Genomic DNA, 43,626 nt, shown 5'->3' with positions numbered 1-43,626 from the left:
GTGAAAGCGACTGACACGCGACCGGGGTGTGGCTCGAAGCGGCGGATCTCAACATCGGTGCCGGAGAAGAATTCCTCGAGGGTTTCGGCATTGCGCACCTCGTTACCGGAATCCGCGGTTAGGTCGTTGACGCAGGCGTTTCGAATCAGCTTCTTCAGCAGCTCGACGGTTGTTTCTTCGAGGGTCGCTGTGGTGTTTTCGCTCATTGTGTTCACTCCTCTTCGGAATTGGACTCGGTCGCAGGCTAGGACTCAGGCTAAGACTCAGGCTAAGACTCAGACTCAGGCACAGACTCAGACTCGGGCACAGACTCAGACTCGGGCACAGTCTCGGGCACGGCCTTGGCGTGCAGGTGCTCGGAGGATTCGATCAGCAGCGCAGCGATTTGATCGAGGGCGTCTTGACAGTCTTTTTCGGAGCCGAGCACAGAGCGGGCGGCGATGGCGATGCCGTAATCGACGCCGTCGATACGCGTGAAGCCGAGCTGTCGGACGTGGAACGACGCGTCGGGAGCATCCGACCAGCCACCTTTGAACGGGACGTCAGCGATGGTGCCCAGGCCGTAGCTGTGTTCCTCGTCGATTTTGTGCATCTCTTGGATCACTGGATTCTCGGGGCGGATAGTTGCCAAGTGGTGGGCGTAGCGTGCCTGGGCGGGGACGGGCCACTCGGTGGTGCCAAAGGCGGCCTCGACGTGCACAGACGTACCTGCGTGGGCGATCTCATCGCTGACCAAAGCGCTGGCTTCCGCGTCGGAGCCGAGGCAGCGCCACAGAGCAAAAGCGGCGTCATTGTCGGACCATTCGATAGCGGCAGTGGTCTGCTCCAGGACGAAATCTTCGTCCTCGCAATGCTCATATGCAGTCAGAGCGATGGGGACTTTGATCGTGGACCAGGCGGGCAGGGTGCCGCCGGAGCCGGCGTTGGTGGGGTGGGTGCCGTCGAAAAGCGAAAGGCTTGCTTGGGTGTTGGTCTTTTCCTCGATGGCGGCGATTTTCTCCTCGAGACCGTCGATCTGCAGACCCGCATGCGCAGGCGGCGCAAGGGGAGAGGCCTGAGTAAACGGACGCCCAGCAGGATCAGAACCCTGGTCAGAGCATGCCACGAGCGCCAGTGGAAGCGCAGCGAGCACAGCTACGGTTCTTCCCCGGCGCCACATGTTCACGAGGTTGGTCACAGAACTGCACTCTAGCCCGTCGGGGCGGGCGTTTTCAGTAGGGTTGGGCGCATGGGAGCGTTAGAGGTAGTGGGAAGTGTTGACGGGGCCGTCGATAAGCTGATTGAGCTTTATGAGGCGTCGTGCGAGCGTGCCCGCGCCGGCGGCGACTACTCGCAGGTGCTGTACCCGAAGATCGCGGTAGAGATTAAGGAATGGAAGCCGATCGACCGCTCCGAGCCTTTCGGCTACGTCGACGAGGCAGGCGTGTACTCCGCGTCCGTCTCGCGCCCGGATTTGATGGCGAATTACTGGCGCCAGCAGCTGCGATGCCTGACGGAGAACTACGACGCGGAAATCTCCGTCGGCTACTCCGACATCGGCATCGCGCCCGAGTACATCCGCGGTGCGCGCCGGCCGGAAGGAGCGAAAGCGCCACGTCCCACGCTTGACGACGTCCACGATGCCATCATCGACGGCGACTGGGATGCCTTCCACGGTGCAGAAAAACCCCTCTTCCACTTCGGGCCACAACGCTTCGACATCGCGTGCGCCCGCATCGAGCACTACACCGGCATCGAGGTCGACTCGGTGCAGAAATTCATCTTGTTCACGAACTACGAGATGCACACGCGCGAGTTCGTGAAATTCGGGCTGAGCCAGCTTGCCGACGCTACAACGCGCTACCACGCCCTCGTCCTCCCCAACGGCACCCGTGTTGAACGTGGCGATGTTTCCAATATCGACGCCGTGGCCATGGACCTCGCCTCGAAGTACCAGATGCCACGCTTCGACCTAGTGGCCGACGGGAATAGTGGCGTGACCATGATCAATATCGGTGTCGGACCGTCGAATGCGAAAACGATCACGGATTGTTTGGCTGTGCTGCGCCCAGAGTGCTGGATCATGATCGGTCACTGCGCTGGCTTGGATGCCCGCATGCGCATCGGCGACCTGATTTTGGGCAACGCGTATGAGCGCCGCGACCATGTCCTGCACAGCCACATCCACCCCGAAACGCCGATCCCCGCCGTGCCGGAAATCCAGCGCACGCTGGAGAAATCCGTGAAGAAGATCTACGGCGAGGAAGAACAGTCGCTCATGCGCACTGGCACGGTACTGTCCACTGACGACCGCAACTGGGAATGGCAAGCCCCACGCGACCTGTGGGAATGGCTGCGCAATTCCACCGCGGCAGCCGTGGACATGGAATCGTGCACCATCGCCGCGAACGGTTACCGCTACCGGGTGCCTTACGGCACGCTGCTCGCGGTGTCTGACCTGCCGTTGCACGCCGTGCCGAAACTGCCCGCTGCTGCGCAGGCCTTCTACTCAAACTCGAAGGAAGCCCACGTCATGTGCGCGGTGCGTGCCGTGGAGCGGTTGGCTAAGAACCCAGAGCGGCTGCGCACCCGCAAGCTCCGTCACGCACTGGGAGAGGTTCCGTTCAGGTGACGCCACAGTCACAGCCGCAGCCGCAGCCACAGTCGCAGCCACGGCCACCGGAGCCCGAATTCACCGACCCGGCTGTCGAGCTCGCTCACCGCAGTGCGATCCGCTCGATTGAGCGGGTGGTGCACGAAACAACGGAGCCGACCCCACCCGCGCAGGCGCTCGCGGAAGTCGTGCGTCTGCTGCGAAACGGTCCGGCGCTGGTCATCACAGGTGCAGGGGTGTCTACTGCGTCGGGGATCCCGGATTACCGTTCGCCGGGTGGGCGGTTGTCGAAGGGGCGGCCGATGACGTATCAGGAGTTCGCGCACTCGCGGGCGTCGGTACGCCGTTATTGGGCGCGTGCATTCGTGGGGATCCGGCAGATGCGTGCGACTTCGCCAAACCGTGCGCATTTCGCACTGGTGGAGTTGGAGCGCGCCGGGCTGATTAGCGGCATCATCACGCAAAACGTCGACGGGTTGCACACGGAAGCCGGCTCCCGCAACGTGATTGCGCTTCACGGGGACATGGAGCACGTCGTGTGCCTCGATTGCGGTTTCAGAGAAGCACGCTCGCTTTTCGACGCCCGCCTTGAGACCGCCAACCCCACCTACCTGTCTTCCGTCCTGGTGGACGAAACCATGATCAACCCTGACGGCGATGTGGAACTGCCTGAAGAAGCGGTGCAGTCCTTCACCATGGTCGACTGCTCTCAGTGCGGGGGTTGGCGCATGAAACCGGATGTGGTGTATTTCGGGGAGAGTGTGCCGAGGGGGCGTCGGCAAGCGGCTGGCGAGTGGCTGAATGCGTCGACGTCCCTGATCGCAGTAGGCACCTCCCTTGCTGTGATGAGCGGGTACCGGCTGGTGCTCGACGCGCGTGCGGACAGCAAACCCGTCGCCGTCATCAACGGTGGCCCTGGCCGCGCCGACCCGAAAGCCGACACCCTCTGGCGCACCGACGTCGGCGACGCCATGGATGCTGTTCTTGACGCCCTGGAGATTTAGCGCACAAAAATCGTGTGCCGTCCCCCGAAAAACGCGCGTGCGCAGGTAGCGTTCAGGGCGTGAAACAGCTGGCAGGACGAATGACCGTGATCGCAGGCTTAAGCCTAACGGTCGCGTACATTGTGCTGCGATACCTGGCTAATTGGGCGCACCTCGACAACGTCTTCAAAACCGACGTGCCGCTCGACCTGTGGATTTACATGCGCGGCGGCGAACGCGTCGCGGAAGGCATCAACCTTTACCAAGACCCGATCTATTTCAGCCTGCCGTTCACGTACCCGCCGTTTTCCGGGCTGATCTTCGCGTGGGTGAGCCTGCTTGACGACGTCACCGTCACCGCCATCTGGCACACCCTCACCGTCGCTGGCGTGATCCTCGTCGTGTGGTTCTGCCTGCGTCGATTGCGTATCGACGTCAACCCCAACTCCTTCCTCCTCATCCTCCCCCTGCTTGCCGGTGTGTTCTTGCTCGGGGCTGAGCCACTTCACGCGACGTTGTTCTGGGGCCAGATCAACGTCCTGCTCATGGTCTTGGTATGCCTCGACTTCCTGCCGCTGAAGCACCGCCTGCCTGGTATCGGCGTTGGGTTGGCTGCCGGAATCAAGCTCACGCCAGCGTTCTTCGGCATTCTCTTCCTCATCCAGCGGCGGTGGTGGGCTGCGCTGGGCAGCTTCTTGACCTTTCTGGGCACTGTCGTGGTCGGCTTCCTCGTGGTCCCGGATGCGAAGAATTTCTGGACGGATGCCATCTTCAAATCCAACCGCGTCGGTGACCACACAAACCCCGGTGCACAGTCCCTGAAATCGGTGCTGGTGCGGCACCTGGGTGTTGAATCGTCAGCAGTCTGGCTCGTCCTTCTTCTGCTGACGATCGCGCTGGTCGCCGTGGCTGCAACCCTCGCCGTGAAGCGCGACAATATCCCTCTCGCTGTTGGTTTCACCGGCTTCGGTGCATGCCTGGTATCACCGTTTTCCTGGTACCACCACTGGGTGTGGATCGTGCCGGTAGCTATCGGAGTGTTCTTTGGCGTCAATCAGGCGGTGGCCACGTGGGCAAACGGGAACATGGCGCGCTGGCAGGTCGCCGGTCTGCTTTCAGTTGGGGCATTGGTGCTGACGTGCGTGCCGTTCCTCGCGACAAACGTCACCGCCAACCTCTTCTATGACGTCCACCCAGGCATGGAATCCGCGATCCTCATGGTGCCGGGTAGCTACGCACTGCTTGTCGGGTATGTTGCTTACGCGCTCGTGGAGCAGCGACGCGAAGACCGCACCGCGAAGGCAACCCGCACCGCGAAGGCAACCCGCAGCGCCAGCATGAATCAGCCCAGCTTGGTAGGGCTGCAGCCACACCTACGGCAAGTTCACAGCCAGCGGTTCCCGCAGCACGAGGTCTAGGGCCACCGCGCGGGCGATATCGCGCACCATTTCGCGGTGGGTGGGGATCATGCGAAGGCGAGCCTCGGCCCCCTCGGGGAGTGTTTGACGCACGGAGCGGGCGAACACTCCGGGAGCCTTCTGGTCGTCGATGAAGGCGGAGCCAGCCACAACCAACGTGGAGGCATTGCGCTCGGCCATGAGTTCCGCAGCCACTTCACCGAGGCCTTCAGCGCGGCGGTCCAGGGCGGCGCGGATGGAGGGGGTGGTGTGGGAGTGGGAGATGGCGTCGATAAGCGTTTGTGTTTTGGGCGCGCCGATGGAGTCGAGCAGGCCGTGGGTGGTTAGGTCTTCGCGTTCGACGGTGATGGGCACGACGAGTTTGTCTTCTGTGACGGCGGCGCCGATGGAGTCGTCGGCGAAGATCGCCATGATGGGTGCGTCGCCGATGATTTCGCCGGATTGGATTTCGGATCCGATGATCGCAGCGACGGCGGAGGAGACGGTGACGGGCACTGCGAATTGTTCGCCGAGTTGCGCGCCGATGTTCACGTCGTGCCACCCGAGGTTGGGCGCGTTGACCACGCCGTCGGGGCTGACCGCGCCGGAGGTGGTCACGCCGACGGTGGCGAGTGGCCGGTCGAGGTCCGCCATGAGTCGGTTGAGTCCGGCCATGACGTGTTGGATGAAGTCGTCTTGGCTTAGGTCGGCGACGTGCAGGTCCACGTCGACGTCGCGGATTGTGCGGCCTTTGATGTCGAAGAGCGCGATGTATGTCGCGGTTGTGCCGACGGAGATACCAGCGAAGACTGGGTCAAGTTCGGCCAGCTCAAGCGGGATGATGGGGCGGCCGCGGCCGTGAGATTTGGAGAGGTCCATTCGTTCGGTGACGAATCCTGCGGACATCAACGCCGCGATGGCGCGGGTCACGGTGGGTTGTGACAGACCTGTCGCAGAGACGAGCTCGCTTCTCGACGTCACCGGATTCAACCTCACCAAGTGCAGGCACTTCGCGGCGGGGTTCTGGGGGCGTGAGAACGCAGACCACGAGGATTTCATGAGACACATTGTAGAACGTGACTAGACCATGTTGTTCATCTGGTACCCAAATGACTGTACTAAGCGGACTATTTCGCTCGGGTGCAGAAATAACCTCGACATAGATAGACTCTGCTCTCATGAGTGAACGCACCCCATCGCTCCTGGACGCGACGTGTGAGGATTTCGTCTACGATCTCGCCGAGATTTCGCCGACCCTTGGTACCGAGATCGGTATCCACGATCACGACGACCAGTTGCAGGATTTCAGCCCCGAGCACTGGAATGAGATTGCGGACCGGATCCGTGACCTGGTCGCTGATGTCGATGCGCTTCACGACGGCACCGATGCCTCCGACGACGACGATGATTTCGACGAGGTCGACTACGTCACCGGCGAGCTCCTGCGCGACCGCATGCTCGTTGAGCTTGACTTGCACCACCGTGGCGAGAATTTGCGGATGCTCAACAACGTGACGTCGCCGGTGCAGATCATCCGTAATGCTCTGACGGTGATGCCGAAGGAGACGGACGAGGACCTGGAGAATCTGGCGCAGCGCATGTTATGTGTGCGTCGTTCGTTGGCCGGTTATCGCGAGTCGTTGGCGGAGGCTGCGGGGCAGGGGGACGTGGCGTCGCAACGCCAGATTGATGCTGTGATCAGCCAGTGTGAAGCGCTTGCTGAGGACGGTTCCTTGCTGGAGTCTTTGGGGCTCGAGTTCGATTCAGAGCCGGTCGCACAGGCGAAAGAGGCCTTTTCGGAGATGGCGGATTGGCTCTCGACGGAGCTCGCACCGCTCGCGCCACATACTGATTCGGTGGGCCGTGAGCGTTATGAGTTGTTCTCGCAGTTCTTCTTGGGCCGCGAGATCGATCTTGATGAGGCGTATGAGTGGTCGCTGGATGCGTTGGCGCAGATCGTCGATAAGCAGCAGCGTGTTGCGCACGACTTGTTTGAGGGGGAGTGCACCGCGCGCGGCGCTTATCGACGCCTCGATGAAGACCCCAACTACACCCTCACCGACAACGACCTGCTGGTCGAGTGGATGCAGAAGATGTCCGATCAGATGATCGAGCGTCTCGACGGTGAAATGTTCACCCTGCCCGAGGAGATCCGCAACCTGGATTGCCGCATCGATGCCGCCGGCACCGGCGGAATGATGTACACCCCGCCCTCAGAGGACCTGCTGCGCCCGGGCATCCTGTGGTGGTCCGTGCCGCAAGGTCAGGACGGCTTCCATGCTTGGCACGAGCTTGCTCGTATCTGCCACGAAGGTGTGCCGGGACATCACGTCCAGCAAGGCATCGCGATGACACAGCGCAACACTTTGAACCTGTGGCGCCGCACCTTGAATTGGAATGCCGCCCACGGCGAAGGCTGGGCTGTGTATGCCGAAACCCTCATGGAAGACCTGGGCTTTTTCGACGATCCGGGCTACCGCATGGGCCTGCTGGACTCCCTGCGCATGCGTCTCGCACGCGTCGCTGTTGATATCGGTGTCCACCTGCACAAGAAGACCCCGGACGGCACCGGCCAGTGGGATGCCTCCTACGCCAAGGCCTTCCTGCGCGATAACACCGCTATGAACGAGCAGAATTTGAGCTTTGAGCTCGACCGCTACATGGGCTGGCCAGGCCAAGCCACCTCGTATGCCCTCGGCTACCGCGACTGGATGGACCTGCGCGAAAAGGCCTGCGAGAAGGGCATGACCTTGCGTGAATTCCACGACAAGGCCCTGCGTCTTGGCTCAATGCCGATGGATATTCTCGCGCGCGAAGTACTCCAGGGCTAGCAGGTCGGCTCGGCTGCCGCCGCTAAAACTTGCGCCTGTCGATAGCGCGCAGAATCTTCGGCAGCGAACCCGCGAAGAGCAGGATGCAGACCAGGCGGATCAGCTGCAGTGCGACCACCGCTGGCCCACCGCCACCTTCTGAGGACAGCGCGAGAACCGTTTCGATCGCGCCGGGGCTGGTGGCCAGGTAACCCTCGAAGAATGTGATGTCGAGCCACTGCGCGACGACAAAGCCCATTGCGGCGCACGAGGCCATGACCACAATGATGAATGTGATCGTGGCGGGCAGCAGCTTGCCGAATCGTTTCAACGCCGGCACGCTCAACCCACCACCGCAGGCCCAACCGATGGACATGAATGCCACGATGGCGAGCGGTTCCGGCGGGATAATCGGCACGGGCAGAAGCATCGTGATGATCGCGGTGAGGATCAACGGCCCGAACACAGCGGGTGCGGGCAGGTGGATTTTCTTGCCGATTGGCTCGCCGATCAGCGCGATCGCGATGACGAGCAGCCACATCCACCAGGTGACGTCGAGTCCAACGGAGTGGCTCACTCCTGGCCTGGTCAACAGCGAGGCGACGAGGGGCAGCGTCATCGACACTGCCAGCAGTCGCAGGTATTGGGTCAGCGCGACGTAGCGCATGTCGGCACCCAGCTCAGTAGCGAGCGACATCATGATCGACGCGCCGCCGGACAGCATGGATAGGACGCCGGTTTCACGGGAGACGGTGAGTTCGTGGTTAAGCTTGCGTGTTTTGCGTTCGGCATAGCCGGCGAGTGAGAGGCCGCCGATGAACCCGATGCCGATGATCACCGCAGCTGATGCGAGGCCCGGCAGCAGATAATGCAGCAGTTCTGCGGGAGGTACGCCCGCGAGTGGCACAGCAGCGAGGACACCGATGATGCCGCGGCAGAAGTTGTAGAACTTAGCGTTGACTTTCAGTTCGCGGCCCGTGCCGAGCGCGGAGAAGCCCGAGACGATGATCGCGCCGAGAATCCACGCGGCGGGCACATGCAGGCGGGCAAGGAAGTACCCGAGCAGCACCGACAGCGGTGCGACGATCATCCAGCGGCTGCGTTGTTCCACGCTTCGTCATAGTAGCGTGGGGGTCCATGATCGCCATCTTGGTTGCCGCGGCAGCTCTCGCAGGCTGGGTCGATGCGGTTATCGGGGGAGGTGGGTTGATTCTCATCCCGGTGCTGATGGCTACGACGTCGATGCCGCCGGCCGGGGTTCTGGCGACGAATAAGGTGGCGTCAGTTTCGGGTACGGCGTCGGCGGCGGTGACGCTTGTGCGGCGTGTCGGGGTGCCACGCCAGACGTGGGTTTATGCACTCATCGCAGGGGCACTCTCGGCAGTGGGTGCGCTTGCAGCATCGCTTATCGACGCCTCCCTTCTCCGCCCCCTCATCCTCGTCCTCCTCATCGCCGTGGGAGTGTTCGTGGCGCTGAAACCGGAATTCGGAACCTCGCAATCCGCAGAGGATGCCCCAAGGCTGACTCCGCGGCGCATTCTGGTGGCGGCTGGTCTCGTGGCTGTGATCGGGTTTTATGACGGCTCGTTCGGCCCTGGTACCGGCATGTTCCTCATCATGGGGTTCACGGCATTATTTGCCCAGAATTTCTTGAAGTCCGCGGCGATGTCAAAGGTGATCAACACCGCCACGAATCTCGGTGCCCTGCTGGTCTTCATCGCTGGCGGGTTCGTTGATTGGCCGCTCGCATTGGCGCTTGCGGTGGCGAATATCATCGGCGCGCAGATCGGTGCCCGCACGGTCCTTGGCGGCGGTGCGAAGCTGGTGCGTTATGCACTGCTCACCTTGGTGGTTGTGCTGTCGGTGTACTTGGCTTTTCAGCTCTAGGTAGAACCGATACTCCGTCACAGAGATTCCTCAGGGGGCGGGATTAGGGTCTTCGCTCATGATCAAAACGAAAACGGCCATGGCGGTGACGGTGTCTGGATTGGTGGGGGACGCGGTCGTCGATACGCAAAAGGCCGAAGAAATCGTGGATGCTGTCCTGAAATTTGTCGACGGCACCACGATTGAGCAGCTTCATATCGTCGCGGATGCGGAGGCTTTGCCTGGTTTGGCAGTGGCTTTGGCGACGCGGGAAGAGTTGCCCGACAACCTGATGCTCGTGGAGGCGGGTCACGAGCTAGACAATGAGTTCGTGCTGGTCTCGGCAGATTTCATCATGGCGATGACCCGCTAAACCGGGCCCTATTCGAGGACCAGGGAGCCGTTGACCAGACCGATGATGGCGAAGATGGAGCCCACCACGACCAGGCCCACCACGACCCATTCGAAGGTGTTGAAGGGTTTTTCACGCTGCGCCAGACGCGTCCACACGTAGGCGATCAGACCCGGGATGACGGCGAGTGCGCCGAAGAGCACGTACACCGGGTCCGCGGCGTAGATGAGCCACAGCGAGTAGATGAAACCGATGATGCCGATGACCAGGTGGCGACGGTTGTCGGAGGAAGAGACGGTGGGGCCGGAGTCGTCGAAACGCGTGCCGGCGTGCGGGTGCGACAGGCCCTTGCCGCGCACTGAAAGGAGCACGAGGTACAGCGACGAGAAGATATACGGCAGCAGGTACATGATGGTGGCCAGCTGCACCATCGCGTTGTACGAGGTCTCGTTGGCGAAGAACAGGATGACGAACAGCTGGACCACGCTCGTGGACAGCAGCTGCGCCATGAACGGTGCTCCGTTGGCGTTGGTTTCTGCGAGCTTGCGCGGCAGGAGGTTGTCGGAGGCCATCATGACGATCGGCTCCGCGCACAGCATCTGCCAGGAAATGTAGGCGCCCAGCACCGACAGGCACAGGCCGATGGAGATTAGCGCGCCGCCCCACGGGCCGACTGCTGCTTCAAGGACCGCACCCATGGAGTTATCCGGCAGTGCTGCGAGTTCTTCGCGGGTGAGCACGCCGTACGACAGCGTGGAAACAGCGACGAGTAGGGCCAGGACGGACAGGAAACCGATAACGGTTGCGCGGCCGACGTCCTTACGGGAGCGTGCCTGCTTGGAATAGACAGATGCGCCCTCAATACCGATGAAGACCCAGACGGTGAAGAGCATGATGCCTTGGATCTGCTCGGAAAGCGGGATGCCCGAGGTATTGCCCCAGAAGTCCAGGGTGAACTTGTCCCAGCTGAATCCGACGAAGGCGATGAGCACGATGAACGCCAGGATCGGGACCAGCTTTGCAATGGTGGTGACCAGGTTCATCAGCGCCGCCTGCTTCACACCGCGCGTGAGCGCGAAGAAGATCGCCCACGTGAGCACCGAAACCGTCAGCGCCATCACCCACGGATTGTCCTGGTTGTAGAACGGCAAGTAGTGGCCGAGCGTGCCAAAGAACAAGGTGGCGTAGCCGACCTGCGCCATCACAGAGCCGAGCCAGTAGCCCCAACCGGCAGTGAAGCCGATGAAATCGCCCAGGCCAGCGCGGACATAGGAGTACACGCCGGAGTCCAAGTTCGGCTTGCGTCGCGCCAGGATCTGGAACACGAACGCGATGGACAGCATGCCCACGCCAGCGATCACCCAGCCAATCAGCATCGCGCCGGGGCTGGCCACGGAAGCGATGTTTTGGGGAAGGGCGAAAATGCCTGATCCGACAGTGGAACCGATGATCAAGGACACCAGTGTCCAGATGGTCACCGAGTGGGCGCGTTGGTTCTGGGCTGTGCTCATACCGGATTAACTTACTGGGTAAAAGCCAAAAGTTGCGAAAACTGGGTAGTTTTATCTGTTTAATTCCGTATACGATAAGGCCATGGCCAAGCGGACGATCAAGGGAAAAGAGATCACGGACGCACAGATTCAAGCCTGGGCGGACGAAGCGGAAGCGGGATATGACCCAGCGACACTTCCTCCTGCCCGCCCTGGTCGCCCTTCTATTGGGGATGGGCCTGGTTCCGTTGTCCCGGTTCGGCTTGATGCAGCGACGATCGCAGCTGTGATGGAAAAAGCAAAAGCAGAGGGTTTCGCTACTCGTTCTGATGCTATTAGGGAAGCGATCAGGAAGTGGATCAGTGCCGCTTGAGATACACGCATCTGCTCGAAAGCACTATGCGTCTCATAGGCTGAGCGATGAACTTGTTCTGTTGCAGTTCGATGATGGTCGAGAACTGCTTATCCATGCGATGAAGGCAAGGAAGAAGTACACCGACGAGCTTCGCTTTTGAACGGCTACATCCGGTTCTTGGTGCGTGCGGTGGCTTGGGCACTCCAGGGGTCTTCGGGCCAGGGGTGCTTAGGGTAGCGGCCGCGCATTTCTTTGCGTACGTCCTGGTAGGGGCCGTCCCAGAAGCTTTTGAGGTCGTCGGTAACAGCGAGTTCGCGTCCGGCCGGGGAGAGCAGGTGGAAGAGGACGCGCACGCCGCTGGCTTCGGGGGAGGTGGCCAGGCCGAAGCATTCTTGGAGTTTGACGCGGACGACGGGGCGCCCGGTGGAGTAGTCGATGCGCGGTGAGGAGCCACTGGGCACTTCGAGGCGCGCGGGCGCAAGGGTGTCCATGTCGGAAGCCTCAGGCCACGGCAGTTGGCGCATCAGCGCGGCGTACATGTCGAGTTTGCTTATGCGCGTCCCGCGTGCCAGCTCTCCCACCTCCGGCGAGTAGTCACCAGCATGGATGTCGGGCCACGGATCCCCATGGCGGTCGCGGAGGAAATCGATGCGGTCCGCCAGCCGTTGGGCTTTGTCACTGAGTGGGAAGTCAGCGAAGTCCAGTGAAATATCCGCGAGGGCTTCTTGAGCCTGTTCAGGGCTGAGCTTGATGGGTGTGGAGGTCAGTTCGATGGCGCCGAGGGAGGTGGTGCGGCGGGGGCGGAGGCGGCCGTCGATAAGCGATGCTGTGGTTTTCTTTGTGATGCGGTGCGTGGGCAGCTCGGTGGCGGCGGCTGCGCGGATGATGGCGCCGTGCGCAGTGAGTTGGATTTCGGCGGCGGCGATCCAGTCGGCGGGTGCGATGGTGGTGTCGAGCTTGGCGCGTGTGCCACTGGCCAGCAAGTATTCGCGGTCGCCGAGGTGTTTGCCCACCCACTCCGGGTAGGCGGTGGCGATGACCTCGCCGGCAGGGGCGTCCGGGGTGTGCGGCACCATGCGTGCGAAGCGTTCGACCTGGCGCTGTGGTGCGTTCGTACGGGCGAGGTCGCCGCTGGTCCCTTCGGCGAGTGCTGCGACCGTGCGTGCGGCTCCGGAACCGTGCTCAAGCAGCGCGGTGCCCAGCCGTGGATCGAGCGGCATCGCGGCGAGCTTTTCGCCCAGCGGGGTGATGGCGTGATCGTCGAGGGCGCGAAGCTCGCGGAGGGTGCGCTGCGCGTCGGCGAGCGCGTTGGCGGGCGGTTGGGTGAGAAGCGGCAGATCTGGCGAGCCCCACGCGGCGAGCGTCAGCGCGGCAGACGTGAGATCCGCGGTGGTGATCTCAGGCGCGATATCGGCGCTGAAGTGCTGGTAGTCCGACTGCGAATAGGCACGCACAACCTTGCCTGGGCCGAGACGACCCGCACGGCCGGCACGCTGATCGGCGCTCGTCTTCGCACTGGAGACCGTGACCAGGCCCGTCATCGCGCGGGCGGCGTCGCGGCGCGGCACTCGAGACAGTCCGGCATCGACGACGCGGCTCACTCCCGGCACCGTGATCGAGCTTTCCGCAATCGATGTAGCCACGACGACCTGCGCATTTCCGTTTAGTGCTTCGTCTTGCTCCTTGTTTGTCAGGCGCCCATGGAGCGGTGCCGCGCTGGGTAGCTGGGCGCACACGACGTCGACCTCGCGTGCGCCGGGCACGAAAACGAGGGTGCGCCCGTCGTGCGGAGTGCCTGCAAGTTGCGCGACGTGGGAGTAGAACTCCCGCGAACCCTCCGCGCGGCCGGGGTGCGGGTGGTAGCTGAAATCGAGCGGGTGGGTGACGGCCTCCGTGGACAGGATCTGCGCGCCCATGTGGGTGGCGAGGGCCTTCGCGTCGAGGGTGGCGGACATGGCGGCGAGGTACAGGTCATCGCGCAGAAAAGCCACTTCCATCGCCATGGCCAACACCAGGTCGGTGTCCAATTGGCGTTCGTGGACCTCGTCGATGAGTACCGCGCCAACACCGGTCAGCTCTGGGTCTTTGATCAGCCGATTCAGCAGGACGCCCGGGGTGACAAACTGCACCGCGGACCCTTGTTTGTGCTCGCCGCGGATGGAATAGCCGACGAGCTCGCCAAGAGGAGTGCCACTAAGCTGCGCTAATCGACGCGCCGCCGCCCGCACCGCCACCCTCCTCGGTGCGGTGACCAGCGTGACGCCGTTGTCAGCAGTGAGGTTGCTGATCGCAGGCGGCAGCAGGGTCGTCTTGCCTGTGCCTGGGGGAGCTTCGACCACCAGCGGGCCACGCGCAGGAAGGTCGCCGATGACATCTGCGACGGGAAGGCCAGCGCCGATGGTGGAAAGGTCGAACCTGTCGGTCATAGTGCCAGTGTGTCAGGCTAGTCCTGCGGTTTCAGCGAGCGGATCAGCTTGGCCGGCACACCGCCGACGAGGCTGTCATCCGGGACGTCCTTAGCCACGACAGCACCGGCGGCGATGACGCAGCGGTCACCGATGGTCACACCAGGTAGGACGATCGCGCCGGCGCCGAACCAGCAGTCGTCGCCGATGTTGATGGGACGGCCGCGCTCCCAGCCGTCGGCACGCTCTTTCGCATCATTAACCGGGTGCTCGACGGTGATGAGCTGGCAACCTGGACCAAACAGGGTGCGCTTGCCCACGTTCACCTCAGCTACGTCCAAGATCACGCAGTTGTAATTGAGGAAGCAGCCTTCGCCAAAGGTGGTGTGCGCACCGAATTCGACCTGTAGCGGTGCGAAAACTTCAGGGATGGCGGAACCAGGGGCGAGGATGCCTTTCAAGAGCTCTTCCGCACGCTCAGGATTCAAATTGCCTAAAGAATTCAGTTCGCGGATGCGCTCCCACGCGGCGTGGCGGACAGTTTCCAGCTCGTCGGAATCCGGCTTGTACCAGCGGGAGGCGCGGAGGTCGGCGAAGTTGGGGTGTTCTGTCGCATCATCAAGCGTGGTCATATGCGCAAGGGTACGCGTTAAAAAACCAGTGCCCGCCGAGGGGCACGCCTACACTGCACCACATGAGCGAGAAGAAGATTGCGGTAGTCACTGGCGGATCAGCAGGCATCGGGGAGGCCGCGGCCAGGGCCCTAGCTAAAGACGGTTACACCGTCTATGTCTGCGCGCGCCGTAAGGAGCTGTGCGATGACATCGCCGCCGAGATCGGCGGAGTGGGGGTGGAGTTGGATGTGACGGATGAGGGGAGCGTCGAGAAGCTTGCGAGCGTACTTGAGCGCGTTGATGTCCTGGTGAATAACGCGGGCGGCGCGCGCGGACTCGATCCGTTGCGCGAAGCCAAGCCGGAGGATTGGGACTGGATGTACCAGACGAATGTGCTGGGCACCGTGCGCGTGACCAAGGCGCTGTACCCCGCGCTTGTTGCGGCAGAAGGCCTGGTCATCAACATCGGATCCGTCGCCGGCTGGGATGCGTACGTCGGCGGGTCCGGCTACAACGCCGCCAAATTCGGCCTGCGCGCACTCACGCGTGCTTTCCGACGCGAAGAGGCAGACACCCCCATCCGCATCACCGAAATCGACCCCGGCCGCGTGAAGACGGACTTTGCCTACAACCGCTTCGGCGACGAAGCACGCGCCGCGGAAGTCTACGACGGCAAGCTCAACCTGACTGCCGAGGACATCGCTGAGGCGATCCGTTGGGTGGCGTCCCTGCCGCCGCACGTCAACATTGACACGATGAATATCATGCCGCGCGACCAGGCAGAACGTTAATGGCACTCGGTCAATTACTCGCGCTGATCGGCGTGTGGGTCGCCGCGATCGCTAGCCCTGGCCCCGACGTTGTGCAGATCGCGCGCCTCGGCGTGAAATCACGCGCGGCGGGTGTCGCGTGCGCCGTGGGCATCATGATCGGCAACACCGGCTGGATTGCCGCGTCGCTTCTCGGCTTGAGCGCACTGATCCAAGCCGCGCCGGAAATTCTCGCCGTGCTCCAACTCGTCGGCGGGGCGTACCTGCTGTGGATGGGCATTGGTGCGGTGCGCGCCGGGTTCGCCGCGCGGAAAACGACCACGAGCGACGACGTTGCACCCGCTGCAGCTCTGCCGACCAGCAAGGCTTTGCGCATCGGGATTGCCACGAACCTGTCTAATCCGAAGGCGGTGCTGTTCTTCGGGGCGGTTTTCGCGCAGTTTGTGAAGCCGGGCATGGGCTGGGAGTGGATGTTGGTCATCCTGCTCACGCTCGTGGTTATCGGATTCGCGTGGTTCGTTGGGTTTGCGCTGTTGGTGGACAAGGTCTCGGGCTTTTTGGACCGCTATGGGCACGTGGTCGATGTTGTCACGGGCCTGATCTTTGTGGCACTGGCGCTGTGGATGATTGTCGAGGGGGCTTCTGGTTTATTGCCCGGCTAAACTTGCGGGCATATGGATATCAGCATCAGCGGCGAAAGCATCAAGCTCGGCCAGTTTCTGAAACTCGCGAACCTCGTGGAAACGGGTGGGCACGCGAAAGAGCTCATTACCTCGGGCGATGTCATGGTCAATGGCGAAGTCGTCACAGCACGAGGGCACGAGCTTATCGACGGCGACGTGGTCTCCATTCCCTCCGCCTCCATCACCGCCACTGTGGTGAGCGGTGGCGGCGATGACGACTATTTTGATGAGCGCACCGCCAACGACGATTTCGATCCGGAGAAGTGGAGGAACCTCTAAAACCATGCCTGCTTTTGAGGCCCGTGAGGGCATGCCGTACTGGATCGATCTGCTGTCGTCGGAGACACGGAAATCGGCTTATTTCTACTCCCGGATTTTCGGCTGGGAGGTCGAAGAGGGCGATTACCGGATTGCTCGCCTGCAGGGCATGCCGGTTGCTGGCATGGTGCCGCAGGACACGATGCCGGATGCGTGGGTGACGTACTTCCTGTCGACTGATATTGAGCGTGACGCCCAGCGTGTGGCTGAACTCGGGGGACGCGTGTTGGCCGAGCCGCAGCAGGTGTCGCTGGGCACGATGGCTCTGTGCGCAGATAGCGCTGGTGGTTGGTTCGGCCTGTTCCAGCCGGCTGGCGAGGATGCATTCGTGGCAGCCGGCGAGCCGGGCACGCCGGTGTGGCATGAATATACGTGTACGGGTGACGTCGAAAAGCTTGCGTCCTTTTATGGCGAGCTGTTCAACTGGGACATCGTGGAAAATGACGGCTATTTGCTGGCCATGCAGGACGGCGCAGCATTCGCTGGTATTTGGGATGCGCGGGAGCAGATCCCGGCGGAGATCCCGAGCTTCTGGCGCTCGTATCTTGGTGTTGCGAATGTCGCTGAGGCCCGCAGCCGCATCGAGGAATTCGGTGGCGAGGTACTTCGCGGCCCAGAGAATTCTCCGTTCGGGCTGTTGCTCACCGCGGTGGATTCCACCGGTGCGGTAGTCACATTGTGCGAGGTCGATGAACCTGTCGACGAAGAGACCCTCGACGAAGGCGATTCCATCCTGCACCTTTAGCCGAGTGTGCAGGTGTAAGTGAATACACAGTGCGCGCATGGTGTGTGCATAATGAGCACTTGTGAAAAAGTTCCTCGCCACCGCGGCGTTTTCCGCGGGCCTCATTGCTGCTGCACAGGTGGTTCACTGTGCGCCGGAGGCCTACGCGATTGACGTCATTCCGGGTGATACGGGGGAACGCACTGACCTGGTTGTCTACCACTCGGATGGGCACTGGACGGGTTCGCCGAATGCGCGCGAAACCCGCCCGGCACTGTCCTTGGCCAAGCTCTATCTGGGCTACTACGTGCTAGCTAACGGCACGACTGAAGAGCGTGGCCAGGTGCTGGAAATGATCAGGGTTTCCGATGATGCTGTTGCGGTGGAGTTGGATAAGAAATACCCCGAAGCTATCAATGATGTGGCTGAGGAATTCGGCTTGAAAGGAACCTTCAGTACTGGTTATTGGGGTAAATCGGGAACGACACCATATGACTTGGCCAAATTTGTCACCTTGATTTTGAATGATCCGGTGGCTGAACCGCTGATCCGTGGCATGGCTAATCATGCGCCGTACGCATTAGACGGCTTCAAGCAGGATTTCGGTACAGACCAGCTCGATGGGGCGGTGGGCTCGAAATTCGGTTGGGCGGATGACCTGGAATCAGCTTTCGGGTCGGTGACCTTCGGCCCAAGCTGGGTGGCCGCTGCGCTCAGCTATGGGGACGTCGACGAGCACACCGACGATGTTCATGCCTGGATTGATCAGGCCGAAGAAGCACCGTTGTCCTTCGGTGTGGATCCGGCGACACTGGAGATGCGCCGCATCACCAACGGTGCAGAGGCCCTGACCATTTGGATGTCTGATCAGGGCCATTGGGGGCTGCACACGGTGGAAAAGCCGTTCACGCCCATTGCCGACTAGCTGTTGCGCAGAGTCTCTGCGACGGAGGCGGTGATGCGTCGGAATTCTTCCGGCGTGGCAATGATCCCGGCCTGGTTCTCACCGATCCCAGCAGACGAGTGGTTGGGGGTGGGGTGGGTGAGGGGTGTGGCGTCGATAAGCGTTGCTGAGTGTTGTTCAACAGCGCGTGCCGCCAGAATCGCTGTGGCGGTGGGGCTTTGCTGTGAGATGTAGCCCAACGCCGCGTCGATTGCCTCAGTGGTGGGTGCATCGAGGTCCACGATCGTGGTGCCAGTAAGCTGCGCGACAGCTGCGATGAGAGGGCGCCAGTAGTGCTCAACAGCGCGTGGGCCGAAGCCTTCGGGGTGGACGGCGATGGCCCACTGTCCGGTCGGAGTGGTGTCACCGGCAGGAGCGAAGAGTCGCGCACCGAGTTCGGGCAGCTCACTCGTCTCGGCGTCCATGCCGTAGGCGACGCCGGGCATGGTGTGGTCGAGGCCGGAGCCGAGCATCAACATCGCTGCGTGCGTGAGACGATCAGGCAGTGCCGCGAGGTAGCGGTCAATCGCTTCCGCATCGGTACTGGAAGGCACCGGGTAGCTGTTCTCCATGTAGGAAACCAGCTGCGCCAATCGCTCTGTGGGCGGGAGCGAACGCTCTACTCCGCCGACCTGGAAATCCTCCAGGTGCTGCTCGTTGAGCGGGTATTCGGCGCCAGCATCACCGGCGGGCAGGGGAGCGTCGGGCTCGATCTGCTCCGGGACGTGCCGCATGCGGTCTTGCGCGGCGGCGAAATCGTTGGTGGGTGCTCCAGAGTCCGTCACCAGATCACCACACGATCTTCCGGAGCAACCCACATCGCGGAGTGCTCGTCCACATCCGGGAATGCTTCGTAGAACTCGGAGATATTGCCCGCGATGACATTGCAGCGGAACTCGGCTGGCGAGTGCGGGTCGATGGCCAGGTACTGCTCCGCCATCTCTGGGCGAATGGCAGTGCGCCACACGCGCGACCAGGCCAGGAACAGACGCTGCAGGCCCGTGAATTCCTTCCCCTCGAGTTCCGCGGAGGCGCCGTCGGCTTCGAAGGGGAGCGCTGGACCGTCGTCAAGCTGGTGCTCTTTGAGGTAGTTCTTATACGCGACGACAGCGATGCCGAGTCCGCCCAGGTCACCGATGTTTTCGCCGAGGGTGAATTCGCCGTTGACGCCTTTGGTGTCCCGGCCGGCGAGCACGGAGGGGACGAGCCCGTTGTACTGCTTAACCAGCTTGCTGGTCAGTTCTTCGAAGCGGGCGCGATCGTCGTCGGTCCACCAGGAGTTGAGGTTGCCGGCGCCGTCATAGCGCGAGCCCTGGTCGTCGAAGCCGTGGCCGATTTCGTGGCCGATGACTGCACCGATCGCACCGAAATTCTCGGCCGGGTCGGCGTCGATGTCGAAGAACGGCGGGCGCAGGATCGCGGCGGGGAACGTGATGTCGTTGACCACCGGGTTGTAGAACGCGTTGACGGTCTGCGGGGTGGTCACCCATTCGTCGCGGTCGGCGGGCTTGCCGATCTTGGCTACCTGGTAGTCGTGCTCAAATTCGGCACCAGCGCGTACGTTAGCGACCAGGTCAGCGCCGCTGCGGGAGAATTCCAACCCGTCGAAGGAGCGCCACGTGTCGGGGTAGCCAATCTTTGGGCGGAATTGCGACAGCTTCTCCAGCGCACGCTCGCGGGTGGCGGGCGACATCCAGGAAAGCTGGCTGATGCGCTCGCGGTACGCGGCGACAAGGTAGTCGACGAGCTTCAGCATTTCGTCTTTTGCTTCAGGGGAGAAGTGCTTATCGACGAACTCCTTACCCATATCTTCCCCCACCAGCCCCTCTGCCAGGGCGATGCCGCGCTTCCACCGGTCGCGCTGCTGCGTCGCGCCGGATAGTGCGGTGCCGTAGAACTCGAAATTGGCGGCACCTACTTCTTCGGGCAAGACCCCTGCGCGGGAGATGAGGATGTGCCAGGTCGCCCAGAGCTGCCAGTCCGGCAGGGTTTCTGCGCGCAGCATCTTTGAGAGGTCCTCGGTGTAGGAGGGCATCATGTTGATCACGCGGCCGCGCTCAAGCCCGGAGCCCCGCAGAAGTTTTTGAATGATGGCCGGAAGCTCGCTGAGCTCCGTCGGGTTGTAGGTCTTCACCGCGTCGCGGCTGGCCACAACATCCCAGTGGCTGTGCGCGATCTGCTTCTCAGTTTCCACGATGCGCTCGGCAGCGGTCGCGGCGCTGAGTCCGAAGAGGCGGGAAGGATCCAAAAAGCCGAGCATGCGCTCGACGTGCGCGCGGTATTTCTGCAGTGTTTCTGCGTGTGCGGGATCGCGGTAGTACGCCTCATCCGGCAGGCCCAGACCGGACTGGACCAGGTAAGGAACTGCCGTATCGCCCTCGGAATCCTTCTCAACCCAGTAGCTCAACGGGCTGGACACACCGCGACGGTCCAGCACGCCCAAGTTGTGGGCAAGCTCGTCAATATTGGCCACGCTGATCAGCTCAAAATCGCTTTCCAGCGGAGCGAGACCTGCTGCGTTGATCGCCTCGGTATCCATGAAAGAGGCGTACAGATCGCCCGCGCGGCTGGTCGATTCCTTGACCAGTTCATGCACGTCTTCCTCGGCCTTATCGCGCAGGCCGTGGAATGTGCCATCCACACCACGGTCGTCGGGGATGACGTGGCTTTCCAACCAGGGTCCGTTCACAAGCTTGTAGAGGTCCTTCATGGCTCCCCACTGTAGTGAAACGCCGGGGCCGCTAAGGCGGCCCCGGCGAGTTTCCAGGTTTGAAAGGGTGGCTGAACCTTACATTCGTCCCTTTTCTTCGTGCGGGTTGCGGATCTTCATGTCAGAAGACTTCCACCAACCAGAGCGCATGATCTCTTCATAGTTGATCTCCGCCGGCGCCGGATCCTGGCCAAGCGAGTTGGTGCGCAGCACGTAGCGGTATGCGGAACCCCAGTCGCGGTGCCAATCCTTATCCAGGTAGCCCGGCATCTCGTAAGCCGAGTTCACTGCCTCAGCAGTGGACAACGCACCACCACCGAGGAAGTCTTGGAAGCCACTGAGCTGTTCCTTGCCCGGTGCGTCCGGGGAGATACGGAACTGTGGGATCTCCGTGACACCTGCGTAGTGGTTGAAGGTGCGGTGGCACGGGAACTGCAGCGCTACAGACCAATCCAGAAGGCCTGGGGTCTCAGAATCGAAGACCTCAGTGATGTGCTCCAGCGTTGGGTTACGCAGCGGTGTCAGTGCCATCCACTCGTACGGGTCAAGGTTGATGTCTTCGCCGGCAAGACGCACAACATTGGCTTCTTCCGGCAAGTCAGCAATGGGGTAGCGCAGGTTGCGCCACTTCACTGCTGGGCCCGGATCGAGCATTTCTACCTCGCCGATGCCGGTGACAGAACCGTCGTCGTTACGCGTGCCGTATTCCAGCTTGAGGGTCTGGCCTTCCTTTTCCTCACCGTTGATGTCGTGGTGCTCAATGCGGCCAGCAACCGACGCGACCAGCAGCGGTGCTTCCTCGGTAGCTTCGGGCAGCTCGAACCAGCTGGTGGTGATCTCCGAGGAAGACTGCGCATTCTCATTGAAGGTGCCTAGCACCGGAATGCGGTTGTAATCCAAGTTGAAAGGCAGACGGACCGTCGAACCGTTGATGCCCACCTGGTCCGGGGAACGGTTGCCCTGGGTGCCAGCGCGGCTGGTGGACTGGACGGTGTCGGAAGTGACATCGTCGCCGCCCGTGCCACTGCCGGTCGGGGTTTCCGCTGCGGCATTGTCCGCGCCAGCAGAGGAGTCGCCAGAGTTATTAGCAGTATTAGAACCGCTATCGTTTGCAGCATTCGTATCGCCGATCTTGCCGACGCTCGCCGAACCCTCATTCTCCGAGTCGATATATGCCGGCACGCCCTCCGGGTGGAAACCGCGGACGGTACCGGACTCGAGGGAGCGGCCCAGCGGGACGCCGTCGACAGGGGTGAGGAACGAGTCGTTCGTGTTGGTCTCCAGCAAGACATCGCCACTGAGCTGGCAGGTATCGCCCTTCAGCGAGCGGAGATTGCCCATGCCGACGGAGTAGGCCGGCGCTTGATCCACGAAGGACTTCACAAATGTCAGGCACGAGAACGTGACGACGAGGATCGACGCGACCGCGATCGGTGCCGTCATGATCGTGCGGAAGCGGGAGCCTTCTGCGGCCTCGGCAGCCTCGAATTCCCGAAGCTTGCCGGCAGCTTCCGCCTGCTCGCGGCGCTGGCTGAAACGCAGCGACTGGAAAACACCCACGACAACGGTGATCAGACACAGGCCCAGCATGACCGTGCTTGCCTCGATGCCCTTGAACTGGATTGTCTTATCCCACCACGGCACCGCGAAGGAGGAGACATACCACCAGGCATTCCAACCAGCCAAAGAAATGGCCAGCAGGAACATCACTGCGGCGAGCGAGAAAGTGCGGGCGCGAGCAGAACGAGAAGCGATCTGCGCGAGCACCACCGCGCCCAATGCGGCGGCAGCACCGGCGAGGCCGGCATAGATACCGAAGTGGTGGGTCCACTTGGTCGGGGTGAACATGAGGAAGAACATGGACAGGGCGAAGATGGCCAACAGGCGCCTCGTCGGGTCTTTCTCCGCACCTTCGACCTTGCCAAAGCGAGACATGCTCCACAGCACCAGGCCAAGGCAGAACAGCAAGGTGAACATGGCGAAACGGCGGGTCATGGAGCCGTCCACGGCTGCTTCAAAGAGCGTGGAGTAGCGGACGTACTCGTTGAACCACTCCAGAGCCGGGCCGACCTCGGAACGCACCGCGGTTGCCTCCAGCACGCTCGCCAAAGTCTGGTCGTGGAAGACCGGGATCATCACCGCGAAGCCCAAGCCAAGGAATGGCAGGACGTAGGCGGCAGGGGGTGCGATGGCGGTGCGCTCGCGCATAATGCGGAACACTCGCGGCAGGCATACCAAGAAGATACCGACGGCGGTGAGACCGGTCGGGCCGCACGCCAGTGTGAATGCGGCGAACACGGTGCCCAATGCGGCTGGGGTGAGACGACGCGAAGCGATCGCGCTTTCAAAGGAAGCCCACGTGACAATCGTGCCTAATGCGATGATCGGCTCCGGGCGCAGACCATTGTCGTACGGCATCCAGAAGGCCAGGAACATGAATGCAGCAGTCCAGTACGCCACGCGCCGGGTCGCGATGGCAGAGCCAAGGCGCGGCAAGATCTCTCGCGACAGCACAAACCAGATAGCGATGCCAGACAGAAGCGTCGGCAAGCGCATCCATGCCGATGCCGTGCTGACCTGCGACAGCATGGACAGCAGGTTGTAGAACGGTGCGCCGAAGGGAGACTCCGGTACGCCGTACCAGCGGTAATAATTGGCCATGTAGTCCGAATCATTGGCCACCCGCGCCATGGTCAGCAGGAAGCCATCATCAGACGTATTAGCACCAAAGAAGTGCCAGAAAAGTAGCAGGCCGACGACCACAGCGTCCAGCGGCTTGAGCGTCTTCCACTCTGGACGCAGCGGGCGCAGCTTTCGGCCATCGAGCAAGTCCAAACGGACAATCGACCACAGGGCGATGACAGCGGAGATGCTGCCCGCGATCATGGCCACCCATTTCACCGCGGACGGGGAAGAGGTGAAGCGGGAATTGATCTCTACGTGGGCGTTGAGGCCGGCGTCGATAAGCGCTTGTGCCTGCTCTTCGGACAACTCTGTGTAGATGCCCGTGAGCTGAGGACGCATATCGTCCTCGCTCTCACCCTTGAATTCTGTGCCCGGGACGGTAACCGTGACACCATCGCCCGTGGCCTCGAGCTTCAGCGCCGCGCCGTCTTCCTTGCGCACGCTGTCCAGCTCCTCGGGGGAGAGCTCGAAAATGACCTCGTTGAGCGAGGAGACCGTCAGCCCGCCTTCCTCCGGCGCGGTGACGAACAATCCGCGGTCAAGCGCCTCTGTCGAATCTGGCGGCAGAGTCGACAAAACATTCGTCTGTCCCGGATTCAGCGAATCCGACACCGTGAGCGGAATCGTCATGTCCAAAGACTCTGGCGCCAGCGAAATCAACGGCGCGTTCACTGAATTCAGCGAACCATTCTGCGGCCAATCAAACGACGACTGGACCTGCTTCACCGGCAAAAGCGGGGTGAGCGCGAAGAACAGGAATGCCAACACGCCCGACAGCATCGCCACGCGGTTCAGCCTCCTTGGGCTGCGCTGCGGTGGGGCCGCGGTGCGGGTGCTGCCCACCACGGGTGAGTCTGTCTGCGTCATCTGCTCTTCCTTATTCACGCCGGGTGATTGTACTTTCTGCTCAGGCTCATTCTGTGGCTGCTTCTTACTACCGGTCACTTATTGCGGGTCACCACCACAAATGGGCCGAATTGCTCCACGGTCCAGTCAGCGGAATCAAATGCCTTGGGGTTGAAGAACAACGCCTCGTAGTGGACATTCGGCTGGCTGGGGAAAATATCGTGTGCGATGTGCGTCTTCCACGGCTCTTCCGGGGCGGTCTCACTGCCACGCAGCAAGAACACATCGGGGGCCTTCCAGCGCTCATTTACCTTATCGACGGCGCGCGTGAACTCAGCCGGATCTGAAAGCTCATTGAAGGAGCCGATGGCCAACGATGCGATCGTGTCATTGCGGGCGTCGAACTCGCCGAGCGGATTCGCATAGTGGCTCGTATACGCGTTGAACCCGTGGTACGGGTGGAATGCCATGAAGTTGATCTCATCGGTGAACAGCACGGTGTCCGTCGGGTTGTAGCCCTGGGATTGGATGAAGTCATTTATCTGGATGTAATAGCGCCCCACATCCGATTCGCGGCGGTCAGCGCGCTCGCCGTTGCCGTCGGTGCCGGTGTAGGCCTCGTCGATGAAGCTCTCGTTTTCATCCGGGATCTGCTGCACATACGCCAATGCTCCTGCCCCGAGGAGAACCACAAACAGGGCAGTGACCACGCGATTGCCCTTTTCTGTCAACCGATCTGGGTACAGGCTGTCGATGCCAATCAGGCGTAGTTCCATGATCGCGAAAATGCCTGCGGTAGATAGCAGCAGCGCGATGAGCACCTCCACGCGGAAGCCGAGCAGAGTCGTGCCCGCGAGAGAGATCACCATGGAACCGAAAACCCACACGTAACAAACAGTGACTGCCAGGGCGAAGTAGGTGATCTCCGGATCACGGAAACGCACCAGAATGTAGATCAAACCGATCAAGCTCAATGCACCGACTGCAGTCAGTGCGAAAAATGGCAGCGGAATGATGGTGCCTTCTGAAGGCAGGAAGTGCTGCGCCGTCGAGCGCACCGATTCCGGACTAGTGAGCAGCCCCTTCAGGTACGGCCCCCACACGACTAGCGCGATTGCAATGGAACCGAAACCGATCACAGCCACCTGTCGCAGTGGCTGCCACCAACTCTTTGTGCGCGTGCCCGCCACAGCTGTAGTGACGGCGAAGATGACCATCGTGATCGCCAGAATGCCGGTGTACAGCGTGTAGAAGCACGCCGAAACCCCCAGGTAAACAGCAAGTCCGATCGTGTTCGCCCACGAGCCGTGCATCGCGCGGTAACCCATCACCGCGGCTGCCGGCACGCCCATGGCCACGATCGCGGCATATGGCTCATCCGGCACCATGGTCAAACAGATCGCCGTCGTCGCAACAGCGATCGCTGTCGCTGCCGGCAAAGAACCAAGCAGCTTCCGCCACACCGGCACTAGCGCTGAACCGGCTGCCGCGAGCGACACAATCGCCCACGGCTGGTATACCTCCCAGCCAGGCATGCCAAGAATGTTGGACAAACGCCCACCAAGCCAAAACCATCCAAGCGGGTAGAACGACGGCAGGTCTATGTAGTTCATGTCCTGGTTCGCGGCGGTTTCCGCCATCCGCGTCAAAAACTGGGTGCGGAAGCCCTGGTCCACCTGGATGCCATCGAGGTACAGCTTGGTCGCTGACAGTGGAATCCCCAGCGCGGAGACCACAAGACCAGACGGGGCAAGAGTGCACACCACCTCAGTCAGCCACGCGCGCCACCGCGGTCGCGGACGATCACCGTCACGCAACCACAGCCATATCAGCACGGCGACAGCCACGATCACCAGGAAAGAGCACGCTGTCGCCAGCGCGCGAGTGACCATGGAGACGTTGAACGCAGCCAATGACACCGAATGCAGTACGTACCACGCGGCCAGCGCGAAAAGCGCGCCGCCGAAGAGTGCGCATACAAAACGCACCAGTGCGGCCCCAGTAGTTAGGCCGTCTGGTGCGTACGCGGTAACGCGCCTGCGCTCCGCAATTGTCTGTTCTGACTGCCGCTCGCGCTGCTTGGTGAGTTGCTCTGCCATAACTGACAGTGTCCCACAGCGCGGGGCAGTTGCCGGTATTAGAAGCTCAAGCGGCGCATGATCGGCGCCGGAATGTGCTGCAGCACGAGCGAAATCGGGCCGAAGAGTTTGTGCACGAACACGTTCGGCTTGCCAGCAAGCGCGGCGTTGACCGCAGCTTTCGCTACTTCTTGCTTATCGACGGTCAACGGCGCCTCATCCAGCCCCTGAGTCATCTTTGTGCGCACCTGGCCCGGACGGACGACGGTGACCTTCACACCCGAATCACGCAGCGCTTCGCCGAGCTGGGTGTAGAAGCCGTCCATGCCGGCCTTGGTGGCGCCGTAGACGAAATTGGAGCGGCGCACCTTCATGCCAGCCACAGAGCTCATCGCGATGATGTGGCCGTGGCCCTGCTCCTTGAGCTTCTGGCCCAGCAGCACGCCCACCGAGACGGGCGCGGTGAAGTTGGTCTGTGCCGAAGCGACTGCAGCTTCCTGGTTCTGCCACAGTTCTTCCTGGTCGCCCAGGGTGCCAAAGGCGACGATGGCCACGTCCACGTCACCGTTAGCGAAAGCTTCGTCGATCACGGCTGGGTGGGAAGCGGTATCAAAGGCGTCGAAATCAACAACTCGCACTTCGCCGGCGCCGTGGCTGGTGACCTCTTTCACGGCAGCGTCGATACGCGGGCTGTTCTGACGTGCTGCCAGCGTGACGGTGGGCTTGCCGCCGCGGGAGACCAATTCGTCGACAATCGCGAGACCGATCTCGCTGGTGCCGCCGAGAAGAAGGATGTTCTGTGCCTGTCCTACTGCATTGAGCATTGTGTTTCCTTTGCTTTCTCTTTGTCTGTTCTGTCCGTGAAGCCGTGGGGCTTTAGGACAGCTCGAGCCTGCGGGACATGTCGGAGGCGAACACCCCAGTCGGGTCGATCTCGCGGCGAACCTTCAGCCAATTGCCCATCTCCGGGTACATCTTGTGGAAGTTCTCCGCCGAGGTGCGGGATTCCTTGGCCAGGTAGAGGCGACCACCGAATTCCATGACCTGATCGTCAAGACGGTCGAGGAAGGAGTGCAGCCCATCGCGGATGGGGAAGTCGACACAGACATTCCAACCACGCATCGGGTAGGACAGCGGCGCACGGTTGCCTTCACCGAACAGCTTGAACACATTCAGTGCGGTGTAGTGGCCCGACGACTGGATGTCGTAGATGATCTGCTTGAACGGCTCGACCGCATCGGTGGGCACCACGAACTGGTACTGCAGGAAGCCGGCCTTGCCGTAGCCACGGTTCCACTCCGCGATCATGTCCAGCGGTTGGTAGAACTGCGTCAGGTTCAAAATATCGTTTTGGCTGGGCGAACCCATCATGTAATACGCCTCGCCAATAGCCATGAGCGAAAGCTTGTTCATGGTCCAGGACGGGAAGATATCTGGCACCGTCATCAGCTGTGGGGCAGAGAATTTCAGCGGGTCCTTAGCCAACTTCGGTGCGTATTCCTCCAGCTGAGCCAAGGTGGCCAGCGAGCCGCGGGAGATCGTGGAGCGACCCGTCTTCGGTGGTGCAGAGATCGCATCAAACCATGCCGAGGAGTAGGTGTAGCCCTCTTCCTGGCCGTGAGAGTGCTCCTCAATCGTCTCGTCGAGCGTCTTCGTACGCACCGTGTCCGAGATGAAGTAGGCGGTCTCCGTGAACGTCATCTGAATGCGTGCACGGAGAATGATGCCAGTCAGACCCATGCCACCGACCGTTGCCCAGAACAGCGTTCCGTCCGGGTCATCTGCAGAGCCTTCCGGCTCAAGGTGCAGCACGCGGCCGTCAGCGACGAGCAGCTCCATGGACAAGACGTGATCGCCGAAGGAGCCTGCGGAGTGGTGGTTCTTGCCGTGAATATCCGGCCCGATTGCACCACCGATGGTGACCTGGCGGGTACCCGGCAGCACCGGAACCCACAGGCCGTACGGCAGCGCCGCCTTCATCAACTGGTCCAGAGTCACACCGGCATCCACATCAACGATGCCGGTAGAAGGGTTGATCTCGTGGATCTTGTTCAGGGCCTGCATATCGATGACCAGGCCACCGCCGTTTTGCGCAGGGTCACCGTACGAGCGGCCCATGCCACGTGCGATGACGCCACGACGGCGGTTTTCCGGGAGGGTCGCATTGTCTTCAGCGACCTGGCGGACGGCCTGCTTGATCACATCGACATCCGGTGTGGACAGGACGTGCGCGGTGGTGGGGGCGGTGCGTCCCCAGCCATAGAGCGATTTCGTAGTGGTGTGAAGTTCCATCTCTTCCATCCCCATAGATTGTGGTTGCCCATCTGTGGGCACTGGTGGCCAGCCTAGTCACTGCCGCTAGGCCCTCTGGTCGCTGAAATGCCTTTAGCTAGGCGGAAGCGAGCAGAATCACAGATCCATGATCTCGCGGATCCGCTCCGGAAGATCTTCCTGGCCTGTGATCGTCGGTTTGCCGGACTCCTGGTATTCCCGAAGTTCCTCGTAGACGATTGAGCGGCTCGTGCTATCCAAAAGTGGCAGTTCTTGAGCCACCAGACGAGTCATGAAGTCATCCAACGGCAGGTTGGTGAGCTGGGCGGCAATGTGTGGAGAATCATCGGTATTGGCCATGGTTGCCATCTTACGGCCGTTACTCCCGCCGGTAACATGACGACCATGACGGAGCAGAAGACAGTTCAGGGGCAAACGGGTGAGGAGCGCATTGATTACAACGCGCTGGACAACACCACCGGCGGCCGGTTGATTCAGGCGGCATTCGCGGTCGCTCTAACGGCTGTGCCGGATTATGCGCGTTCCACACCCGCACGGATCGCATCGTGGGTCGGTCTGACCGCTGCGTTTGCTGGCACGGTGGCAGCATTCAATGCGTTTGATGAGGACCCGCGCAATGACCTCACTGCCCAAGTTGAGCAAAGTTCTGACACCGCGAGCCCAGCCCGCACGTGGGCGGTGCTCGTCGTTGGTATTGCGCTTTTGATCGGTGGTGTGCGTTTGAGCCTCGCTGTTCAAAACAAGCTCGCGGATGCGCTGCGCCGACGTGGTGTGAAGCGCCCGCACACCGTGCTCGGGCTGATCGCCGGAGCCCTGCTTTTCGCCGACGCAGAAATTGATGCCCGCGTCAACATTTCCTAAATCTCATTAGGCTGGGGTGTATGCCGAGCACGTTGTATCGACCGCACCGCCACCAGCAAGTGGCGCATGTCGTCGACCTCGATGCAGCTCGCGTCCGCCTTCGCGGACCAGACAGCAACCAGACGCGCACGTTGCTTATTCGTTGCGGCACATTGCTTGCCGACGAAGAGATCCTCCGCCACCTCGGCCTGTCCTCCTCCAGCACTCTCGAGGAGGTCCAGCAAGCTCTCCTGATTGCATTTGCTGTCCCGCAGGATGGGTCAGCTCCCAGCAGGTTTACGCGCGCTGAAGCTGATTCCGGTCGACTTGATGTCACCGATTCCATCGGTGACTATCTGCGCGAAACTGGCGATGAGCTCTTCTTTCACTGGGGCTTGTGGCGCTTCACCCTCACTCTCTTAGACATCTACCCGCGTGATTCCGCCACTCCGCGCACCCTGTGTGTCGCCGGCGCGGGTGATTTCGCGGGTGAGCCTTTCGATGTCGCCGCCATCAACGCCCAACTTCTCGGGCCCTCTGCCGTTGAAAGTGTCATGGCCAGTGTCCGACCCGAAGTCATAGATGTGGTCACCCGTTCGCAGACCATGGATTTCCTGCCACTTCTGCAAGCCCTCGACCTGGCTCGCCCCACGGAGCTGGCACCGGAAACCGCACGCATCCTCGACACATTGCCCCGGGAACGAACCCACGAAGCACGCGACGCATTCTGGTGCACAGTGCTCGCCCTGGCCTGCCTTGTCGACGAACCAACCACCGACGACGTCACCGAATCCGCCATGGCTGCCCTTGGTTGGCCACGCGATGACGGCACGCCCTATTCCGCAGAGGAGATCCACCAACTCTGCTCTGGTTCCCTGGTCCGACTCGCATCGGTGGGCGGATATGGGGCGGGGGGACGGTCGGTCGTCGATAAGCTTGATCTTTATCGCGCACTGCTTGGGGTAAAGTAATCCGGCGTGTCTTCCAAGGTTGAAGCGACTTCGTCCCCGGACGCCAAAAGTCAGCTTGTACGTTTCCTCGTCGTCGGTGTCTTCTGCGCCGTACTCGATTTCGGTCTGACGTACCTGCTCACGCACGCAATCGGATTCGACCGCGTGACCGCGAAAGTCTTCGGCTGGTGCCTGGGCACCCTGGCCGCCTACCTGCTGAACTCTAAGTTCACATTCCAAGCGGAAATCACCGGCAAGCGTGCGCTCGCCGTGTTCATTCTCTACCTGTCCACTCTCGGCGTGCAGACAATCCTGTACTGGCTGACCAACGACCCGCTGATTGCGCTTGGGCTTGTCGATCCCTGGAAGGACACCGTGTCCTTCATCATCGCCCAGGGCGTGGCCACCATCACCAACTTCATCCTGCAGCGCGTCCTGATTTTCCGCGACTAGCTGTGGTTATGGGCGCTGGAAGTTCTCCTGTGCACCCATGCGCAGAAGCTTCAGCCACTCCTTGAATTCCTGCGGGCTGCGACGCTGAATGAGGAAGAACCACCCGAAACGAACGACTTCCTGCAGCTTCATCTTCTGCATCCCGCGCTGATTGATGATGTACCCGCGATTGCGGTACGTGAAATAGCGTTTCGTGTCATTGTCTGGCCACTGTGCGTGCGCGCGGCCGCCCATGATCGGGTGGAATTCCGCCGACCCGTCCGGGTGCAAATACGCCGTGGTCAGCGCCGTGCCGTACTTCAACCCCGACTGCGCCAAACGACGGTGGTACTCCACCTCATCGCCGCGGATGAACAGGCGGTAATCCGGCACACCGATGCGCTCCATCGCCTTCGCGCTGATCAACGCGCCATTGAACAAGCTCGCGTACTGCGGCAGGAAATCGCCTTCCAACTCTTCGCGACGCCGGTGCCACGTCAGGCCCTGGCGCAGCGGAAACGCCAGCTGATTCGGGTCCTCGATATTGCACACGACCGGGGAAACCTCTGCCAGGCCTTCCCGTGCGGCGACTGCGTAGAGGGTTTCCAGGACGTTTTTGTCCGCCGGGCGGCCGTCGTCGTCAGCGCACCAGATCGCGTCCGCGCCCAGGGCGAGAGCGTGCAAGAAGCCGTACGCGAAACCGCCCGCGCCACCCAGATTCGTCCGCGACGGCAAATAGACCGCCTTCTCACCTGCCAGTTCAGTGACCAAGTCTTGGACTTCAGCTTCACAGCCGTTATCCACCACGACCACCCAGTCCACCGGGTGCGTTTGGCCCACGACCTGCTCCAACGAGTACCGCAGCAGCTCCACACGCTTATGCGTCACGATCACCGCCGCCGTCCTACCCTGCGGATTCAGCGTTGCATCTGCGTTGGCTGCGGCTTTTGCTCCGGCGTTGTCGCGAGGGCTCTCAGCGGGGGTTTTCATGCGCCCTATTCTGCCACGCGGCCCGTCCGGGGCCGGGGATCGCGCGCCATAGGGAGCTGATGATGACTGCGGTAATTAAGTAACCGCTGACCGCGTAATTGAAAAGGCCGCTACACATCTCATCGCTGAGTATGTCGTAGATCAGGAAAACGGGTGCTAGCAAAACCATCACGACTAAAAAGCGGTATGGAGATAGCACTTTTCGTTTGATCGAAACGTGGATTAGACAGCCCACTGCCACGATGCATAAGGAGACGAACAGCGCGACCACTGCGCCAAAAACGACATAGATCATGATTCTCTCCGATTATTAGGGATTCGCCACCACGTCCGTGGCCTTAAGCCTCTTCGTGGTCCTCTTCCTTGAAGCGGACGAGCAGGTCGCGAACGTAGTCGCCGTGGGCTCCGGCGTTGTCGCGAGGGCTTTGAGAGGTAGTTTTCGTGTGCCCTATTCTGCCACGCGGGCCTACTTACCTTGGGCAAGGAACCGCAGCGCTGCCGAGGGAAGTCTAACCAGGTATGAACAACCGAACCCCCAACCCCATCCGCAAAACCATCACCCTGCGAAACAACATGGACGTTGCAACCCGACACATGCATACGCTTCGCGACGATGGCATAGGCACCCAAATATCCCAAGGCCACTACCTCGCTGAACTTGCGATGCGACCGCAGGAATTGGCTTTTAAAGAATCAGCATGTCATCCACGCGACATCATCTACCGTGCACCTGCTGATGCTCGAGCCGTGGCCATGGCACTTGAACGCCCGCGCCATTCCATCTGTGGGTTGAGCGCGCTGGCGGCATATGGCCTGCGGTTCTTCGCAGATTGCTGCGACACCACGCTCCATGGGCCCGTTAGGTGTGCCGTGGAAGCTACGCAGTTCACGCCGCGGATTACTAGAGCGAGACGAACTGCCGGGTGGATCGTGTTTTTCCAGGAACAGTGTCTCGCCATTTCAGAGCCTTCCCACGCAGTAGTTGAGGCGCTTTTGGATATCCGCGCAGAACAGCATGCGTGGCCAGTGCCACAAATACCTGGTTTCGGCCCGATTGAGATTCGTGCGATTCAACTTCTCGATGCTGTGCGGAGGCATTTAGGAATGAGGATCGAACAGATCCAGGCAGCGGCACGGCATCGTATCGGGAAAAGGTGGTTAAACAAGGTGATCGGCGATTCGAGTGAGCAAGCTGACTCTCCAAAGGAGACTGAAATGCGGTTGATGTGCGCCAGGATCTGTAACGAGCTGGGAATCGAATTAGCGGAGCAAGTGCCCCTGATTGTCGACAGGAAAATTGTCACGGTATTTGATCTTGCTGTTCCGGAGCTGAAGATCGGGATCATGTATGACGGTGAACACCATCTTCAGCGAAACCAGCGTGATCGAGATTCGCGAATCAATGTGGAAAGCACGCTACAGGGATGGGTGGTCATCCGGGTTGCGGCGGGCACTCTGTTAAAGAGCGCGGACTACTTGAGAAGGCTAGTGGAGAGCAAGCGGTGAACGATTTGACCACCTTGACATGCGCAAAACTTTATAACCGCAGGTAGTGGGGTTTTCTTCCTTTGGTTTGATGCTCGCTCATGTTAAATCGTTCACCAGCATCGGCAGGCTCTCTCCTAGAGCCTCCCTTAAGCCTCTTCTTGGTCCTCCTCGTTGAAGCGGACGAGCAGGTCGCGGACGTAGTCGCCGGCTTCGGGGCCCTCGTAGGCTTCGACGACTTCGTCGACGAGGCCGGCTTTTCTGATCTGGCCCTTGTCCACCCACAGGGCGGTGTTGCAAACCTGGGCCAAGAAATCGTTGGAGTGGCTGGCAAATACTAGAATTCCTGATCGCTTGACCAGTTCAGCGAGGCGGACGCGTGCTTTGGCCATGAAGGCGGCGTCGACGGCGCCGATGCCTTCGTCAAGGAGAAGGATCTCGGGCTCAATGGATGTCACAACACCAAGGGCCAGGCGGACGCGCATGCCGGTGGAGTAGGTGCGCAGGGGCATGGAGAGGTAGTCGCCGAGCTCGGAGAATTCAGCGATCTCGTCCATCTTGGCGCGCATCTGTTTGCGGGTCTGACCCAAGAAGAGGCCGCGGATAATGATGTTCTCGTAGCCGGAGATCTCCGGGTCCATGCCAACGCCGAGGTCGAAAACCGGGGCGACGCGGCCGCGGACATCGGCAACACCGCGGGTGGGCTCATAAATGCCGCTCAAAAGACGAAGCAACGTGGACTTACCAGCACCGTTGTGGCCGACCAGGCCGACGCGGTCGCCTTCGCGCAGGTGCAGGTTGATGTCCTTCAGAGCTTCGACGACGACGGTGTTGGAGTCATTCTTGCCGATGGAGCCACCAGCCGAACTCATGACTGCCTTCTTCAGGGAGCGGGACTTGGCGTCGAAGATGGGGAAGTCGACGCAGGCGTTGTAGGTGTCAATGGAAACCATGGTGAACTCCTTGATTTACACCCAGTAGGGGACGCGGAAGCGCCAGAATTTCATGGCGAGCATGGCCAGGAAGAGACCGATGACGGTGCCGGCGAGAACGATGAGCCAGTGGTAGGTGGCCACGGGTTCGCCGATCAGTGGGGCGCGGACAATCTCGAGGTAGTGGTAGAGCGGGTTGAGCTCGGCGATGCGTGCGCGCTGGGCGACTTCGCCGCCTTGTTCGCGCAGGGTCTTGGTGGTCCAGACGATCGGGGTGACGTAGAACAGCAGCTGGACAAGGGCCTCAAGCAGGGGAGCAACGTCGCGGAAGCGGGTGGCGATGATGCCAAACAGCATGGTCACCCACACGCCGTTGATGATCATCAGGGCGAGCGCCGGAATGAATAGCAGCAGGTTCCACCCGAGAGGAATCCGGAACACCAGCACGAGGATCAGCCAGATCACCATGTTGTGGGCGAAGAACAGAAGTTGGCGCCACACTAACCGGTAGACGTGCACTGATAGAGCCGAGGGGAGTTGTTTGATCAGGCCTTCGTTCTCAATGAAGACATTCGCGCCGTCCTTGATACATCCGGAGATGAAGCCCCAGACGATGAAGCCGACGGTGACGTGAGGGAGGAACTCGCGCACGGAGATCTGGAAGAGCATCGAGTACAGCAGACCCAGGGCGAGTGACATCACGCCGGTGGCGATGGTGATCCACAGCGGGCCGAGCGTTGAGCGGCGGTAGCGCTGTTTGATGTCTTGCCAGCCGAGCTGGAGCCACAGTTCGTATTGGCCCCAGCCACGGGCGAGGTCGGCGCCGGCTGCGCCGAGTGTGGTCGACTTCGACGCGGGAGTGTCGTGGTTGGCTGCCGAGGTCATGCGGGAGACGTCGGCAAGCAGCTTTTCGTTGTCCTGCACTTGTCCCACCCTAGTGCCCTGCATGGGCCAAGTTGTGCAGGCATACTTGTTGCTTGTGGCGTGGGTGGTGTTCAATATCCACACACATTGATTTCGTCCGGAAGGGAGCGGGTCGTGGCTTACGATGTTGCCAGCGTGCGTGGGCTTTATACCTCACTTTCGGATGGGTGGACCTATCTCAATGCGCATGATTGCCCGCAGGTGCCGGAGCGCGTGTCGGCGGCGGTGGCGCGTTCTTTCCGGTTGGCTACGGCAGTAGCGGCGCCCGAGGTCAATGCGGGGTCGCACTCGCGGAAGGCAATGGGACGTCCGGAGGGGGAGGCGTTTGTGGCGTCGGCACGCCACGCGGTCGCGGATCTCGTGGGGGCGTCGGCCGAGCGTGTGGTGCTGGGCCCGAGTTTGCCGGTGCTGTATGCGTCGTTGGTTACGGCGATGGCGCCACTGTTCCGTCATGATTCTTCGGTTGTGCTGAGCCCGCTGGACGCGCCGGCGCTGACCGCGGCGTTGCGTCGCGCGCCGGCAAAGGTCCGCACGGCTCAGGCAGATTTGGGTACGGGCGAGGTCCCCGCGTGGCAATATGAGCAGCTTATCGACGGCACAACCCGCCTCGTCTCCCTCCCCGTCGCCCACCCGCAACTGGGCACGGTGAGTTCTGTCGCACAGATCGTTGATCGGGGGAGGGACCGTTCGCGTGCCTGGGTTGTCGTGGATGCCTCTTCTTATGCGCCATACCACGCGATTGATTTTGATGAGTGGGGCGCGGATGTCGTCGGCCTTGACTTGGGTGCTTTGGGTGGCCCGCACATGGCGGCGCTGGTGGTGCGCGATACTGCGATGTTCAAGCGCTTGGAGGCTCTGACTGGTGATGAGCGTTTAAGTGGCGCGGCGAAGCTGCAGCTTGATGTGTCGCCGGGCCTCGCTGGCGGTGCTGCAGGGCTGGTGGATCACCTCGCGGACCTCGTGCCACATGATGGTGGACGTTCCACGCGCCGGGCTCGGTTGGTCAAGGCGATGGGGGAGACGTCGTTGTACCTGGATGGCTTGCGCGATGATTTGTACACCTTCTTGGGCACATTGCCGGCGGTGCATATTCTTGGCGTGACTGGCGAGGCTGCGTCTGAGGCCAGCGAGGATCGTCTGCCGCGGCTGACTTTCGGTGTGCAGGGCGTGCCGTCGAAGACGGTGTATGAGCGTCTCTTCGACAATGGCATCGTGACCACGTTCACTGCCCCTGAACAGGCAACGCAGCTGCTCACTGAGATGGGCATTGAGGAAATGGGTGGCGCTGTCACCGTCGGCTTGGGCCCCTTCAACACCGAAGCGGACGTGGAGCAGCTCATCCGGGTTGTCGCGTCCTTGGCTTAAAGGGTCCGGTTCCGGCATTAACTGGGACACAAGAAGCTGTGTTGTAAGGTGATTAAGTCGCACTTGCATAGGCGACGAGGAGACGTGGCAGAGCGGCCGAATGCACTGGTCTTGAAAACCAGCGAGGGTCACACCTCCGGGGGTTCAAATCCCCCCGTCTCCGCAAGATGAAGTCCCCCGGTTCTGGTTAACCCAACTAGCCAGAACCGGGGGACTTTAGCTCTTGAAAAGCTCTTTTCAGATTACAGGTGGCGAGTGATCTGCTGCGCCATGAAGCGGGAGCCTGCGGGGGTGGGGTGCAGGCCCATGTTGTGCTCTGCATTGGTGTCAATGGCACCGGCGACCCAGCGCTGCGAATCACGTGCACAGGTGCTGTGGTGACGCGATGGGTGCATCATTTCCACGTAGGTGGCACCGGAGGCAGCGGCAGCTGCGCGCTGGTTGGCGCGGTTGATGTTCTCAATGCGGTGCAGGGTGGGGAAGGGGATGCCCAGCGGTGCGTTTGGCACCACGTTGATGAAGCAGAGGCTGTTCAGACGGTCCGGCTCGGTGACGGAGAGGGAGCCGCTGATCAGGATTTTTGCGCGCGGGGCTGCAGCGCGTGCCTTGGCCACGGCGCGACGAATGTTGTTGACGTAGTCGGCGCGCATCTTGCCCTCGTTGAGCGGGTCAGCACCGCGCTGGATGCCGTACGGGCCGAAGTCGTTCATGCCCACTGCGATGACAACGGCACGGGTGCCGCGGTGAATGTCGCCGGCGGCGATAGCACGGTCGACCTTGCCGGGGATGACGTGGGAGGACTCGGCGGTGCAGGAGTAGTCCGCGATGGGTGCGCGGGCGACAGCGCCGAGCTGGCGCGGCCAGTTATTCGGCGCCTGCAGGCAGCCGCTACGGCTGGGGTAGGTGCCCCACACGAAGTGCTTGATCTGCGGGATCTGAACCTTCTTCAGGGTGTTGCGCAGTTCATCCGGGTTGGAGGTGTACGAGTCGCCGAAGGTGACGATGTTGCCGTTTGGGGCAGCGTCAGCGGACGGGACCATGGCGCCAGCACCGATGGTGGTTGCAGCAATCGCAGCTGCAGTGAGCATGCGCGCCAGACGGGGCTTGCGGCGGTTAAAAAATGACATTAATGAGCCTCAGTTCATCGCATGGGGCAGTTGTGAAAATTTTATACTAGCGGAGAGTTAAGGAAACCGTAAGAACTACCTGGATATTAGTTCGTTTGAACAAAACAGATTGAGTAGAAAAATCCCGCTCCCAGCGAGAATGCCAGGAACGGGAAAGGGGGCAGTTAGGCAGCGGCTGCGCCGAGACCAGCGGTCTTGAAAATGGCCTCAACGATCCAGCTGGCAATAGCCATGACGATCGCGCCGAAAAATGCAGCCCAGAAGCCACTGATTTCCAGACCGGTGCCAAGACCGTTGGAGATCCAGCCGACGATAGCGAACAGCAGGGCATTGACCAACAACGAGAACAAGCCCAAGGTGAGAATCCGCAGCGGAAGGCTAAGCAGCTTCACCACTGGGGAGATAAAGGCGTTGACAAACATGAACACCAACGCAACCCAGATGAAGGCGACAGCGCCGCCCATCACTTCGACGCCAGGAACGATAAGGGTGACGAGCCAGAGTGCGATGGCGGTGGCCACGACATCAATTGCGAAACGCATGAGTTTCCTCCTCAATCATTATTCAAATTTTCGGGCACCACCCACCGTACTGATTAGGTGCGACTAGTGGAGATCCTCGGGTAGAAAGGTTAGCGCCGAGTATTCACCGTTTCCGCCGTTGAGGATTCCAGCCAAGCAGCCAGATTCCGCGTAGACGGGTGCGCCGGAATCACCCGGCTTGGAGGAATTATTGGTCAGCACATATTCGGCCGGGTAGGACTGCCCGAACGCTTCCGCGTCCTTCTTTACCGGCTCTGAGACGATCGCGCCAGATTGCTCGCCGGAAAACGCACCGTCCATAGTCACAGCAGTAGTGGGCGCAGGCTTATCGACGCATGCCTTCACCGCATCCGGTGTTTCATACTCCTTCTCCAAGGAGATGACGGCGAGATCAACGCCCTTGCCGTCGACGAGGTAATTATCGGTGATTTTTCCAACGACATGATCGCCGTCGCGCACTTCCGCTCCTTCCGGGCCACAGTGGCCAGCGGTGATGGCGGTGTCATCATTAAGGAAGGTCACCGAGCACTTATTCACGGTCTCACCATCGATATGCGTGGTCACAACTGGTGTTGTCGACGCTTCAGCTTGGGAACCAAAAGGGAAGACAGCTGCTGCACCAGCGGCAGCGCCGACAGCGAGTGCTGCTCCTAAAACGAGGTGGCGGCGTTTCTTCTTCTGTGCCTGGTCATGTGTAGGTGAGGGGGCTGAATTCTGAGCGGACATTGTGGCGAATGATCTCCTTGTGCAGATGCGGGAGTTCTAGCGGTTGCGGATAATGCGTTCTTCAGACAGGCGTCGAGTAGCGATGATTGGAGGTAGCGCCACGACCGCACTGGCGACCAGCATGAGCGGAATGGTGAAGCTGGGTGCGTCACGGATAGCAGCGGCGATGCCAGTTAGGGCAGAAGTGAGGACGAGAGCCAGGAACATGATCGCGGCCTTCCCGAGACCACGGGTGTACAAGATGAACCCGTGGAGGAAGAGAGCGCCGGCAACAATGGAAAGAGCCATGGCCGCGGCTGTTCCGGGATGAATCCCGACGAGAAGGCTCGCGGTGAGCGCGCCCAAACCAGCAAAGATGGAGTGCGTGAGCGCAAAGCGATGAATCTGCTGCTTGAGGTAGCCGGGAATGAAGAAGCCCGGTGTGAAGGTGCCCAGCCGACGGGCAAAAGCGAGCTCGGTACTGAAGATGGCCACGAGCGATGCAGATGAAACGACCGTGTCTGTTGGAACAGTGTCGCGGAGAGGGATGACTGTTGCTGCGACGATGATGGGGCCGACGAGCGAGAACCCACCGCCACGGATGAATCTTTCAATCTGATCGTGCCCATTGGCCAGTGCTGTTTCGTGGCCAATGAGGATCAGGTTTTGAATGAGCAAGACACCAGCCGTCAACGCGATGAGCGCAGGTGATGCCTGAGTGATGATGCTCAAGGCAATGAACAATGCGATTGCCAGGAGTTCAACGGCAGTCAGGCCGGCGATGGCCCTTTCCACGCGGGTGCCGGGCCAATTCATCGTGGAGGAGCCCAATGACAATGCACGCGAATCTGAAGCGGAAAGAGCGAGCAGACCTATCCACGCGAAAGTGAAGGCAATGACATTGCTGATGAGTTCGAGGTGGCTGGAGACGAGGAGGATTCCCGCGATCGTCGCAAAGCGGAAAGCGTGACGGACGATTCGGGTGCTGGTCTCAGCAGGGAAATAGCTTGACCGAAGAAGCGCGATGGTGCGTGAATTCAAATTCATGATGCTTCGCGGAGGTGGCCGTCGTTGATCTCCCACGTGGTGTCGATGGGAAGCAGGTGGTCGACCGACCTGTGCGAGACGATCAGGGCAGCTGCCCCGGCCTCAACCTGCTCCTTGATCAGCCGTGCCATGACCTCTTGGCCATAGAGATCCACTTCTTCAAATGGTTCGTCGAGGAAGAGAATGCGTCGCGGCCGCGCCACCACAGGAAGAAACAATGCTTTTTTGCGATTGCCCGATGACAGGTTCGCGATCAGCTCTTTTTGCCGTCCGCGGCCACCGAGCTCTTCCCACAGGGCAGTGACTTCTTCTGTTGGGAGTGAGAAACCCGATGAGATGAGTGCGAGCCAGTTCTGCAGCACGAGGTTGGGGTACCCAGCGATGGTGCTGGGCATGTATCCGATTTCCTCCTGGTACTGCTTGGAACCCGGATTATGCGGATAAGCCCACGTGCCGTGGCGGAGCGGGATGAGCCCCAAAGCGGAATCAATCAGCGTGGTCTTGCCGACGCCGTTGGCGCCAACAAGTCGAGTGATCGTTCCGGGGTGCAGCTTGAAATCCACGCCCTCAAGAAGCACTTTGTCACCATGCCCGACACTCGCGCCTTTGAGGAACGGGATTGCTTCACTCATACTCATCGATCCCCTGGGGTTTATGCCTCGAGCAGTTCGCGGATCTCGGCGTAGCCACGATCGTAGAACTCCGTAGCCTTCTTCGTGTCCACGATTTCCTTGCTGCGCGGGGAAAGCTGCACCGTGGTCGGGCTGTTCTCATCAGCACCTTCCTGGACATCGATATTCATCGGTGCCTGGTAGTCATCGGTGAGGAATACACCGATCATCTTGTACTTGAACAGGCTGCCGACCTTGGCGCTCATCAGGTCCTTGCTCTCTTCTTCGATCTTGAAATTATCGAGCGGGGAGAGACGGTTCTTGATTTCGTCGATGGACAGAGTGGTCGTGAACTGGGTGCTGTGCATGATTGCTCTCCGATCTGTCTGTGTCGGTTAAAGAAATTCTAGAAGTTTTGGCTTGTTTGAAGGATTGTTTGTAGGGAGATAAAAGGTGGAAGTAGTTGCCCGTGAAGGGGCGTAATCCCAGCTACGGTACCTTTTAGCTGGAATCACGGGCCTTCCATGAGCGAGTAATAGCTCTACTGGTTAGTACTGATTAGTCGCCATCGGTGAAGTAATCGATGGCGCCGCCTACTGCGCCGGTGACTGCACCGCCGACACCACCAACAGCAGCGCCCGGACCGCAGCCGACGCCGGCACCGCCGATGGCGCCGGTCACGCAGCCACCTGCTGCACCGGTGACAGCACCCTTAGCTGCGCCGCCACCAACTTCGCTCCAGAAGCCGTATTCGTTGATCTCCACTGCCTGGGCCTGCTCAGCGGTCAGGACTTCAGTGGCAGGAGCGTCGGTGTCTGCATTCGCGATGGCCGGGGAGATGGCGACAGCGCCGAGCGCGCCGAATGCGCCGATGGCTGCGATGGAGGTGCGTGCGTTGAGTTTGGACATAGGCAAAGGTTTTCCTTTCCTCGGTAGGGCCGAGACCGCGCATGGTGAAGCGTTCGGCAGTCTCGAATGAAGTGAATGGTGTGTGAGATGAACGGGGTGAAACCTCCGCGATCATTCGGGAGCTGTCGAAGCCTCGCTGCGGAACGTTCCTCGGTGGTGTGCACCGCGTTCACCAACGACGCTAAGTGCGGTTGTCTTGGCCCTTCAACGACTGCACCGTTCAAGTTGTGGACACGTTATTTGGAAGTTGTTAATCCGTAATAAGAATTTCGGAGCTATGAAGGCAAAGAAAAACGCCCTTAAGCAGGGCGTTTAAGAGGTGTTGGTGGGGCTAATATTGCTTAGGAAAGCGCATTCCACGCTGACAGGAATTCATCAGCTTCTTCCTGGTTGGTCACAGTGATGCGCAAGCCTTCCGGGAAGGCACGGACAAGGATTCCACGGGTTGCCAGCTGTTGCGCAAGATCAGCGGAATCACAATCGGGCACCCACACGAAATTCGCTTGCGAGTGCTGCGCGCCGACAGCATCGGCGACGTCATCGCGGACAGCGACGGTGTCTTCGACTCGTGCGAGGAGCTCTTCGGAATGCTGGAGCGAAGCGATCGCACCAGCCTGTGCGACGGAGCTGACCTGGAACGGAACGCCCACCTTGTCCACGGCCGTGATCAGTTCGGGGTTGCCAAAGGCATAACCGACACGGACGCCAGCCAGGCCATAAGCCTTGGAAAATGTGCGCAGGCAGATCAGATTCGGGTAGTCGCGCCATTCGTCCTGGCCATTGACGGCAGTGGTGTCGCGGTTGAACTCAAAATAAGCCTCATCCAGCGCGACCGTGACGTGCTCTGGAACTTCGGCCATGAAGTCATGGAATTCAGAAGTCGACAGAACTGCACCGGTTGGATTGTTGGGGGAGCAGAGGAAGATCAGGGACGTTTTTTCGTCGATAAGCGAAAGCATGCGCTTGAGGTCATGCGCGCCGTCGATAAGCGGCACGGGGCGTGGCTCGGCGCCGGTGATGCGGCAGAAGATCGGGTACGCCTCAAAGCTGCGCCACGGGAAGATGATGTTGTTGTCCGGGGTGGACGTGGCCTGCGCCAACTGCTGGCACAGTGCGGAAGAACCGCAGCCAACGGCGATATTTTCCGGCTCGACACCCAAGTGCTGGCTGAGTGCGCGCTTCAGTGAAACCGCGCCCATGTCCGGGTAACGGTTGCCACCTGCTGCTGCCTTGGCCATCGCTTCTGCAGCGGCGGGTAGTGGAGTGCCGGCAACCTCATTAGAAGACAGCTTCAACGCATCCGGGTCGGTCTTACCCGGCACGTAAGTGGGAATGGCATCAAGGTCGTGGCGGATCATGGGTAGTTAGTCTAGGTGCCGTGCCCGCACCTGGGTGCGCTACCCAAGTTTTTGTTCGACCGCCGGGTTGTGGGTAGTGTGTAACAAGGCTATGGAGATGTGCCAGAGTGGCCGATTGGGGCTCCCTGCTAAGGAGTTGACCTTTCACGAGGTCCGCAGGTTCAAATCCTGTCATCTCCGCCATGCGCCCGTAGCTCAACGGATAGAGCATCTGACTACGGATCAGAAGGTTGGGGGTTCGAATCCCTCCGGGCGCACCAATGTCCTCAGTCGCGACATAGTTGACAGATCAGTCGCGACATGGTGGACAAACCGGCGTCTTGGTTTTTATTTTTCCAAGGCGCCGGTTTTGGTTTTTAGGTCAGGGGTGGGTCGCCTATTCGCCAGTATGGTTTTTGGGAGTGGCGGGATGCGTCGAACTAGTTTGCCTGGACGGTTTGAGGGTTAAGTAGCAAAAAGTGTGTCCGCTCGGCGTGTCGCGGGGCGGACATTTCT

Annotated in this window: 41 protein-coding genes, 3 tRNA genes and 1 pseudogene; 20 read left to right on the top strand and 25 right to left on the bottom strand. The window is 60.8% G+C overall.

Annotated elements, in window-relative coordinates; all coding sequences use genetic code 11:
• Nucleotides 1-206, bottom strand: a pseudogene (locus Q0X21_RS05925) (acetylornithine deacetylase); the annotation flags it as partial.
• 62 nt (nucleotides 207-268) lie between these two features.
• A complete protein-coding gene (locus tag Q0X21_RS05920; protein ID WP_297850903.1) occupies nucleotides 269-1,177 on the bottom strand; it encodes a hypothetical protein in 909 nt (302 codons plus the stop codon).
• A 51-nt stretch (nucleotides 1,178-1,228) separates the two neighbouring features.
• Here Q0X21_RS05920 and amn point away from each other — a divergent pair, with 51 nt between their 5' ends.
• From amn to Q0X21_RS05905, 3 genes are all read left to right on the top strand, one after another.
• Complete coding sequence (gene amn, locus Q0X21_RS05915; protein ID WP_297850902.1) at nucleotides 1,229-2,611, top strand: AMP nucleosidase; 1,383 nt, start codon at nucleotides 1,229-1,231, stop codon at nucleotides 2,609-2,611.
• Between the two features lie 98 nt (nucleotides 2,612-2,709).
• Complete coding sequence (locus Q0X21_RS05910) at nucleotides 2,710-3,597, top strand: Sir2 family NAD-dependent protein deacetylase (protein WP_297850905.1); 888 nt, start codon at nucleotides 2,710-2,712, stop codon at nucleotides 3,595-3,597.
• Nucleotides 3,598-3,656: 59 nt separating this feature from the next.
• Nucleotides 3,657-4,994 (top strand): glycosyltransferase 87 family protein, encoded by a 1,338-nt coding sequence (locus Q0X21_RS05905; protein ID WP_297850900.1) that lies wholly within the window; start codon nucleotides 3,657-3,659, stop codon nucleotides 4,992-4,994.
• Here Q0X21_RS05905 and Q0X21_RS05900 read toward each other — a convergent pair.
• A complete protein-coding gene (locus tag Q0X21_RS05900; RefSeq protein WP_297850899.1) occupies nucleotides 4,950-6,032 on the bottom strand; it encodes an ROK family protein in 1,083 nt (360 codons plus the stop codon). The two genes, Q0X21_RS05905 and Q0X21_RS05900, sit on opposite strands and share 45 nt — an antisense overlap.
• 119 nt (nucleotides 6,033-6,151) lie before the next feature.
• Here Q0X21_RS05900 and Q0X21_RS05895 point away from each other — a divergent pair, with 119 nt between their 5' ends.
• Nucleotides 6,152-7,804, top strand: coding sequence for a DUF885 domain-containing protein (locus Q0X21_RS05895; RefSeq protein WP_297850898.1), 1,653 nt, complete (start codon nucleotides 6,152-6,154; stop codon nucleotides 7,802-7,804).
• 22 nt (nucleotides 7,805-7,826) lie between these two features.
• Here the strand turns inward: Q0X21_RS05895 and Q0X21_RS05890 are convergent, their stop codons facing one another.
• Nucleotides 7,827-8,894, bottom strand: a complete 1,068-nt coding sequence (locus Q0X21_RS05890; protein ID WP_297850897.1) for an AbrB family transcriptional regulator — start codon at nucleotides 8,892-8,894, stop codon at nucleotides 7,827-7,829.
• Nucleotides 8,895-8,920: 26 nt separating this feature from the next.
• Between Q0X21_RS05890 and Q0X21_RS05885 the strand changes: the two genes are divergently transcribed.
• Together Q0X21_RS05885 and Q0X21_RS05880 are read left to right on the top strand one after the other, a co-directional pair.
• Nucleotides 8,921-9,670: a TSUP family transporter gene (locus Q0X21_RS05885; protein WP_297850896.1), complete on the top strand. Its 750-nt coding sequence runs from the start codon at nucleotides 8,921-8,923 to the stop codon at nucleotides 9,668-9,670.
• A 58-nt stretch (nucleotides 9,671-9,728) separates the two neighbouring features.
• Nucleotides 9,729-10,022: a hypothetical protein gene (locus tag Q0X21_RS05880; RefSeq protein WP_297850895.1), complete on the top strand. Its 294-nt coding sequence runs from the start codon at nucleotides 9,729-9,731 to the stop codon at nucleotides 10,020-10,022.
• 8 nt (nucleotides 10,023-10,030) lie between these two features.
• Here Q0X21_RS05880 and Q0X21_RS05875 read toward each other — a convergent pair whose 3' ends face one another.
• Complete coding sequence (locus Q0X21_RS05875) at nucleotides 10,031-11,512, bottom strand: amino acid permease (protein WP_297850894.1); 1,482 nt, start codon at nucleotides 11,510-11,512, stop codon at nucleotides 10,031-10,033.
• An 82-nt stretch (nucleotides 11,513-11,594) separates the two neighbouring features.
• Here Q0X21_RS05875 and Q0X21_RS05870 point away from each other — a divergent pair, with 82 nt between their 5' ends.
• Nucleotides 11,595-11,864 (top strand): ribbon-helix-helix protein, CopG family, encoded by a 270-nt coding sequence (locus Q0X21_RS05870; protein WP_297850893.1) that lies wholly within the window; start codon nucleotides 11,595-11,597, stop codon nucleotides 11,862-11,864.
• A gap of 146 nt (nucleotides 11,865-12,010) precedes the next feature.
• Here the strand turns inward: Q0X21_RS05870 and Q0X21_RS05865 are convergent, their stop codons facing one another.
• Both Q0X21_RS05865 and Q0X21_RS05860 read right to left on the bottom strand, forming a co-directional pair.
• The gene (locus Q0X21_RS05865) at nucleotides 12,011-14,272 is read right to left on the bottom strand and encodes an ATP-dependent RNA helicase (protein WP_297850892.1); all 2,262 of its coding nucleotides are present in this window, start codon (nucleotides 14,270-14,272) and stop codon (nucleotides 12,011-12,013) included.
• A 17-nt stretch (nucleotides 14,273-14,289) separates the two neighbouring features.
• Nucleotides 14,290-14,883 (bottom strand): sugar O-acetyltransferase, encoded by a 594-nt coding sequence (locus tag Q0X21_RS05860; RefSeq protein WP_297850890.1) that lies wholly within the window; start codon nucleotides 14,881-14,883, stop codon nucleotides 14,290-14,292.
• Between the two features lie 62 nt (nucleotides 14,884-14,945).
• On the opposite strand from Q0X21_RS05860, the gene Q0X21_RS05855 reads away from it, so the two are divergent.
• The 5 genes from Q0X21_RS05855 to Q0X21_RS05835 all read left to right on the top strand — a co-directional run bounded on the left by Q0X21_RS05855 (nucleotide 14,946) and on the right by Q0X21_RS05835 (nucleotide 18,285).
• Nucleotides 14,946-15,656, top strand: coding sequence for an SDR family oxidoreductase (locus Q0X21_RS05855; protein WP_297850889.1), 711 nt, complete (start codon nucleotides 14,946-14,948; stop codon nucleotides 15,654-15,656).
• The gene (locus Q0X21_RS05850) at nucleotides 15,656-16,297 is read left to right on the top strand and encodes a LysE family translocator (RefSeq protein WP_297850888.1); all 642 of its coding nucleotides are present in this window, start codon (nucleotides 15,656-15,658) and stop codon (nucleotides 16,295-16,297) included. The genes Q0X21_RS05855 and Q0X21_RS05850 overlap by 1 nt, the downstream gene beginning before the upstream one ends.
• A 12-nt stretch (nucleotides 16,298-16,309) precedes the next feature.
• Nucleotides 16,310-16,597 (top strand): RNA-binding S4 domain-containing protein, encoded by a 288-nt coding sequence (locus Q0X21_RS05845; protein WP_297850887.1) that lies wholly within the window; start codon nucleotides 16,310-16,312, stop codon nucleotides 16,595-16,597.
• A gap of 4 nt (nucleotides 16,598-16,601) precedes the next feature.
• A complete protein-coding gene (locus Q0X21_RS05840) occupies nucleotides 16,602-17,381 on the top strand; it encodes a VOC family protein (RefSeq protein WP_297850885.1) in 780 nt (259 codons plus the stop codon).
• 61 nt (nucleotides 17,382-17,442) lie between these two features.
• Complete coding sequence (locus tag Q0X21_RS05835; protein ID WP_297850884.1) at nucleotides 17,443-18,285, top strand: hypothetical protein; 843 nt, start codon at nucleotides 17,443-17,445, stop codon at nucleotides 18,283-18,285.
• Here Q0X21_RS05835 and Q0X21_RS05830 read toward each other — a convergent pair.
• The 7 genes from Q0X21_RS05830 to Q0X21_RS05800 form a co-directional block, all read right to left on the bottom strand.
• Entirely contained in the window at nucleotides 18,282-19,088 is an 807-nt protein-coding gene (locus tag Q0X21_RS05830) for an alpha/beta hydrolase (RefSeq protein ID WP_297850883.1), read from the bottom strand. The two genes, Q0X21_RS05835 and Q0X21_RS05830, sit on opposite strands and share 4 nt — an antisense overlap.
• Nucleotides 19,085-21,013, bottom strand: coding sequence for a M13 family metallopeptidase (locus Q0X21_RS05825; protein ID WP_297850882.1), 1,929 nt, complete (start codon nucleotides 21,011-21,013; stop codon nucleotides 19,085-19,087). The genes Q0X21_RS05830 and Q0X21_RS05825 overlap by 4 nt, the downstream gene beginning before the upstream one ends.
• A gap of 78 nt (nucleotides 21,014-21,091) precedes the next feature.
• Nucleotides 21,092-24,583, bottom strand: coding sequence for an arabinosyltransferase domain-containing protein (locus tag Q0X21_RS05820; RefSeq protein ID WP_367172743.1), 3,492 nt, complete (start codon nucleotides 24,581-24,583; stop codon nucleotides 21,092-21,094).
• A gap of 56 nt (nucleotides 24,584-24,639) precedes the next feature.
• Nucleotides 24,640-26,643, bottom strand: a complete 2,004-nt coding sequence (locus Q0X21_RS05815) for a galactan 5-O-arabinofuranosyltransferase (RefSeq protein WP_297850881.1) — start codon at nucleotides 26,641-26,643, stop codon at nucleotides 24,640-24,642.
• Between the two features lie 38 nt (nucleotides 26,644-26,681).
• Entirely contained in the window at nucleotides 26,682-27,446 is a 765-nt protein-coding gene (locus Q0X21_RS05810) for a decaprenylphospho-beta-D-erythro-pentofuranosid-2-ulose 2-reductase (protein ID WP_297850880.1), read from the bottom strand.
• Nucleotides 27,447-27,498: 52 nt separating this feature from the next.
• Complete coding sequence (locus tag Q0X21_RS05805; protein WP_297850878.1) at nucleotides 27,499-28,914, bottom strand: FAD-binding oxidoreductase; 1,416 nt, start codon at nucleotides 28,912-28,914, stop codon at nucleotides 27,499-27,501.
• Between the two features lie 117 nt (nucleotides 28,915-29,031).
• The gene (locus Q0X21_RS05800) at nucleotides 29,032-29,253 is read right to left on the bottom strand and encodes a hypothetical protein (RefSeq protein ID WP_297850877.1); all 222 of its coding nucleotides are present in this window, start codon (nucleotides 29,251-29,253) and stop codon (nucleotides 29,032-29,034) included.
• Between the two features lie 45 nt (nucleotides 29,254-29,298).
• Between Q0X21_RS05800 and Q0X21_RS05795 the strand changes: the two genes are divergently transcribed.
• The 3 genes from Q0X21_RS05795 to Q0X21_RS05785 are packed head-to-tail and all read left to right on the top strand — an operon-like array spanning nucleotide 29,299 to nucleotide 31,157.
• The gene (locus Q0X21_RS05795; RefSeq protein WP_297850876.1) at nucleotides 29,299-29,775 is read left to right on the top strand and encodes a hypothetical protein; all 477 of its coding nucleotides are present in this window, start codon (nucleotides 29,299-29,301) and stop codon (nucleotides 29,773-29,775) included.
• 20 nt (nucleotides 29,776-29,795) lie between these two features.
• Nucleotides 29,796-30,725, top strand: a complete 930-nt coding sequence (locus Q0X21_RS05790; RefSeq protein WP_297850875.1) for a hypothetical protein — start codon at nucleotides 29,796-29,798, stop codon at nucleotides 30,723-30,725.
• A gap of 6 nt (nucleotides 30,726-30,731) precedes the next feature.
• Nucleotides 30,732-31,157, top strand: coding sequence for a GtrA family protein (locus tag Q0X21_RS05785; RefSeq protein WP_297850873.1), 426 nt, complete (start codon nucleotides 30,732-30,734; stop codon nucleotides 31,155-31,157).
• A gap of 6 nt (nucleotides 31,158-31,163) precedes the next feature.
• Here Q0X21_RS05785 and Q0X21_RS05780 read toward each other — a convergent pair whose 3' ends face one another.
• A complete protein-coding gene (locus tag Q0X21_RS05780; RefSeq protein ID WP_297850872.1) occupies nucleotides 31,164-32,126 on the bottom strand; it encodes a glycosyltransferase in 963 nt (320 codons plus the stop codon).
• A 519-nt stretch (nucleotides 32,127-32,645) separates the two neighbouring features.
• Between Q0X21_RS05780 and Q0X21_RS05775 the strand changes: the two genes are divergently transcribed.
• Complete coding sequence (locus Q0X21_RS05775) at nucleotides 32,646-33,632, top strand: hypothetical protein (protein ID WP_297850871.1); 987 nt, start codon at nucleotides 32,646-32,648, stop codon at nucleotides 33,630-33,632.
• Nucleotides 33,633-33,760: 128 nt separating this feature from the next.
• On the opposite strand, the gene Q0X21_RS05770 is transcribed toward Q0X21_RS05775, so the two are convergent.
• Nucleotides 33,761-34,564 carry an ABC transporter ATP-binding protein gene (locus tag Q0X21_RS05770; protein ID WP_297850870.1) on the bottom strand — a complete coding sequence of 268 codons (804 nt, stop codon included), beginning with the start codon at nucleotides 34,562-34,564 and terminating at the stop codon, nucleotides 33,761-33,763.
• A gap of 15 nt (nucleotides 34,565-34,579) precedes the next feature.
• Nucleotides 34,580-35,491, bottom strand: a complete 912-nt coding sequence (locus Q0X21_RS05765; RefSeq protein ID WP_297850869.1) for an ABC transporter permease — start codon at nucleotides 35,489-35,491, stop codon at nucleotides 34,580-34,582.
• 90 nt (nucleotides 35,492-35,581) lie between these two features.
• Here Q0X21_RS05765 and Q0X21_RS05760 point away from each other — a divergent pair, with 90 nt between their 5' ends.
• Together Q0X21_RS05760 and Q0X21_RS05755 are read left to right on the top strand one after the other, a co-directional pair.
• Nucleotides 35,582-36,832, top strand: a complete 1,251-nt coding sequence (locus tag Q0X21_RS05760) for an aminotransferase class V-fold PLP-dependent enzyme (protein ID WP_297850868.1) — start codon at nucleotides 35,582-35,584, stop codon at nucleotides 36,830-36,832.
• Nucleotides 36,833-36,910: 78 nt separating this feature from the next.
• Nucleotides 36,911-36,995 (top strand) — tRNA-Ser (locus tag Q0X21_RS05755).
• Between the two features lie 79 nt (nucleotides 36,996-37,074).
• On the opposite strand, the gene Q0X21_RS05750 is transcribed toward Q0X21_RS05755, so the two are convergent.
• The 8 genes from Q0X21_RS05750 to Q0X21_RS05715 form a co-directional block, all read right to left on the bottom strand.
• Nucleotides 37,075-37,959: a GDSL-type esterase/lipase family protein gene (locus Q0X21_RS05750; protein WP_297850867.1), complete on the bottom strand. Its 885-nt coding sequence runs from the start codon at nucleotides 37,957-37,959 to the stop codon at nucleotides 37,075-37,077.
• 164 nt (nucleotides 37,960-38,123) lie between these two features.
• A complete protein-coding gene (locus Q0X21_RS05745; RefSeq protein ID WP_297850866.1) occupies nucleotides 38,124-38,501 on the bottom strand; it encodes a phage holin family protein in 378 nt (125 codons plus the stop codon).
• Between the two features lie 63 nt (nucleotides 38,502-38,564).
• The gene (locus Q0X21_RS05740) at nucleotides 38,565-39,227 is read right to left on the bottom strand and encodes a trypsin-like serine protease (protein ID WP_297850865.1); all 663 of its coding nucleotides are present in this window, start codon (nucleotides 39,225-39,227) and stop codon (nucleotides 38,565-38,567) included.
• A 36-nt stretch (nucleotides 39,228-39,263) separates the two neighbouring features.
• Nucleotides 39,264-40,253 carry a hypothetical protein gene (locus Q0X21_RS05735; protein WP_297850864.1) on the bottom strand — a complete coding sequence of 330 codons (990 nt, stop codon included), beginning with the start codon at nucleotides 40,251-40,253 and terminating at the stop codon, nucleotides 39,264-39,266.
• A complete protein-coding gene (locus Q0X21_RS05730; protein WP_297850863.1) occupies nucleotides 40,250-40,885 on the bottom strand; it encodes an ATP-binding cassette domain-containing protein in 636 nt (211 codons plus the stop codon). Before Q0X21_RS05730 ends, Q0X21_RS05735 begins: the two co-directional genes overlap by 4 nt.
• 20 nt (nucleotides 40,886-40,905) lie before the next feature.
• Nucleotides 40,906-41,232: a hypothetical protein gene (locus tag Q0X21_RS05725; protein WP_297850862.1), complete on the bottom strand. Its 327-nt coding sequence runs from the start codon at nucleotides 41,230-41,232 to the stop codon at nucleotides 40,906-40,908.
• 190 nt (nucleotides 41,233-41,422) lie between these two features.
• Nucleotides 41,423-41,773, bottom strand: a complete 351-nt coding sequence (locus Q0X21_RS05720) for a hypothetical protein (protein WP_297850861.1) — start codon at nucleotides 41,771-41,773, stop codon at nucleotides 41,423-41,425.
• Between the two features lie 341 nt (nucleotides 41,774-42,114).
• On the bottom strand, nucleotides 42,115-43,131 hold the full coding sequence (locus Q0X21_RS05715; protein ID WP_297850860.1) for a histidinol-phosphate transaminase: 1,017 nt from the start codon (nucleotides 43,129-43,131) through the stop codon (nucleotides 42,115-42,117).
• 93 nt (nucleotides 43,132-43,224) lie between these two features.
• On the opposite strand from Q0X21_RS05715, the gene Q0X21_RS05710 reads away from it, so the two are divergent.
• Nucleotides 43,225-43,314, top strand: a tRNA-Ser gene (locus tag Q0X21_RS05710).
• A gap of 1 nt (nucleotide 43,315) precedes the next feature.
• Nucleotides 43,316-43,391 (top strand) — tRNA-Arg (locus tag Q0X21_RS05705).
• The last annotated feature ends 235 nt before the right edge of the window (nucleotides 43,392-43,626 follow it).

The sequence above is a fragment of the uncultured Corynebacterium sp. genome (assembly GCF_947253065.1).
Taxonomy (GTDB): Bacteria; Actinomycetota; Actinomycetes; order Mycobacteriales; family Mycobacteriaceae; genus Corynebacterium.
Note: the sequence above shows the minus strand (reverse complement) of the source record. Positions and strands in the feature narration are given on the sequence as shown.

Excerpts from the sequence above, each read along its gene's own strand:
- Q0X21_RS05880 (WP_297850895.1), top strand. The coding sequence starts at position 9,729 with ATGATCAAAACGAAAACGGCCATGGCGGTGACGGTGTCTGGATTGGTG.
- Q0X21_RS05735 (WP_297850864.1), bottom strand. The coding sequence starts at position 40,253 with ATGAATTTGAATTCACGCACCATCGCGCTTCTTCGGTCAAGCTATTTC.
- amn (WP_297850902.1), top strand. The coding sequence starts at position 1,229 with ATGGGAGCGTTAGAGGTAGTGGGAAGTGTTGACGGGGCCGTCGATAAG.
- Q0X21_RS05745 (WP_297850866.1), bottom strand. The coding sequence starts at position 38,501 with ATGCGTTTCGCAATTGATGTCGTGGCCACCGCCATCGCACTCTGGCTC.
- Q0X21_RS05775 (WP_297850871.1), top strand. The coding sequence starts at position 32,646 with ATGAACAACCGAACCCCCAACCCCATCCGCAAAACCATCACCCTGCGA.
- Q0X21_RS05865 (WP_297850892.1), bottom strand. The coding sequence starts at position 14,272 with ATGACCGACAGGTTCGACCTTTCCACCATCGGCGCTGGCCTTCCCGTC.
- Q0X21_RS05870 (WP_297850893.1), top strand. The coding sequence starts at position 11,595 with ATGGCCAAGCGGACGATCAAGGGAAAAGAGATCACGGACGCACAGATT.
- Q0X21_RS05750 (WP_297850867.1), bottom strand. The coding sequence starts at position 37,959 with ATGTCATTTTTTAACCGCCGCAAGCCCCGTCTGGCGCGCATGCTCACT.
- Q0X21_RS05845 (WP_297850887.1), top strand. The coding sequence starts at position 16,310 with ATGGATATCAGCATCAGCGGCGAAAGCATCAAGCTCGGCCAGTTTCTG.
- Q0X21_RS05875 (WP_297850894.1), bottom strand. The coding sequence starts at position 11,512 with ATGAGCACAGCCCAGAACCAACGCGCCCACTCGGTGACCATCTGGACA.
- Q0X21_RS05720 (WP_297850861.1), bottom strand. The coding sequence starts at position 41,773 with ATGTCCAAACTCAACGCACGCACCTCCATCGCAGCCATCGGCGCATTC.
- Q0X21_RS05800 (WP_297850877.1), bottom strand. The coding sequence starts at position 29,253 with ATGGCCAATACCGATGATTCTCCACACATTGCCGCCCAGCTCACCAAC.
- Q0X21_RS05725 (WP_297850862.1), bottom strand. The coding sequence starts at position 41,232 with ATGCACAGCACCCAGTTCACGACCACTCTGTCCATCGACGAAATCAAG.
- Q0X21_RS05805 (WP_297850878.1), bottom strand. The coding sequence starts at position 28,914 with ATGGAACTTCACACCACTACGAAATCGCTCTATGGCTGGGGACGCACC.
- Q0X21_RS05840 (WP_297850885.1), top strand. The coding sequence starts at position 16,602 with ATGCCTGCTTTTGAGGCCCGTGAGGGCATGCCGTACTGGATCGATCTG.
- Q0X21_RS05855 (WP_297850889.1), top strand. The coding sequence starts at position 14,946 with ATGAGCGAGAAGAAGATTGCGGTAGTCACTGGCGGATCAGCAGGCATC.
- Q0X21_RS05765 (WP_297850869.1), bottom strand. The coding sequence starts at position 35,491 with ATGCAGGGCACTAGGGTGGGACAAGTGCAGGACAACGAAAAGCTGCTT.
- Q0X21_RS05795 (WP_297850876.1), top strand. The coding sequence starts at position 29,299 with ATGACGGAGCAGAAGACAGTTCAGGGGCAAACGGGTGAGGAGCGCATT.
- Q0X21_RS05825 (WP_297850882.1), bottom strand. The coding sequence starts at position 21,013 with ATGAAGGACCTCTACAAGCTTGTGAACGGACCCTGGTTGGAAAGCCAC.
- Q0X21_RS05900 (WP_297850899.1), bottom strand. The coding sequence starts at position 6,032 with ATGAAATCCTCGTGGTCTGCGTTCTCACGCCCCCAGAACCCCGCCGCG.
- Q0X21_RS05740 (WP_297850865.1), bottom strand. The coding sequence starts at position 39,227 with ATGTCCGCTCAGAATTCAGCCCCCTCACCTACACATGACCAGGCACAG.
- Q0X21_RS05770 (WP_297850870.1), bottom strand. The coding sequence starts at position 34,564 with ATGGTTTCCATTGACACCTACAACGCCTGCGTCGACTTCCCCATCTTC.
- Q0X21_RS05815 (WP_297850881.1), bottom strand. The coding sequence starts at position 26,643 with ATGGCAGAGCAACTCACCAAGCAGCGCGAGCGGCAGTCAGAACAGACA.
- Q0X21_RS05895 (WP_297850898.1), top strand. The coding sequence starts at position 6,152 with ATGAGTGAACGCACCCCATCGCTCCTGGACGCGACGTGTGAGGATTTC.
- Q0X21_RS05790 (WP_297850875.1), top strand. The coding sequence starts at position 29,796 with ATGCCGAGCACGTTGTATCGACCGCACCGCCACCAGCAAGTGGCGCAT.
- Q0X21_RS05810 (WP_297850880.1), bottom strand. The coding sequence starts at position 27,446 with ATGCTCAATGCAGTAGGACAGGCACAGAACATCCTTCTTCTCGGCGGC.
- Q0X21_RS05780 (WP_297850872.1), bottom strand. The coding sequence starts at position 32,126 with ATGAAAACCCCCGCTGAGAGCCCTCGCGACAACGCCGGAGCAAAAGCC.
- Q0X21_RS05885 (WP_297850896.1), top strand. The coding sequence starts at position 8,921 with ATGATCGCCATCTTGGTTGCCGCGGCAGCTCTCGCAGGCTGGGTCGAT.
- Q0X21_RS05730 (WP_297850863.1), bottom strand. The coding sequence starts at position 40,885 with ATGAGTGAAGCAATCCCGTTCCTCAAAGGCGCGAGTGTCGGGCATGGT.
- Q0X21_RS05715 (WP_297850860.1), bottom strand. The coding sequence starts at position 43,131 with ATGATCCGCCACGACCTTGATGCCATTCCCACTTACGTGCCGGGTAAG.
- Q0X21_RS05850 (WP_297850888.1), top strand. The coding sequence starts at position 15,656 with ATGGCACTCGGTCAATTACTCGCGCTGATCGGCGTGTGGGTCGCCGCG.
- Q0X21_RS05860 (WP_297850890.1), bottom strand. The coding sequence starts at position 14,883 with ATGACCACGCTTGATGATGCGACAGAACACCCCAACTTCGCCGACCTC.